The sequence below is a fragment of the Nesterenkonia alba DSM 19423 genome (genome assembly GCF_000421745.1).
In the GTDB taxonomy this organism is placed as follows: domain Bacteria; phylum Actinomycetota; class Actinomycetes; order Actinomycetales; family Micrococcaceae; genus Nesterenkonia; species Nesterenkonia alba.
Genome location: NZ_ATXP01000003.1, coordinates 1 through 57,671 on the forward strand (window position 1 = coordinate 1; position 57,671 = coordinate 57,671).

Below are 57,671 nucleotides of genomic sequence, written 5' to 3' on the forward strand. Positions count from 1 at the left end.
CTACTACCGGCTGCTGGATGCCGAAGTGCTCAACCAGGCCCAGCAGGACGAGCTGGCTGCCTACAAAGCCTCACTGAACGTCGTGGACATCGCCCGGCGGATCACCACGATCCAACAGCGGCTCACCGCGCTAGCTGCGGCTCCCACCCGCAGGTTAGAGCGCGAGCTCGAAGCCAAGGCCGCCGCGGCGATGCCAGAAGCTGAATGGATCAAGATCGACCAACGCCGAGCCCGCGCAGCCTAACCCCCTCCAGGGCCCTCGATTACGCGGGGATTTTTAGGTGAGGCACGAGGGGTCATTTCCCGGGGACTTGACTGTGAGGCACCACGGGGCGGTGCCGAATCGGCACACCCGCACCCAGAGGCGTTCAGGACTCGCGGCCAGGTGTGTCGTCGGCGAACAGGGCGAGGAACTTCTCGCGCGGGATCACGATCCGCCGCCCAAGCCTCACCGACGGGATCGTGCCCTCGTTGATGCTGGTGGTGACCGTGCGCGGATCGACGCCGAGCGCTTCGGCGGCTTCCTTGCGGGTGATGACGAGGCTGCGCCGCTTGCGCAGGTCTTCCATGCCGAGAGTGCTCTGCCGCATCATCACACCATCCGTTCCAGTCCACGCGCGAGAAGGTGCCCACCAGAATAGATCCACGGGTCTTGCGCTGTCAAGTATAGCAGTGTAGATTTCTTGTATGGAAACAGAACGGGTGCGGGGCAACCCCGCGGGAATCACGAACACGCACGTCGCGAACAACATCCGCGCCGCCAGGCAGGCGATCGGCATGGACTTGCGCACGCTCTCCGACGGGATCGCCGCCGCAGGCCGCAAACTCTCCCCGTCGGGCATCAGCAAACTGGAGGCCGGGGATCGCCGGGTAGACGTGGACGACCTCACTGTCATCGCGTACCTGCTGCGCACCACCCCCGCCGCTCTCCTCACACCACCGGAGGGGCAGACGACGCTCACCGGCGTGCCGGAGGAGTTCGAGCCGGAGGAGATCGACCGGTGGATGCGCGGGGAACTCGTGCTCACCGACGAGGGGCTGTTCAACTACTGGCAGCAGGAATGGGTGATCTGCACCGACCGCATCCACCACCTCGAAACCACCCTCGCCGGCATGACCGCCCCAAGCAAGGATGATCCCGACCGGCCCAGCGCGCACCCCAAGACCATCGCCGCCTACCAGGAGCGCCTGGATGCGGCGCGTGCCCGGGCGCGGGTGATCCGGGAGCGGGGCGTGCAGCTCGACCCGGAGGGGCGCGTGTTCAACGCCGCCGACTACATCGACAACTACCCCCAGACCCACCAGCCCGGAAAAACGACCGCGAGGAGCAGCCTGTCATGACCACAAAGAAACCATCCGCACCGGAGCAGAGCGACGGGGGTGAGAAGAAGCAGCGCCGCTCCCGCTCCCGGCAGCCCGGCTCAATCCAGGAGTACCAGACGGACAAGGGTAAGCGGTGGCGGTTCCAGATCTACGTGCTCAAAGACCCCGAGTATCCCGAAATGGGATCGCGCCGTCTCACCCGTTCCGGGTTCACCAGCACCGACGAAGCGAACGATGCCTTGCAAGAGGCGCTGAAGCAGCGCAAACAGAACGAGAAGTTCGGCAACAAGGTGCCCACCGTGGGTGTATACGCCGACGAGTGGGCGGCAGGGCTCAAGCTCGCCGCCTCCACGATCAAGGGGTACAAGAAGATCATCCGCAACCACATCAAGCCCCAGCTCGGCGCGATCCGGCTCGACAAGCTCACCGCCACGAGGATCGCCCGCCACTACCGCGACCTCGAAGACCACGGCCGCAAAGACGAATACGGCAAGGGCAAGCCGCTGTCGGCCAACTCGGTGCACAAGGTGCATGTCGTGCTCGGTGCGATCCTCGACGCCGCGATCGACGACGGGCACCTGACGGTCAACCCGGCGAAGAAGAAGCGCACCGTCAAGCCGCCGACCACGAGCGAGGTGCGGGCACAGAAACCCGAGATCGTCACCTGGACGGCCGACCAGCTCGCCCTGTTCCTCACCTGGAACGAGAAAGAACTGAAAGACGAGCTGTTCCCCATGTGGCGATTCATCGCCTACACCGGTATGCGCAGATCGGAAGCACTCGCGCTGAAATGGTCGGACATCAACACGAAGAACCAGCGGGTCAGTATCCGCCGCGCCGTCGACACCGACGACTGGACGAAGACGAAACCACCCAAGACCGGCAACGCCCGCGTCATCGACGTGGACGCCGAGACCTTGAAGGTGCTCGCCTCCTACAAGGTCGCCCGCGCCGAGGTCTCGTTCGAGCTGGCGAAAGCCGATGCCTACGTGTTCGGGGACGACGACGGGAAGGTGCGCTCACCCGACGCGATGACGAGCCGCTGGGATCGCCGCATGAACTGGCTCACCAAGAAGCACGACACCATGCACCGGGTCACGATCAAAGGGCTGCGTCACACCCACGCGACCCTGCTGCTCGAACTCGGAGAGCACCCCAAGGTCGTCCAGGAGCGTTTGGGGCACTCAACGATCACCACGACGATGAACATCTACTCCCACGTCACCCCGACCATGCAGCGGTCGGCCGTGACCCGCTTCGCCGCCCACCTCGGCAACGCTTAGCACTTTTTCTAGCACTTCCAACGAAAATGGCCCCGATCAGGAGTTCAAAACTCCTGATCAGAGACCATTTTCCATTCGTGCGCGAGGGGGGACTTGAACCCCCACCCTCATTAATAGAGGACTAGCACCTCAAGCTAGCGCGTCTACCTATTCCGCCACCCGCGCAAGGGGGCTGCTGCCAGCTGATCCACTCACCTGGAGCCAAGAGAGCTTAGCACGGCAGCAGCAGCCGGAACGAATTGTCCGGCGCTGAGCTTACTTCTTCCCGCCGAAGCCGGCGAAGCGCTTGTTGAACTTGTCCACACGGCCGGCGGAGTCCATAATCCGCTGTTTACCGGTGTAGAAAGGGTGGGAGGCTGCGGAGATTTCGACGTCAATCACCGGGTAGGTGTTGCCGTCCTCCCACTCCATGGTCTTATCGCTTGTCGCGGTGGACCGGGTGAGGACCTTCTCACCGGAGGAGAGGTCGTTGAAGATCACCGGCTGGTACTTCGGGTGGATATCTGCCTTCATCAGTGGATCCTTTTCATGCGCCGCTGGTTTGTGCCAGAAGCATTCGGGAACTCGAAAGATCGTGGGCCCGTGCAGGGCCAACAGTCCATACTACGCCAGGCAAGAGCTCAGATCCACTCGAAGAGATTATTGAGCATGACCACTAGGGCGACCAATCCCAGGGTGACGATGACTCCCCGCAACACCACCGGGCTGAGTCGCCGCCCCACCCAGGCCCCGATGAGCCCGCCGATCGTCGAACCCACCGCAATGATGAGCACCACTCCCCAGAGGATCACCCGGTCGTCCGGATCGCGGATGAAATAGTCGACGACGACGTAGCTCACCGCAGCAGTCAGGTTCACAAACGCCACCAGCAGGTTCTTCACCCCATTGGCCTGCTGGATCGTAGCCGCCAAGAGAATCCCCATAATCGCCATGAGCAGGATGCCCTGGGCTGCGACGAAATATCCCCCGTAGATGCCCGCCAGAAAGACCAACAACACCAGTGGCCAACGCACCGAAGCAGCCGCTTTCTCCCCGGCGGCCTGCGGGTCGTCGTCGGGCTGCGGAGTATTGGGGTCCGGGTCGGCAGTGCGTTCGGCAGCACGGCGCTTCACCCACGCTGAGAGCTTCGGTTGGGCGAGCACCATGGCCAGCGACAGGGCGATGAGCACCGGCGCAACTCGACCGAAGACCTCCTCGGGCAATGTGATGAGCAACGTGGCCCCGATGACTCCACCGAGGAACGACGCCGGCACTAACCGGGCCAGCACTCCACGCACCGCGCGGATCTCCCGCCGGTAGCCCCAGGCCCCGGTGAAGTTACCGGCGATCAAACCCATCGCGTTGGAGACTGTCGCCGAGACCGGCGGGACACCAAAGGCCACCAGCACCGGGAAGGTCACCAGAGTTCCTGAGCCGACCACCGTGTTGATCGCCCCAGCCCAGATCCCAGCCAGCAGGATGAGTAACAGCAGCCCCAAGCCGAGGCCGTGCAGTTCGAAGTCGAGAATCGCCTCCACGGGTCAGCGAACCATGAAGGCTGAGTAGCGTCCCTCGCGCTCCACCAAGCGCAACGGCATGTCAAAGGTGGTGGAGAGGTTCTCCCCGGTGAGGGTCTCCCCGATCGGACCGGAGGCAACGGTCTCCCCGTCCCGCAGCATGAGCACATGGGTAAACCCGGGCGGAATCTCCTCCAAATGGTGGGTCACCAGAATCGTGGTGGGTGCCTCCGGGCTGGAGACCAACTGGGAGGTCCGAGCGACCAGGGACTCCCGGCCGGCAAGGTCCAGGCCGGCACCCGGCTCATCAAGGAGCAGCAGCTCCGGGTCGGTCATCAGCGCCCGAGCGATCTGCACCCGCTTCCGTTCCCCTTCAGACAGCTGCCCGAAGGGTCGGTCAAAGACCGTGCCCACCCCCCAGGTATTGAGTAATTCGAAGGCCCGACGCTCGTCGAGCTGCTCGTATTGCTCACGCCAACGTCCAGTCACCCCGTAGGCAGCGGTGACCACGGCATTGAGCGCGGTTTCATGACCGGGCAGGGAGTTGGCCACCGCGTTGGAGCACAGCCCGATCCGCGGACGCAGCTCGAAGACGTCCACCCGCCCGAGGGTCTCGTCCAGCACCTGGGCTCGTCCCGTGGTGGGGAACAGCCGGGCCGCGGCGATCTGCAGCAGGGTCGTCTTCCCCGCACCGTTGGGACCAATGATGATCCACCGCTCGTCCTCACCGACGGTGAGACTGAGGTTGTTCAGCAGTAGCTTGCGTCCACGGCGCACCGTGACGCCATCGAGGGAGAGGACTGGACTCATGGGCTCCACACTATCGAACGGATAGAGTGACCAGGCCATGAGTGAACCCCGCACTGACCGACCTGCTGACCTGCCCGCCGGAACGGTGGCCACCCTCGCCGCCGAACATCTGCCACCGTCCCTGATGCGTTCGGTGACCGCCGAGTTCACCCGACGTGGCCAGGTGCACCGCAGCGAATCGTCGTCGTTCCCCACCCCCGCTGGTCCGGTGGACGCGGTGCGTTGGGCGGTCTCGGTAGAGGACTACGACGACCCCGAAGGCACCGGATGGTTAGCCTCGCTGCTGCAAGATGCCGCCCACCAGCTCAGCGGTGATGTCACCACCACAGTGCTGCCGGCCGGGCAGCGTCCCAGGAAGACGGGCATGCTCATCATGGACGTCGATTCCACGCTCATCGACCAGGAAGTCATCGATCTGCTCGCTGCCCACGCCGGTCGTGAGGCCGAGGTCGCCGAGATCACCGAACGCGCGATGCGCGGTGAACTGGACTTCGCCGGGTCGCTGCACGCCCGCGTCGCCGCTCTGGAAGGTCTCCCCGTGACGGTGTTGGAGGAAGTGCTCCACCAGGTCACCCCGAGCCCCGGGGCACAAGCGCTCATTGCTGCGGTGAGCAGCCGCGGCTGGCCGGTGGTGGCGGTCTCCGGGGGGGTTCGACCAGATCCTGGCCCCGCTGGCTGAACAATTGGGGCTTTCCGCGCATCGGGCCAATGTATTGGAGGTCTCCGGTGGTGTACTCACCGGCAGAGTCCACTCAGATGTGGTGGATCGGGCCGCTAAGGCCCAGCAACTGCAGTCGTGGGCAGCGGAGTACGGCGTTGATCCCGCTTCTGTCGTGGCGATCGGAGACGGTGCCAATGACCTCGATATGGTGCATGCCGCCGGCGTCGGCGTGGCTTTCTGCGCTAAACCAGCACTGGCCGATGCGGCCGATCTCAACGTCATACATCGCAATCTTGATCTGGTGCGCTTCGCTCTGGGGCTCACTGGCTCGGCGCCTGATGGTGAAGACCCGGCAATCGTGCGGTAACTGAAGACGCCTACAGTCACCCCGGGTAGGCTGTAGTGAGATGCGGCACAACGATGTGCTCCTGATGAACCCTGATGAGAAAAACCCTGATGGAGGACACTTCCGTGACCGATACCGACACCGTCTTCTCCGAGCTCGACCAGCGTGCGGTGGACACTGCTCGCGTGCTGGCCGCTGACGCGGTGCAGAAATGCGGCTCCGGCCACCCTGGGACCGCCATGTCCCTGGCCCCTGCGGCCTACTTGCTGTTCCAGAAGGTCATGCGCCATGATCCCTCGGATCCGCAGTGGATGGGACGGGATCGGTTCATCCTCTCCCCTGGACACACTTCACTGACCCTCTACGTGCAACTGTTCCTCTCCGGCTATGGGCTGGAGATGGATGATTTGGCCGCGCTGCGGACCTTTGAGTCGAAGACTCCGGGCCACCCGGAGTACGGGCACACCGACGGGGTGGAGATCACGACCGGGCCGTTGGGCCAGGGGTTGGCCTCCTCGGTGGGTTTTGCCTACGGGCAGCGTCGCCTGCGTGGGCTACTGGATCCCGACGCCGCCCCGGGCACCTCTGTCTTTGACCACACGGTGTGGGTCATCGCCTCGGATGGGGACCTTCAGGAGGGTGTGACCTCTGAGGCTTCCTCGCTGGCCGGTCACCAAGAGCTCGGCAATCTCAATGTCATCTGGGATGACAACAAGATCTCCATTGAGGACGACACTGATATCGCCTTCACCGAGGATGTCGCGGCCCGGTATGAGGCCTATGGGTGGCACGTCCAGCGGGTCGACTGGTTGAAAACCGGCGACTACGTCGAGGACGTCGCCGAGCTGGAGCGGGCCCTCACCGCGGCCCGCGCGGAGACCTCCAAGCCCTCGTTGATCTGCCTGCGGACGATTATCGGCTGGCCGGCTCCGACCAAGAAAAACACCGGTGCTGCGCACGGTGCCGCTCTGGGGGAAGACGAGGTGGCCGCCACCAAGGAGGCACTGGGCTTCGATCCCCAGCAGCACTTCCACATCGACGCAGAGGTCCTCAGCCATGCCCGCCAGGTCGCCGAGCGCGGTGCTGCGGCTCGGCGCGAGTGGGAGAAGAACCTTGCCGCTTGGCGGCAGAACAATCCCGACTCGGCGGCTCTCTACGACCGGCTCCTCAACGGTGAGTTGCCTCAGGGGTGGGAAGAGGTTCTTCCGGAGTTCCCCGCCGGAGAAGCGGTAGCCACCCGTGCCGCCAGTGGAAAGGTCATCAACGCGGTGGCTCCGGTGCTGCCCGAGCTCTGGGGCGGTTCGGCGGATTTGGCCGGTTCCAACAACACGCTCATCAGCAGTGAGCCAAGTTTTGTGCCCTCGCAGCGGAAGACCGCAAAGTTCGAAGCTGACCCGTATGGGCGCAATCTGCACTTCGGGGTGCGGGAGCATGCTGCCGCTGCCATCACCAATGGGGTCCAGCTCTCGGTGCCTCTGCGCACCTATAACGGCACTTTCCTCATCTTTTCCGACTACCAGCGCCCGGCGGTCCGCCTGGCTGCCCTGATGGGGATCGGGTCGATCTTCGTGTGGACGCACGATTCCATCGGCCTGGGGGAAGACGGTCCGACCCACCAGCCAGTGGAGCAGCTGCCGAGTTTGCGGGCGATCCCGGGGCTCGACGTCGTGCGTCCGGCTGACGCCAATGAGGTCGCTATCGCCTGGCGAGAGATCCTCAAGCGCCGTGACCGCCCGGCCGGTATCGCCCTGACCCGTCAGGGGGTACCGACCTACGAACGCGGTTCCGGAGCCGCCACTGCGGAGAGCTTCGGCTCGGTCGAGGGTGTGTCCAAGGGGGCCTATGTGCTCGCCGAGGCGGTCAAGGACGGGGCCGTGGTGACTCCCGATGTCATCCTCATCGGCACCGGCTCTGAGGTGTCCCTGGCTGTGGAGGCCCGCCAAGCACTGGCCCAGCAGGGTCTCGCCGCCCGGGTGGTCTCCGCACCCTGCCTGGAGTGGTTCGCCGAGCAGGACGCTGACTATCGCGAAGCGGTGCTGCCGTCCTCGGTGAAGGCGCGCGTGGCCGTGGAGGCCGCCCACCCGATGACCTGGTACCCCTATGTGGGCGATGCTGGCCGGATCGTCGGACTGGATCACTTCGGAGCCTCGGCCGACTACAAGACCCTGTACCAGAAGTTCGGTATCACCTCGGAGGCTGTCGCTGAGGCCGCCGAAGAATCTATCCGCGCTGCAGCCTGAGACCTCCCCACCCCGCGAAGGAGAATCGCATGTCCACTGAGACCACCACTGCGAACCCCAACACCCAGGCGCTGAGTGATGTCGGCGTCTCGATCTGGCTCGACGACCTCAGCCGGGAACGGCTCAACAACGGTTCCCTGGCCCAGCTGATTGAAACCCATCACGTCGTGGGAGTCACCACTAACCCGACGATCTTCGAGACCGCGTTGCAGCAGGGCGAGGCCTACGAGGAGCAGCTGAAGGAGCTGGCAGCTCAAGGTGCCGACGCCGAACAGGCGGTCTTTGAGATCACCACCGCTGATGTGCGCGCTGCGTGTGATCTCTTCTCCGGTGTGTACGCCGCCACCGATGGTGTCGATGGTCGGGTCTCCATCGAGGTTGACCCGCGGCTGGCCCGGGACACTGAGCGGACCATCGAAGCTGCCCGGGCCCTGTATCAGGCGGTAGACCGCGAGAACGTCATGATTAAGATCCCTGCCACGGTCGAAGGGATCGAGGCGATTGCCACAGTGCTCTCTGAAGGCATCAGCGTCAATGTGACACTGATCTTCTCGCTGGAGCGCTATCGGGCGGTCATCAACGCGTTCATGCTCGGCCTGGAGAAAGCCCACGCCGATGGGTTGGATATCTCCAAGATCCATTCGGTAGCTAGCTTCTTCGTCTCCCGGGTGGACTCCGAGGTCGACAAGCGCCTAGAGCTTGCCGCAGAGGCGGGCAAACCGGATACTGCCAAGTTGAAGTCCAAGGCTGCCATCGCCAATGCCCGGCTGGCTCACCAGATCGCCACCGAGTCCTTTAGCTCCGAACGCTGGCTGCTGCTGGCTGAACGGGGTGGGCGTCCACAGCGGCTGCTGCTGGCCTCCACCGGAACCAAAGATCCCAGCCTCTCCGACACTCTTTACGTGACCGAGCTGGCTGCTCCCGGGGTGGTCAACACCATGCCAGAGAAGACACTGATGGCCCTGGCCGACCACGGGGAGGTCGATGGCGACACGATGACGGACACCTACGTGGAGTCCAACCGGGTTCTTGACGGTATCTCCGCTGCTGGGATCAGTTACCGCGATGTCGTCGACACTCTGGAGGCCGAAGGACTGCAGAAGTTCGATACCTCCTGGGAAGGCCTGCTCAGCACCATCGACGAAGGACTGAAGAGGAACGCATGAGTTCACTGGCGCTGTCACTACTCGGCGCGGCCCGCGAGGCCGCCGATACCCATGTGCCCGGTCTGGTAGACCACGAGTTCGCCTCCCGCCTGGCGGCCAAGGACCACACCCTGTGGGGTCCCGAAGCTGAGGACGAGGCGGCACAACGCCTCGGCTGGGTCTCGCTCTTCGACGACTCCAAGGAGCTTCTGCCCCGGATCACCCGTCTGCGCGAGGAACTCACCGATGAGGGTGTCGACCGAGTCGTACTGGCCGGAATGGGAGGGTCTTCGCTAGCTCCGGAGGTCATCTGCGCCACCGAGGGCGTGGAGTTGACCGTGCTGGACTCCACCGACCCTCAGCAGGTCTCCGGGGCCCTGCGCGATCTCCAGCGAACCGTGCTGGTGGTTTCGTCGAAGTCTGGTTCCACGGTGGAGACCGATTCTCAGCGCCGCATTGTGCAGAAAGCCTTCAGCGATGCCGGGATCGATCCGTTCTCACGGACCGTTGTGGTCACCGACCCGGGCTCCCCCATGCACGAGCAGTCCCGCGCCGACGGGGTACGCGCGATCTTCGAAGCGGACCCGACGGTGGGCGGCCGGTACTCAGCTCTGACGGCTTTCGGGCTGGTGCCCGCCGGGCTGGCCGGGGCTGATGTCGCTCAGCTGCTCGACGACGCCGAGGACGCCGCCGGGGTGCTGGCCGAGAACGAAGCCTCCAACCCCGGGTTGCAGTTGGGTGCGGCCATCGGCGGTACAGAACCGCTGCGCAATAAGCTCGTCATTGTCGATGCCGGCTCTCCCCTGGTGGGACTCGGAGCCTGGATCGAGCAGCTCGTTGCCGAGTCCACCGGCAAGAACGGCACAGGAGTTCTGCCGGTGCTTGTCGCCGACGGCGAGCCGGAACTGACACGGGAGTTCGACGACGTCCTGGTCGCTGAGATCGTAGACGCCGAGGCCGAAGACGGTGCCAGTGTCGACGCCGACGCCGGCGAGACCGTGGTAACCCCACACACAGTACGTACCGGGGGTAGTTTAGGGGCCCAGTTCCTGCTGTGGGAGGTCGCCACTGTGGTGGCCGGCTCCCTACTGGGCATTAACCCCTTCGATCAGCCCGATGTTGAGTCGGCCAAACGGGCAGCCCGCGGATTGCTGGACTCCCCCGCCCCGGAGGCTAGCGAGGCCACCGTCGACGGCACCGTGGAGATCCGCACCGCCGGGGATGAATCCCTGCTCAGTTCCGGTCAGACCACACTGCCTGAGGCGCTGCGGGCACTCATTGGGCGTGTCCCCGAGCACGGTTACCTGGCGGTGATGGCCTACCTGGACCGGACCACCGAAGCTCGCTTAGAGGACATTCGCCCCCAGCTGGCCCAGGCCGTCGGCCGACCGGTTACCTTCGGTTGGGGTCCGCGTTTCTTACACTCCACCGGCCAGTTCCACAAGGGTGGCCCTCACGTGGGTGTCTTCCTCCAGCTCACCGCTTCGGTGACCGAAGATCTCGAAGTCCCAGAACGACCCTTTAGCTTGGGGCAGCTCATTGCAGCCCAGGCCGCCGGGGATGCTCAGGTGCTCGCCGACCACGGTATGCCTGTGCTGCGGCTGCATCTGCGTGACCGGGAAGCCGGTATTGACCAGATTCTCGAGGCGGTCAGCGCCCTGTGAAACAGCAGATGACCCCGGCTCCGGCCCCCAACGGAGCACGCTCGGCTGGTCCGTGTGCCATGGTGATGTTCGGTGTCACCGGTGATCTGGCCCGTAAGAAGCTACTCCCGGCTATCTACGACCTCGCCAACCGGGGTCTGCTGCCGGCCAGTTTCTCTCTGGTGGGTTTCGGCCGCCGCGAGTGGAGTGACGACCGTTTCGCCGAGGAAGTCCTCAAGCACGTCCAAGCCGGCTCCCGGACCCGCTTTGATCCGCAGATCTGGGAGCAGTTGGCCGGAGGGCTGCGCTTCGTTTCCGCTAGTGGATTCGAGGACGACGACGCCTTCGCTCAGTTGGGCGAAACCCTTGCGGAACTGGATGAAACCCGCGGCACCGGAGGCAACCATGCCTTCTACCTGTCCATCCCGCCGAACTCCTTCGAGACGGTCTGCCAGAAACTCGACGCCCACGGCCTGGCCCGGCGGCAACAACACCCGAAGGATCCCTGGTCACGGGTCATTATTGAGAAACCCTTTGGCCATGATGAAGCCTCGGCCCACGAGCTCAATCATGCCATCGAACGGGTCTTCGCCTCTGACGATGTCTTCCGCATCGACCACTACCTCGGCAAAGAGACGGTCCAGAACCTGGTGGCACTGCGTTTTGCCAATCGACTCTTCGAACCGCTGTGGAACAACCAGCACGTCGACCACGTGCAGATCACCATGGCGGAGAATTTCGGAATTGATGGGCGGGCCAGCTATTACGATGGGGTCGGTGCCGCTCGGGACGTCATCCAGAACCACTTACTCCAGTTGCTCGCGTTGACCGCGATGGAGGAACCCATTCGGTTCGACGCCGACCACCTGCGCCGCGAGAAGGAGAAAGTCCTCGAAGCCGTGCAGGTCCCGGAGGACATTGAAGCTGCCAGCGCTCGGGGGCAGTACTCCTCCGGCGAACAGCACGGTGAACAGGTCGTCGGTTTCCTCGACGAGGAGGGCTTCGACCCGCACTCCACCACTGAAACGTTTGCCGCCTTTAAACTGGGCATCCACACGCGCCGATGGGCCGGAGTGCCGTTCTACCTGCGCACCGGTAAGCGTCTGGCCCGCCGGGTGACGGAGATCGCCGTGGTCTTCAAGAAGGCACCGAACCTACTCTTCACCGAAAGCGACGACGACCGTTTCGGGCAGAACGCACTCATCATCCGGATCCAACCCAATGAGGGGGCCACACTACGGCTGACCTCCAAAGTGCCGGGTACCACCATGGATGTGCGCGACGTCGATATGGACTTCTCCTACGGCCGTTCCTTTACCGAGGAGTCACCGGAAGCCTACGAGCGGCTCATCCTCGATGTGCTGCTCGGTGAACCCCCGCTGTTCCCTCGGCACCGTGAAGTTGAGCTCTCCTGGCGGATCTGTGATCCGTTCATTCAGCACTGGGAGTCGGAATCAGCCCAGCCGGAGCCTTATGCTCCTGGGTCCTGGGGCCCAGACTCAGCCCACGAGCTGCTCGCCCGTGATGGGCGTGAGTGGAGAATTCCCGGCTGACGTGCAGATTTGCTGCCTAAGGTGAATTCTTAAGGCGGATCAGATCACAGATGAGAAAGGGTACTGCCAGGATGAGCGTGCAGGTCAATACCGCTACTGCTGAACCGGTCACAGAGATCTTCGAGGACCAGCAACAGCTGGCCGACTCCGTCGCCGCGAAGCTGTTGACGGTCATCAAACAGACCGTGGATGAAGAAGGTGCCGCTCACATCTCGCTCACCGGCGGTGGCCCCGGCATCGCTGTGCTGCGCTCGGTCGCTGCGCTGCTGCGCACCGGCCACGCCGAGGAGCCCGCTTGGGCTGCAGTGCACTTCTGGTGGGGTGATGAGCGTCTGCTGCCCGAAGATGATCCAGACCGCAATGAGAAGCAGGCGCGGGATGCTCTCCTTGACCTGCTGGTGGACGACTTCGGCCTCCCGCCTGAGAATATCCATCCCGTTGCCACCTCCGAGGAGGCCGCGACCCCGGAGGCCGGAGCAGAGATGTACGCCCAGCAACTACAGGCCTACTCCCCCACCGGCGGCATCAGCGGACTACACCTGCCGCAATTCGCGGTCATGTTGCTTGGGGTGGGACCTGATGGGCACATCAACAGCCTCTTCCCGGGCAAGCAGACGCTGCAGGCCTCGGGTCGCACCACTGTGGGAGAAGAGGACGCTCCATCTGAGCTGGGCCCTCCACTGCGGGTCACCCTGACCTTCGACGCCGTCCACACTGCTCGTCGGGTCTGGCTGGTCACCGCCGGGGAGTCGAAGACTGAAGCGGTCACTCGAGCCTTCGCTGAAGACACCCCGGTGGAGGACATCCCGGCACGCAATGCGCGCGGGGCACACCAGACCGTCTGGCATCTGGATCGCGCTGCCGCGGCCGGGCTCTGAGAACCCTCGCTGAACCTCTTGACGGAGCGCTAGGACTCGACGTTGATTTGAATGATGAGCGCGAGGGCGACGATGATGACGCCCCAGATAATGCCCAGGCTGATGGTCAGCCGGGTCAAGTTTCGCTCGGCCACACCGGAGGAACCCAGGGAGCTGGTCACCCCGCCGCCGAACATATCGCTCATTCCGCCACCGCGCCCCTTGTGCAGGAGGATGAGCAGGATGAGGAGCAGGCTGATGGCGGCCAGCGCCACCTGCAATGAGATCATGAGGAAGTCCATAGCGCTCTTATCCTACTCAGCGGTGACGTGCTTCTCGAACTGGGCGATCTTCGCGAACTCTTCGGCATCCAGAGAGGCACCGCCCACCAGCGCCCCGTCAACGTCGGTACCGGCGAGGATTGCTGCCACGTTCCCGGATTTCACCGAGCCACCGTAGAGCACCCGAACTCCGCTTGCGAAGTCCTCACCATACAGCTCGGTGAGCTTGCTCCGGATCGCTGCGGACATCTCTTGGGCGTCCTCCGGTCCTGCCGTCTTCCCTGTGCCGATGGCCCACACCGGCTCATACGCCACGACCAGCTCAGCGAGGTCTTCTGCACTGAAGTCGGCCAGCGTAGCCTCGAGCTGACCCAAGGTGTGCTCCACGTGCTTGCCGGCTTCACGGACTTCGAGGCCCTCGCCCACACAGAGCACAGGGGCCAAACCGTGCCGCAGCGCAGCAGCGATCTTCCGGTGGAGCAACTCATCGGTCTCGGCGTGGACTTCCCTCCGTTCAGAGTGCCCCACGAGAACGAACTGGCAACCCAGCTTCGCCAGGAACGCACCGGAGATATCCCCCGTGAAGGCGCCCGAGTCCTCCGGAGAAAGATCCTGGGCACCGTAGTCCAAGGAGAGCTTGTCCCCGGTCACCAGCGTTTGCACACCACGTAAATCGGTAAACGGTGGGAAGACGGCAACCTGGACCCGTTGGTAGTCATGCTCGGCGTCGTCCAGAGTCCACGCGAGTTTCTGGACCAGAGCGATCGCCTGCATATGGTCCATGTTCATCTTCCAGTTACCCGCAATGAGGGGGCGGCGGATGAACTGGCCGTCTTTCTGAAGAGTCATGACATCCTTCGTCGTGGTCGTTAGTGCGCTAGCAGTCAGCTGACGTTGAGGGCTTCAATACCCGGCAGGTTCTTACCTTCCAAGTACTCCAGGGAAGCGCCGCCGCCGGTCGAGATGTGCCCGAAGTCCGATGCACTGAATCCGAAGCTGCGCACCGCCGCGGCGGAATCTCCCCCACCGACAACAGTGAAACCGGCGGTCTTAGCCAGCGCCTGAGCCACCGTTTTGGTTCCGGAGGCGAATGCTGCCATCTCGAACACGCCCATGGGCCCGTTCCAAAAGACGGTCTTGGCTGCGGCGATCTCCTCAGCGAAGACAGCAGCTGAGTCCGGACCGATGTCCAGGCCCAGAGCATCAGCACCGTGCGAGCCAGTCTCCAACTCAGCAACGGCCAAGACCTCGTGGTCGGCGTCGGCGGCAAAAGCCGAGGCCATCACAACGTCGGTCGGCAGAACCAGCCGGCAGTTCTGCTCTTCGGCGGCGGCGATGAAGCCCCGGACGACCTCAAGCTTGTCCTCCTCCACCAGGGACTTGCCGATTCCGTAGCCCTGGGCTTTGAGGAAGGTGAAGACCATCCCTCCCCCAATGAGCAGAGTGTCCGCCTTGGGCATGAGGTTCTCGATGACGGCGAGCTTGTCCGAGACCTTCGATCCGCCCAGCACCACCGTGTAGGGGCGCTCAGGCTGCTCGGTGAGCCGGGTCAACACCTCAAGCTCCCGGGCCACCAGGTCGCCCTGATATGCCGGAAGCACAGAGGCGACGTCGTAGACGGAGGCATGCTTGCGGTGCACCGCCCCGAAGGCGTCATTGACATAGGCGCCGCGCGGTCCGGTCAACGCCGCCAACTCCCCGGCCAGCTGGGCACGCTGGGCCTCATCCTTGGAGGTCTCCCGCGGATCAAACCGGACATTTTCCAGCAGGAGGATCTCCCCATCGGACAATCCGGCGGCAGCAGCCTGTGCACTCGGTCCTACAAGGTCTTCAGCCCGTGTGACCGGTACCTGCGTCAGCTCTGCGAGGCGAGCGGCAACCGGGGCCAGAGAGAACTCCGGCTTCGGCTCCCCTTCGGGGCGACCCAGGTGTGCGGTGACGATTACCCGGGCGCCGGCCGCGGCGAGTTTCTCCAAAACCGGCAGGGAGGCGCGGATGCGACCGTCGTCGGTGACGCGGCCGTCGTCGAGGGGGACGTTGAGGTCGCTGCGGACCAGGACAGTGCGCCCCGCGACGCCGTCAGCGATCAGGTCATCGAGGGTCTTCATACCAGTCAGATTACAGCGTTTTGCCGACGTAGACCGCCATATCGGCCAGCCGGGAGCTGTAGCCGTATTCGTTGTCGTACCAGGCGAAAACCTTCACCGTCTGGCCGATGACCTTCGTCAACGGAGCATCGAAGATCGATGCGTGTGGGTCCCCGACAATGTCGGTGGATACCAGCGGGTCCTCGCTGTAGGCCAGAGCACCGGCCAGCGAGCCCTCGGCGGCTTTCTTGAAGGCGGCGTTGACTTCATCGACGGTCACGCCCTCCTTCTTGACCGTGACGGTGAGGTCGGTACCGGAGCCGGTGGGAACCGGAACCCGGACCGCGAAACCGTCGAGCTTACCGTCGACCTCCGGCAGCACCGCGCCGATCGCCTTGGCCGCACCGGTAGACGTGGGGACGATGTTCAGCCCGGCTGCGCGAGCCCGACGCAGGTCCTTATGCGGGGCGTCGTGGAGACGCTGGTCTCCGGTGTAGGCGTGAATCGTGGTCATCAGGCCTTCGACGATGCCGAACTCATCGTTGAGCACCTTGGCCACCGGAGCCAGGCAGTTCGTGGTGCAGGAAGCATTGGAGATAACGGTGTGGTTCTGCGGGTCGTAGACCGACTCGTTCACCCCGAGCACCAACGTGGCGTCCACGCCCTTACCGGGAGCAGAAACGATGACCTTCTTCGCTCCGGCGTCAATGTGCTTGCTCGCCGATTCCTTATCAGTGAAGAAGCCGGTGCACTCCAGGACGATGTCCACCCCGAGCTCACCCCACGGCAGCTTGGCGGGGTCTTTCTCCGAGTACAGGGCGATACTGCGGCCATTGACCACCAGCTTCTCGCCATCGAGGGAGACCTCACCGGGGAACCGGCCAAGCACGGAGTCGAACTTGGTGAGGTTGGCTTGGACCGCCGGGTCGGTCAGGTCATTGATCGCCACGACCTCCAGGTCCTGGCCCTGCTCGGCGATGACGCGCAGGACGTTGCGCCCGATCCGTCCGAAACCGTTGATCGCGATGGTGGTCGCCATGTGCTGTTTTCCTTCCGTGTCCGGCGTGAGGGTGCATGACCCGATACAACGACTTGGGGATCAGCCGCGCCATGGACACCTACTCCGTGCCGGCGCTGCTGACCCCCAATAACGTCATCGTTCTCAGGTGCCTGAGGAATATGCAGTTCAATCAGTGCATCACCAGTATGTCACGTGCGTGATACTTCTGTGACCGCTGTCTCGCCATGTCGACGGCCAGCGGTCACAGCACAGCTCATGGGGTGACGAGCTTGCCAGCCCCGGCCTTGGCGGACTCCAGGCGAGCGGCGACGTCGGCCCAGTTGACGATGTTCCAGAACGCCTTCACATAGTCAGGCTTGACGTTGACGTAGTCGAGGTAGAAGGCGTGCTCCCACATATCCAGCATCAGCAGCGGAGTGGTGGCCACCGGCACGCCATTCTGCTGGTCGTAGAACTGCTCGATGACGAGGCTGCCACCGATCGGCTCGTAGGCCAGGATTGCCCAACCAGAACCCTGGATCGTCAGAGCGGCCTGGGTGAACTGGGCCTGAAAGTTATCGAAGGAACCGAAGTATTCATCGATGGCAGCGGCGAGTTCACCTTCGGGGCGCTCCTGACCCTCCGGGGAGAGGTTCTTCCAGAAGATCGAGTGGTTGATGTGCCCGCCGAGGTTGAACTGCAGGTCTTTGAGCAGCTTCGGCGTAGTGGAGTAATCGCCCTTCTCCCGGGCTTCGGCTAGCTGCTCCAGAGCCGTATTGAGACCCTTAACATAGGTGGCGTGGTGCTTGGAGTGGTGCAGCTCCATGATGCGCCCAGAGATGTGCGGCTCCAGCGCGCCGTAGTCGTAGTCCAGCTCAGGCAGGGTGTACTCGGCCATGGATCTCTCCTCCTGTTGGTCGGAATCTCACGAGGTCAGCGCCTCGCTCCGACTCTCATCCTATGCACTGTCCCGCAGTGGACATAAGGGGTTGACGCACTGTGACATGAGCTGTTCACCCACAGGTGAAATAACAGGGTTTCGTCAGTTTTTATGCATACCTAAAACTGTACTGGTGGGGCTGAGGAGTCAGTCGACGACGTCGTCGGGAACATTCGCGTTGGTGTCCGGAATACCCAGTTCCTCGGCTCGTTTATCCGCCATAGCCAACAACCGACGGATGCGCCCGGCCACTGCGTCCTTGGTCATCGGCGGATCCGCCAACCGCCCGAGTTCATCGAGCGAAGCCTGCTTATGCTGCAGCCGCAGTTTGCCCGCGTACTCGAGATGTTCGGGAACCTGGTCGCCAAGGATCTCCAGGGCCCGCTCCACCCGGGCGCCCGCTGCTACGGCGGCTTGGGCCGAGCGGCGGAGGTTAGCGTCATCGAAGTTGGCCAGCCGGTTGGCGCTGGCACGGACCTCTTTACGCATCCGCTTCTCCTCCCACACGAGCAGAGTCTGGTGGGCACCCATGCGGGTCAGCAGCTGAGCAATAGAATCAGCATCGCGGATGACGACCCGGTCGGCGCTGCGGACTTCACGGGCCTTGGCGGTGAGGCCGAGCCGGCGAGCGGCACCAACGAGAGCCAACGCAGCCTCGGGGCCGGGGCAGGTGACCTCCAAAGAGCAGGAGCGCCCCGGCTCGGTGAGGGAGCCGTGGGCCAGAAAAGCACCCCTCCAGGCGGCCACCGCGTCAGCCACTGAGCCATTGACAATGACCGAGGGCAGGCCCCGCACCGGACGGCCACGGCCGTCGATGAGCCCGGTCTGCCGAGCCAGGGCCTCCCCTTCGCGCACCACCCGGACCACATACCGGGCACCGCGTTTGAGACCGCTGCCCGAGACGACGATGACTTCACAGCCGTGCCCGTAGACCTCTGCGAGGCTAGCCCGGAGCCGACGGGCGGTGGCGGCGTGGTCGAGTTCAGCCTCGATGACGATGCGGCGGGAGATCACGTGGAGCCCACCGGCGAACCGCAGCATGGCCGATACCTCGGCCTTGCGTTCAGAGGTGGTAGCCACCTCGGTACGAGCGAGTTCGTCTTTGACCGATTCGGTCAGCGCCATAGTGTGTGCGGGTCCTTCGGTTGTCATCGGGCAGGCGGCCGGCTCAGCCATAGTACCGGCCCCAGCTCACGCCGGTGTGAACAGCCTGCTCAACGGTGGAAGACCTCGTTGAACGCGATCGCCAGCCGCAGGGTGTCGTGGATGTCTGATCGGTCATGCCGGCGAACCTTGGCCCAGGTGATCTCCGCACCGAGCCGTTCGGCCGAGGCGGCGAAGGCTTCCCGCTCCTCCTCCCCCACTGAACGGGGGTCGGCGATGACCGCGTCGATGTTGAGTCCCGGGGCGTAGTGGGCGAGAACTTCGAGGTGGTCGGCTGCGCTCATCCCCCAGGTCTCGTCAGTGTCCGGTTTGAGGTTCATCACCACACAGCGCCGAGCCTCAGTCTCCTGCAGGGCGGTGCGCAGATCCTCTAACAGCAGGTGTGGGAGCACCGAGGTGTACCAGGAGCCCGGACCAAAGACGACCCAATCGGAAAGCTCGATGGCATTGACCGCTTCCACGCAGGCTTCGGCGTCGGCAGGATGTAAGCGGACATCGGTGAGCTTGCCCCCGCGGCCGGCTCGGGCTAATTCGGCTTGGGAATCAATCCGCACCGGCTCGGCTCCGGGTTCATCGGGGGTCACCAAGCCGGACATCGTCAGCGGGGTCCGGGACATCGGCAGCACCTGACCCCGGGCCCCGAGCAGTGCGCCGGCCCATCGTAATCCGTCGACCGGATCACCGAGCAGCTCCCACAGTGCCACGATGAGCAGATTGCCCACTGCGTGGTTATCGAGGTGGCCGGCCACGCCGTCTTTAGACCGGAAACGGTGTTGCATCACTTCAGCCCAGGTGCGCCCCCAGTCGGTGTCATCGCAGAGGGCGGTCAGTGCCATGCGGAGGTCCCCAGGGGGTAAGACATCCATGTCCTGACGGATCCGACCGGATGAGCCACCGTCATCGGCGACAGTACAAATAGCGGTGAGGTGCTCGGCGGCGATCACTCGCAGTGCCGAGAGTGTCGCTTTCAGCCCGTGCCCGCCGCCGAGCGCAGTGACACGCAAAGTCGGCTGGGCCGGGGCTCGCGCCGCCTCGGCGAAGGAGGTGACCGTCGGTAAGGGGCCGGTGAAACTGATGGGTCCGGTGCTCATCGCCTCAGCTTCCTATTCGCGCCCGAGGTCCCGGTGGACCACGTTGACTGTCACTCCGGGGATCTGGTCAAGCCGGCGGGCGAGCTCCTCACTGATCGCCACCGAACGGTGTTTGCCACCAGTACAGCCCACCGCCAGGGTCGCGTAGTGCTTGTTTTCCCGGCGGTAACCCTCCAAGACCGGGTGTAGGGCTTCGACGTAGCGTTCGATGAACTCGCCGGCTCCTTCATTGACGAGCACGAAGTCGCGAACTTTGGGGTCCTGACCGGTGTAGGGGCGCAGCTCGGGCACCCAGTGGGGGTTGGGGATGAAGCGGACATCGGCGAGGAAATTGGCATCAGCTGGGACGCCGTATTTGAAGCCGAAGCTCATGACGTTCAGCCGCAGGGTGACTGGTCCGTCCTCACTGAAGAGTTCGTTGACCGCGGCGGCCAAACCGTGCACGTTGAGGTCTCTGGTGTCGATGACGACCTCCGCGGCGGATTTCACATCCTTGAGCAGGTCCCGTTCGGCCCGGATCCCATCGAGAATGCGGCCGTCGCCTTGCAGCGGATGAGGACGCCGTCCGTGTTCAAATCGGCGCACTAGCAGTTCATCGGAGGCGTCGAGGAAGAGCAACCGGTAGGTGATCCCTGCAGCTTCGATGGAGGCGAGGGATTCGCGCATATTGCTGTAGAGCCGGCGGGAGCGGACATCGAGCACGACGGCGAGCTTCTCTACGGACCCCGGGTTACGGGCGATGAGGTCCATCATCGTGGTGATGAGCTCTGGGGGCATCCCTTCGACGACGTACCAGCCCATGTCTTCCAGGGCATGAGCCACTGTGGTGCGGCCAGCGCCGGACATGCCGGTGACGATCAGCAGCTCGTTCTCCGGCGGCTTCTGCGGCGTCAACTGGCTCATGGTCACGACTCTACCGGCCTGTGCCGGCCAGCGTCACCGCCTGAGGAGTCCTCCGTTGACCGGAGATGCTCGGCGATCTTGTGGGCGGTGTGTAGCCCAATCCCGGGGACCTCGGCGATCTGCTCCGGTGTGGCTTCGGTGAGCTGAGCCACCGAGCCGAAGTGGGCGACCACGGCGGCTCGTCGCTTGGTACCGAGCCCGGGGATGTCGTCGAGCGCGGAGTGGGTCATCTGCTTGGACCGTGCCGAACGGTGGTAGGCAATGGCGAAGCGGTGGGCCTCATCCCGGATGCGTTGGAGCATGTACAGCGCCTCAGAACTGCGCGGGAGCACCAGCGGGAAGTCATCCTGGGGAAGCCAGATCTCCTCGAGCCGTTTGGCCAGACCGATCACCGGCATGTCCTCCAACCCCAGTTCCTCGAGAGCGGCCCGGGCTGCGTTGACCTGGGGTTGCCCCCCGTCGACGACGACGAGACTCGGCGGGTAGGCGAAGCGGGGGGACTGACGATCCACCACTGTGGATTCTTTGACGCTGTCGGTGTCCCCGGGGCTCTCCTCCAGCACGGGGTTCTGCGATTCAGCGAGTTCCTTCAGATACCGAGAGAAACGGCGGGTGATGACATCGCGCATCGCTGAGGTGTCGTCCCGGGCCGCTTCACCGCGGATGGAGAAGCGGCGGTAGTCCTTCTTTTTGGGCAGACCGTCCTCGATGACCACCATCGAGGCGACCACGTTAGTGCCGGAGGTGTGGGAGATATCGAAGCACTCAATGCGCAGCAGGGGCTCGCTGAGCCCTAGGGCTTCCTGGAGTTCACGCAACGCAGCCGAGCGAGTGGTGATGTCCCCGGCTCGGCGGGCTTTATGCAGCTGCAGAGCCTGTTCGGCGTTCTCCTGCACCGTGGAAAGCAGGGCCGCTTTGTCCCCGCGTTGGGGAACCCTCAGGCTGACCTTCGCTCCGCGCCGTGCGCTGAGCCAGCTCGCCAGTTCCTCATGGTTCTCCGGCAAGGTGGGCACTAGCACTTCCCGGGGGATGCGTTCGGTGTCGGGGATATCCCCGTAGACCTGCAGGAGGAGTTGCTCGACGAGACCGGCGTCGTCGAGGTCCTCGACCTTCTCCGAGACCCAGCCACGCTGACCTCGGATCCTCCCCTGTCTGACGTGGAAAACCTGCGCGGAGACTTCAAGCTCGTCCTGGGCGAAAGCGAAGAGATCGGCTTCTGTCTCCTCTGAGAGCACCACGGCGTTGCGTTCAAAAACCCGGCGGAGCGCTTCGAGGTCGTCCCGGTGCCGAGCGGCGTCCTCGAACCGCAGTTCGGCCACCGCCTGTTTCATCTGCTCCTCGATCCGGCGCATATGCGGACCTGGCCGACCGGCCATCACCTCGACGAACTGCTCAGCGAGGTGCCGGTGGTCCTCCTCAGAGATATTGCCTACGCAAGGGGCGGAGCACTTGTCGATATAGCCCAGCAGGCACGGTCTGCCGGAGGCTTCGGCCCGGCGAAAGACACCAGCGCTGCAGGAGCGCACGGGAAAAACCCGCAGCATTGTGTCGACGGTCTCACGGATGGCTTTGGCCGGGTGGAAAGGACCGAAGTACTTCACCCCCGGTTTCTTGTCCCCCCGCATGACCTGGACCCGGGGATACTTCTCGTTCATCGTGACCGCGAGATAGGGGTAGGACTTATCGTCCCGGTACATGACGTTGAACCGTGGGGTGTGCTGCTTGATCCAGGTGTACTCCAGCTGGATGGCTTCGAGTTCGGAACCGACCACCGTCCATTCGACCCGGCTGGCGGTGTGCACCATCGCGTAGGTCTTCGGGTGTAACTGGTGCACCCCGGTGAAGTAGGAGTTCAACCGGGACCGGAGGTTCTTCGCCTTCCCGACGTAGATGACCCTCCCGTGGGGGTCAATGAACCGGTAGACCCCCGGTTTGGTGGGAATCTCCCCGGGAGCCGGACGGTAGGAGGCCGGATCAGCCATAGCTTAGGGGTGGCCCGCCTCAGTGGGCCGGGTGTTATAGCCTTCAGCGCGTTCCTGTCCGGAGAGCGCGGCGATAGCGTCCATAACCTGCTCGGTGGCTTCTTTACGAGGCTTCATAGAATGCTGAGGGCCCAGGTGCTCGAACTGCAGCGGCTGGCCCACCCGCATCTGGAACCGTGCCAGGCGGATGGAATTCGAATCGGGCGCTTGGAGCTTCTCCGTGCCGATGAGCCCCACGGGGATCACCGGGGCCCCGGTCGCCAGGGCCAGCCATCCGACCCCGTTGCGTCCCCGGTAGAGCCGACCGTCCCGACTGCGGGTGCCTTCGGGATAGATCCCCACCCCTTGCCCGGCGTTGACGATATCGCCGAGTCCGTGGAGTGCGCTGACCGCATCGGCCTGTTTGTCCCGCTCCACCGGCACGGATCCGAAGGCTTCAAAGAACAGCTTCATCCCTTTGCCTTTGATGCCAGGTTGGGTGAAGTACTCGGCCTTGGCGAAGAAACTCACCGGGCGAGGAAAGATGCCCTGGATAAGCACCGAGTCGAAGAAACTTAAGTGGTTGCTGGCAACGATAAAGCCCCCGCTGGAGGGAACGTTCTCCAGCCCGGTGACCGTGGGCCGGCAGGCCAAGCGGATCGCCCGGCCACCGGCACGGCGGATGCCTTCGTGGGCGCGTCGGCGGTCAGCACCGGCCCCGCCGGGGGGAAGATCAGAAACGTCTGCGGTGGTCACCGGATTACTGTAGCAACGGCGTCGTAAGAACTACTGCAGCAGCTCGGCAAGGTACCGGCCGGTGTGGGAGCCGGTGGTGGCGTGCCCGGCGGCTACCTGCTCAGGAGTGCCTTCGGCGACGATCCGGCCACCGCCGTTACCACCTTCGGGACCGAGGTCGATGAGCCAGTCGCAGGATTTGATGACATCGAGATTGTGCTCGATGGTCACCACCGTGTTGCCCTTGTCCACCAGTCCCTGCAGAACTCCCAACAGCTTGCGGATGTCTTCGAAGTGCAGGCCGGTGGTGGGTTCGTCAAGCACGTAGATGGAACGGCCGTTGGAGCGTTTCTGCAGCTCGGAGGCGAGTTTGACCCGCTGGGCTTCTCCGCCGGAGAGCGTGGTGGCGGACTGGCCAAGCCGCACATAGCCTAGACCGACGTCGACCAAGGTGTTCAGGTGCCGGGCGATAGGCGCGAAGGCCGAGAAGAAGTCGGCGGCCTGTTCGATGGGCATATCCAGGATCTCAGCGATGTTTTTGCCCTTGTAGGTCACCTCGAGGGTTTCCCGGTTATACCGGGCCCCCTGGCAGACCTCGCACGGCACGTAGACATCGGGCAGGAAGTTCATTTCGATCTTCAGCGTGCCGTCCCCGGTGCAGGCTTCGCAGCGGCCACCTTTGATGTTGAAGCTGAACCGCCCTGGCTTGTAACCACGGGTTTTGGCTTCGGTGGTCTCGGCGAAGAGCTTGCGGATGTGATCGAAGACGCCAGTGTAGGTGGCCGGGTTGGATCGCGGCGTGCGTCCGATGGGGCTCTGGTCGACCTGGATGATCTTGTCGAGGTGCTCCTCCACGCCTTCGATCCGACGATGCCGACCCGGAACCTGACGCGCATTGTTGAGCTTATTGGCCAGAGCCTTGGAGAGGATCTCGTTGATGAGCGTGGATTTACCCGAACCGGAGACGCCGGTGACTCCGAGGAAAACTCCCAGGGGGATATCGACATTGACCCCGTGGAGGTTGTTTTCCTGAGCTTCGATGATGCGGAGCCTGCGTTCAGGGTCGACTGCGCGCCGAGTAGTGGGCACCGCAATACGGCGGCGGCCCGCCAGGTAGTCTCCGGTGATCGAGTCGGTATTGCGGGTCAGTGCCTCTACGGATCCGGAGTGGACGATGTTTCCACCGCGCTCACCGGCCCCGGGTCCGATATCGACGACCCAGTCCGCCTCAGCGATGGTGTCCTCGTCGTGCTCGACCACGATGAGCGTGTTTCCCAGGTCTCGCAGTCGCGTCAACGTCGCAATCAGCCGAGTGTTGTCCCGCTGGTGCAGTCCGATGCTCGGTTCATCGAGCACATAGAGCACACCCACCAGTCCGGACCCGATCTGTGTAGCCAACCGAATCCGCTGGGCCTCACCCCCGGAGAGGGTACCTGCGGCCCGTTCCAGGGTCAGGTAGGTCAACCCGACATCGAGGAGGAACTCCAGCCGGGCGAGAATCTCTTTGAGGACCTGCTCGGCGATCGTGGCGTCCCTGGCGGAGAGTTTCAGATTTCGGAAGAACTCGGCGCATTCATCGAGGGGGTAACGGGCAATCTCTGCAATCGAGGTCCCGGCCACCAGCACGGACAGCACAGCGGGATTGAGCCGCTGGCCATCACAGGCCGGGCAGGGGATCTGACGCATGTACTGCTCATAGCGGTCACGAGCGTTATCCGATTCGACTTCCTCGTGCTTACGCGCAATCCAGTTCAGCACGCCTTCGAACCCGGTGGCGTAGCGGCGCTCCCGGCCCCACCGGTTCCGGTAAGACACCGTCACTTTGTAGTTGCGCCCGTGAAGGAGTGCGTTCTTCGCCTTCTTCGGTAGGTCCTTCCACGGAGTGTGGACATCGAAGTCGAGCTCGTGGGCCAGACCTTCGATCATCCGGGCGAAGTAGTCCTTGGTGGTGGCGCCAGTGGACCAGGGCGCGATGGCGCCGTCGTCGAGGCTCAGTGTGTCATCGGGGATCACCAGGGACTCGTCGACTTCGAGGCGGGAGCCGATTCCCGAGCAGACCTCACAGGCACCGAAGGGCGAGTTGAAGCTGAAAGTGCGCGGTTCGATCTCATCGATCGGCAACGGGTGCTCGTTGGGGCAGGCGAGGTTCTCGGAGAACTGCCGGTACTTCGGACCTGTGAGTCCCTCGGGCACCCGGTCGGGGTTGGCGGGTTCTCCCTCATCGGTGAGGTCGACCAGATCGATGACGACCCGGCCGTCAGCCTGTTTCAGTGCGGTCTCCACCGAATCGGTCAGCCGCTGCCGCATGCCCTCGCGGATCACCAGCCGGTCGATGACGACGTCGATAGTGTGCTTGTACTGCTTTTCCAACGTGGGCGGGTCGTTGAGTTGGATGAGTTCCCCGTCGACCACAGCACGGGCGAAACCGGCACCGGCCAATTCGCGGAAGAGGTCTTTGAACTCCCCCTTGCGCTCCCGCACCACGGGTGCGAGCACCTGAAATCGAGTGCCCTCTGGGAAGGCGAGCACCTGGTCGACGATCTGCTGGGGAGTTTGCCGTTCGATCCGCTCGCCGCATTCGGGGCAGTGCGGCACCCCGATCCGCGCCCAGAGCAGACGCAGGTAGTCGTGGATCTCGGTAACTGTCCCCACCGTGGAACGCGGGTTGCGGGACGTGGACTTCTGATCGATAGACACCGCCGGGGAGAGCCCCTCGATGAAGTCGATGTCTGGTTTGTCCACTCGCCCCAGGAACTGACGAGCGTACGCCGAGAGTGACTCCACGTAGCGTCGTTGCCCTTCGGCGAAGATCGTGTCGAAGGCCAGCGAGGACTTCCCCGAGCCCGAAAGTCCGGTGAAGACGATGAAGGCGTTGCGCGGCAGTTCGGCGCTGACGTTCTTCAGGTTGTGTTCTCGTGCGCCTTGGATGACGATTCGGTCGGCTTCAGCGCTACCGGTCACGCCATTCTGTGCGGCGCGGCGGGCGGCGTTCGCGTAGTACTCATCCACGGACTCGATCACAGCGGAGGCAGTCTCAGTCACTTGACCCAGTGTATTGCGCACCAGGTGATCGAACAAACATTCGAGACATGCCGAGGAAGGTTACCCTCGGGCAATGTGGTCGTCGATCTGATCCTGCCGGAGTACAGTGAGCTCTTCTGTGCGGGCGCTGATGACTTTCGACGGCGCCAGGGTGGCCGAGAGGACAACAGCTCCGGCGGCCACCATAAAGGCCAGCGCCACCGAGTACGTATCGATGAGACCGCCAAGGACAGCACCGCCGATCGCTTGACCGAGGGCCAGCGTGAGGAAGGAGAGCCCGACGCCGGCGGCAGGCTGATGGTAGTAGGTACTAGCTGCGGTGATAAGCAGTAACCCGGTGGCTGCAATATAGGCGGCACCATACACCCCTGAGGCCAGCAGGCTGGGCAGGATGAGATGCGGAACGATGCCGATGAGCACCGTCGTCGCCGCGATGCCGAGACAGCTAAGCATCCAGGCCCGGGTGAGACCGAGCCGGTACGCCACGTCTCCGGCGGCTGCACCGAGCAGTCCACACAGACCCAGCAGTGACCAGGCCAACGTGGAGCTGGCCTCACTGTGCCCGCCGAGGTCGATCAGTATGTCTCTGCTGAAGACCCAGACCGCGGCAGTCCCCACACCGAGGACCAAGGATGTAGCAAGCAGCTTCAGTCCGCCCTCTGGTAATAAGGGGTCGGGCAGTAGGTCCTTGACCGCTCGGCGTCGACCTCCCTGCCAGCGGACCGCCACGGTGTAGTCTTCGGCCTCCCGAGTGCGGGGCACACTGAAGGCGACCCAGACGGTGACGAACAGGGCCGCGATGCTGAAGGCTAGCCACGCACCCCTCCACTGCTCGAGGGTCAGCAGCGCCACCGGCCCGGAGAGGGCCACACCCAGCCCGGTCCCGGAGTTCACGATGGCCTGAGTGCGGTCCCGGCGGTCGCGGGGCACACGCAATGCCACAGCGTGGGCCAGGGGCGGAGAAGCGATACCGGTGCTCAACCCACCCAGAATGATGCCGAGAGTGAGCACACTGGCAGTGGGGGCCAGGGCGATCAGACCCATACCACCGGTCGCCAGTGCCCCGGCGAGCACGGCGAGACGGCGGCTGCCCAGGCGCGGGGTGAGCATCATCGCGGGATAAATGGCGAGGCAATAGACGGCATAGCTGACCGAACCGATGAGCCCAACGTGCCCGGGGGTGAGGTCGAATTCAGCCCGGAAGGCGGGCACGAAGAGTCCATAGGCGAAGCGGGCGATTCCGTAGGAGACAGCGATGAGCGCCAGCCCGGCGCCCGCGAGCTGGGTGGTACGGGCATGACTGAGCGGAACCATGGACACCTCCTAAACTGAAGCCTCAAACAGGCCGGAAGAGAGACGAGAGAAGAGATATACAGACCTGTAAACCTGTGGGGATAAACTACGGGTTACAGATCTGTTTAGTCAAGGAGTGAGTGTGGACCATCAGCCCATCGATCTGGACAGCCTCACCCCAGGGGCGTGGAAGATCCTCGACGTCGCCTCCGCGCTCTTCTACGAATACGGCATCTACTCGGTGGGGGTGGACACCATCGCCACCGAGGCCGGGGTAACCAAACCGATTCTGTATAAGAATTTCGGCAATAAAGACGGCCTCATTGCCGCCTACCTACAGAACCGGCACCGCCGGTGGTGGCCCAGGTTGGAGGAGGCCATCGCCGCGTCCCCCGCTCCCCGCGCCCTGGCGGTCTTCGATGTCTACATGGAAGACGCCAAAACCATGACCCGTGGTTGCGCTTATCTCAATGCGGCCGCCGAACTGGCCACCGATCATCCGGCCTACCCCCTCATCCGGCATCACAAGCACGTAGTCTGCGAGCGTTTGCGCCAGCTCATCGAAGAGGATCTCCCCCAGATCGAAGACCCGCAGCGGCTGGCCGACCATCTCTTCCTCCTGGCAGAGGGAGCCTTTGCCCACCACCGCATCTATGGAGGCAGCCTACTGGCCGAAGCGCGCCAGATTGCCCAGAAGCTGCTGTCCCCTTAACCACTAGTCGCTGATGTCATAGCGGTCTGCACACTGGCGTGTCCAGTGGTGCTGGCACATAGACTGTGCGGCATGTCCTCGGAAAGCTCCCTGATTCACGACCTCCCCGCCCTGACCGTGCGCCGCATCGCCGTCAGTGAGATGAGCAATAACGTTTATCTGCTGACCGCGAAGAAGTCCGGGGTTCAGGTGCTCATTGACGCCGCCGACGATGCCGAGGCGATCAGGTCACTGATCCGTGAAGCCACCGGGGACACGCCCTGCTCCCCGGGATTACAGGCGGTGCTGACGACCCATCGACACTGGGATCACATCCGGGCGCTGCCGGAATTCGCCGACGGGTCCGTGGAATTGGCCGCCGGGGCCGAGGACGCCGATGCGATCGAGGCGGACAAAGGTGTAACGATCACCCGGCGGCTGCACCACGGTGACACCGTCAGCTACGACGGCGTCAGCCTCGATGTCATCCACCTGCGCGGGCACACTCCGGGATCAGTCGCGTTCGTCTATCCGGTGGAGGACGGTCCCACCCATATCTTCACCGGGGATTCCCTCTTCCCCGGGGGCGTGGGGAAGACCTGGAGCCGGCAGGACTTCACCCAACTCATCGACGACGTGGAGAATCGGCTCTTCGCCGTCTACGACGACGACACCGTCATCCACCCCGGCCATGGCGCCCCCACCACACTGGGGGCTGAACGTGAACACCTGGCTCAATGGCGTGAGCGCGGGTGGTGACCCCTTCGGCGATGAGTGCCCGCCCCCGTTTGGAGAAATTGTCCGGCTCGTGGGGTCTCCCCTCAGAGGATGAACTGATTGCGGCCTTCGATACGTGGGTCCAGTCCCAGGGACTTCAGCTGTATCCAGCCCAGGAGGACGCCATCATCGAATTGGCTGCTGGGCACCACGTCATCATGGCGACCCCCACCGGTTCGGGGAAGTCAATGGTCGCTCTGGCTGCGCATTTCTTCGCTCTGTCCCGGGGTGAACGCAGCATCTACACCGCACCGATCAAGGCGCTGGTCTCAGAGAAGTTCTTCTCCCTGGTGGAGATCTTCGGGGCAGAAAACGTCGGAATGGTCACCGGGGACTCCTCGGTCAATGCCCAAGCACCCATCATCTGCTGCACCGCGGAGATTCTCGCCAATGAGGCGCTTCGTGACGGCTCGGCAGCCGATGTCGGTCCGGTGGTCATGGATGAGTTCCACTTCTATGCTGACCCGCAACGCGGGTGGGCATGGCAGGTGCCGCTCATTGAACTGGCTCAGGCTCAGTTTCTGCTGATGTCGGCGACTCTCGGGGATACGTCCCGCTTCGAAGGCACCATCGCGGAGCGGACCGGACGCGACGTCGTCGTCGTCAGTTCCGCGACCCGACCAGTGCCGCTGGAGTTCGAGTATTCGACGACCCCACTGCTGGAGAATCTTGAAAATTTGGCGGCCTCGGGGAAGGCGCCGGTCTACGTGGTGCATTTTTCCCAGCGGGAGGCGGCCGAACGAGCGGCCGGGCTGATGAGCCTGAATCTGCTGTCCTCGGCGGAAAAGGAACAGCTGGCCGCACGGTTGAAGGGTTTCCGTTTCAGCAAGGGCTACGGAGTGACACTGAACCGGTTGCTGCGCTCCGGAGTGGGTGTCCACCACGCCGGCATGCTGCCGAAGTACCGCAGGCTGGTCGAACAGCTCTCCCAGGAGGGTTTGCTGAAGGTCATCTCCGGAACCGACACCCTCGGGGTGGGCATTAATGTGCCGATCCGGACGGTTTTGTTCTCCGCGCTGAGCAAATACGACGGCCAGCGGGTCCGCCAGCTCAACGCCAGGGAGTTCCACCAAATCGCTGGTCGTGCCGGCCGGGCCGGCTATGACACCGAAGGCACCGTGGTGGTGATGGCCCCTGAGCATGTCATCGAGAACGAGCAGGCGCTGCGGAAGGCCCGGGCCAAACACGGTGACGACGAGGCGAAACTCAGCCAGGCGATGCGCTCGAAGCCGAAGAAGAAGCCCCCTGAAGGTTTCATCTCCTGGAGTGAGAAGACCTTCGACAAGCTCATCACCGCGGAGCCGGAGCCCATGGTTTCCCGTATGCGGGTCACCTATGCGATGGTGTTGCACCTGCTGCACCGGGACGAAGACCCCATCCTGGCGATGCGGCGGCTCATTCTGGCCAGTGATGAGACCCCTGCGCGCCAAGCGCAGTTGCAGCGGCGGGCGCTTCAGATCCTGCGGGAACTCTTGGCCGCCGGGGTGCTGGAGAAACGTCACGACGCCGAGTCCGATGGCCGCCGAGTGGATCTGACGGTCGATCTCCAAGAGGACTTTGCGCTCAATCAACCTCTGGCGCCCTTTGCCGTGGCAGCCTTGGACCTACTGGATCCGGAATCAGAGTCTTATGCGCTGGATGTCATCAGCGTCATTGAGTCCATCCTTGACACCCCGTACCAGGTCACCGGCGCCCAGGTGAAGAAGATCAAATCCGAGCGGCTGGCGGAGTTGAAGGCCGAGGGCGTTGACTACACCGAGCGGATGCGGATTCTGGACGAGCTGACCCATCCGCAGCCTTTGGCGGAGCTGCTGACCCAGCAGTTCGAGGTCTACCGCGCCTCCGCCCCCTGGGTGGGCGATTACGAGCTGGAGCCGAAGAGCATCGTCCGCGACATGATTGAACGTGCCTTCACGTTCATCGACGCGGTGAACTTCTACGGATTGGCTCGCAGTGAGGGTGTACTGCTGCGCTATCTCACGGATGCTTACCGTACGCTGCGTCAGACGGTGCCCGAAGCACGAGTCTCTGAGGAGCTGGCCGACCTCATCGAGTGGCTCGGCGAACTGGTCCGCCAGACTGATTCCTCCCTGCTGGAGGAGTGGGAGCGCCTCGCCGCCGGGGAGGACCCGGACAAACTGGCTAAGCTGGCTTCCCATCGGGAACCGGAATCAGCCGCACCCACGGGGATCACCGCCAATGAGCGAGCGTTCACCGTGATGGTGCGCAGTGCTATGTTCCGCCGCGCGGAACTGTTCGCCCAGGAGAAAGAAGAGCAGCTGGCCCAGCTGGAACCCGAGGGCTCGGCCTTCGCCTCACCGCAGGCCTGGGCTGAGGCATTGGACCGGTTCTTCGACGAGTACGACGACGTCTACACCGATGCTCAGGCCCGCTCCGGCGAACTCTTCCACCTGCAGCGGGACCCGGCGGATCGCCCCGGGTTCTGGCATGCAGTTCAGGTGCTCGACGACGACGCCGGCCACCACGACTGGGGCATCCACGCGTGGGTGGATCTGGCCGCCTCTGATGAGGCGGAGACCCCCGTGATGGAGGTCCACCGGGTCGGCGAACTCGCACCGACCTCTACGTTGGGACCCTGACCCGGCCGACACTGGCGGTACGAAGCACTTGCACACCACGCGTGAGGGCCGAGGCATGGTCCACGCCAGTGTCTTCAGGTCCATACAGGTATTTAGGTCCATACGATGTTCAACGTCCCTGCGGCGGCAGCGGCGGTCACCGCGGCGGCCGCCACGAGGCCAGCCACAAACACCAACGCCGCGTCAGCGCCATCACACTGGGCCGGCCGTGCCCAGGTTCGTTCTCCGGCGCCGAAGCCCCGCGATTCCATGGTGACCGCCAACCGGGTTGCGGTCCGGATCGCTTGGACCAGCAGCCCGAACACCTGGGAGAGGAAAGACCGTCCTTGAATGCCGCGGGCCCGCCGGGCCTGGCCCAGGGTGCGCCACTGTTCGGCCAGCAGACCCAGCAGACGCATGGCAGCCAAGGCGCCCAGGACGAAGCGGGCCGGTAGTCGCAGCTGCTGGGCCAGAGCATCGGCCAGGTCAGTCGGGTCGGTGGTGGAAAAGAGGATGACCGCCGGCAACACGATCGCCAGAGTGCGCAGGCCCATCGCTACGCCGAGTTCTACCGACCCTTCACTGATCGTGGTGAAGCCGAGGTCCACCAGGATCCGCCCGGAGGCTTCGCCGGCGATCGCTGTTCCCCAAGCGGCAACCACTGCCGCTACACCGAAGAACCACGTCCGCTTCACAAAGGCCGCCGGACTGATTCCCGCCGCCGGAAGCAGTGCCCCGGTGACGGTGAGGACCACCACCGAACTGACCCAGTCGATCGTCGCCACCAGGGCAGCAGTCACCAGAAACAGGGCCGCCAGTTTCGCCAAGGGGCTGCGTCGACCCAGCCAGGAGTCATCCTGAGCGGCGCGGAGCATCGGCAGTCCGGGGTCGGGGCTCTGCTGAGCCTGGTGCTGCTGGCTCTGTACCGCTGTCGTCGGGAGCGCTATCCGATCGGTGACGTCGAATTCTTCAGCCCCCACCGCCCGGAGGAAGGCGGCGTCGTGCGTCACCGCGCAGATCGCTCCCCCGGCCTCGAGGTGTTCCCGCAGCAAGGTGATGAGGTCGGTGAAGGTGGCCGCATCCTGACCGAAGGTCGGCTCATCCAGCAGCAACAGTGGGGCCCCTGCGGCCAGGGCAGTACCCACCGAAAGCCGTCGCTTCTCCCCTCCGGACAGGGTGAAGGGGTTGGCCTCGGCGAGCTGGTCGAGCCGTAGTCGCTGCAGCAGATTCTTGACCCGTTGGGCGATCTCATCCTCGGAGTAGAGCTGGTCTCCTGTGTCCGGGTCCCGAGCGGCCCGGGCACTGAAGGCCAGCTCCTCTTCGACGCTGCGAGTGATGAATTGGTGCTCTGGCTCCTGGAACACGAACCCGATCCGGGAGACGAGCTGGCCGGCAGCCCATCGGTGCGGGTCAGGGTCCAGATCCCCGGCGTGGGGTTCCAGTAGCCCTGCCAGAGTCAACAGCAGGGTGGATTTCCCCGCCCCGTTCGGCCCGGTGATACCCACCGCTGTGCCACGGCGCAGAGTGATGTCGACCCCGCTGAGTGCCACCGGTGTCGCAGGCCCGCGACGCCGGGGACGAGGGAACCGGGACACAGCCAGTCCCCGCCCGGCCAGCAGCCTCATGGACTTCCCTCCGGCACCTCCTGTGTGCCGGGAACGGTCAGTGCGCCCTGAAGGCTCAGCGTGCTGGGGACGCGTGCTCAGCGGATCGATTCCGGGCACCCAGAGTCCCATGCTCGCCAGTTCGGAACGTAGCGCATCGTCTTGGCGGATTGCCCCGGCACTGACTTTGCGGTGGACTCCGCCGCCGGGACTGAGAATCACGAGGGTGTCAACGTGCTCTACCCAGAGATCGAGACGGTGTTCGACGACCACTAGTGTGGCCCCGGTGCGCTCGATGGCGGCGATGATCGTGTCGCGAACCTGAAGGCCTCCGCCGGGGTCCAGGTGGGCGGTGGGTTCATCAAGCAGCAATAGTCCCGGTTCCATCGCGAGGATCCCGGCGAGTGCCAGTCGCTGCTTCTGGCCACCGGAGAGCTGTGCGGTCGGCCGCTGCAGCGGCAGGTGTTCACCGTCGAGGTCGCTGAGTCCGACCTCCACCAGGCACCGACGCACCCGGTCCCAAATCCGCTGTGGCTCGACGGCGAGATTCTCAGCGGCGAAGGCGACGTCGTCACCTATCCGGGAGAGCACCACTTGGGTTTCGGGGTCCTGCTGGAGCAGTCCGGCCCGGCCGCGGGCCTGCCGGGGGTCCTGCCCGTCGAGCAGCAGCTCACCGGTTGCGGCGGCGTCCTCGGCGGGCAGCACTCCGGCCAGCCCATGCAGCAGTGTGGACTTCCCTGCGCCCGATGGCCCCGCCAGCAGCACCCGTTCCCCGGGGTGGATGCTCAGGTTCAGTCCCGCCACCGCCGGGGTCTCCCGGTCCGGGTGCTGCCAGCTCCAATTGCGGGCCTCAACGCCGACGGCTCGCACCCCGGTGGCTGCGGTTTCAGTCGGGATCATGCCCGGCGGGCAAAGGCCAGTGCGGGTTCCCTGTGTGCCCGGCGGGAGGGCAGCGGGCCCAGCACCCCGGTGGCGGCCAGAGCCCGGGTGCCCACCCAGGGCAACAGTCCGGCAATCACCGCTCCGGACACCGCGAAGCACCCGATGTGGATGAGGGTCTCCAGTGGCGCGTAGGCGTACATCGGCACAATCCAGTGGTAGGTGATACCCCCGGCAAGGCCTGCCCCGGCCCCGGCGAGCATCGCGACCTCGCAGGTGAACCGTCGGTAGAGCACCAGCAGGAAAATCAGTTCCGCCCCGAGTCCCTGCATGAAACCGGATGAGAGCACCGTCAGACCCCACTGGGAGCCCAAGAGTGCGGAAACACTCGCAGCGACCATTTCACAGTAGATCGCCGCCCCCGGTTTGCGAATAATGAGCGCTCCGAGCACAGCGGGAAACAGCCACATCCCGTGGACGAGAGTTTCGATGGGCGGGTAGAAGGCGAACAGATTGCCGACCACGTGATAGCTGAGGTTCCAGGCCCAAAAGATGACCCCGGAGGCCACGGCGAGCGTGGAGGCAACCACGATATCGGTGACAGACCACCGGAAGGTCCCAGCGCGCTGGGAGACGGTGGCAGAGGATGCAGACGTACGCGCAGAAGTATTCATACTCGACTTCCTTCGCAGGTTCTAACCTGTGCAGGTTCTAGGGTCTGGGACGTGATCCCACTCTCAGCGACTGCCGGTGCGCGCTGCGCGGACTGTTGCCGTCCGGCTGGCGTTCCGTGGCCGCTCCCCTGTCGGTCAAGAGCCATATTCAGTTATGCGCATGTACAGTAGCACGCAGCGGCTATTGGTTCTGCTTCATGGCGCGTAGTTCTTTCTTCAGATCGCCGATTTCATCGCGCAGCCTCGCGGCGAGTTCGAAGTTCAGCTCTTCGGCGGCACGGTGCATCTGCTCGGTGAGCTGGGCAATGAGGTCAGCGGTGTCCTTCGCCGGTGTCTGAGAAGCCAGAGTCTGCTCCGCGGGGGTTCCGGCGGTGGCTGCGGGGGCGTCGTCGTCATCTTTCTGGAACCCGGTGAACCCGCGATGGCCCTTACCGTACTGGAAACCGGTGGCCAGCCCACCCATGCCCTGGAGCAGGTCAACGGTATCGGCGTCTTCGCGGGCGAGCTGGTCGGTGATATCGGCGATCTTCTTCTGCAGCGGCGTCGGATCGATGCCGTGTTCGGTGTTGTAGGCGATCTGCTTGGCCCGCCGCCGTTCTGTCTCATCGATGGCCGCACGCATCGAGTCGGTGATCTTATCGGCATACATGTGTACCTGCCCGGACACGTTGCGGGCGGCACGGCCGATCGTCTGGATGAGGCTGGTCGTTGAACGCAGGAAACCTTCTTTGTCGGCGTCGAGAATGGCCACCAGGGAGACCTCCGGCAGGTCCAGCCCCTCACGGAGCAGGTTGATACCGACGACGACGTCGAAGGTCCCCTTCCGCAGTTCGCGCAGGATCTCTACGCGCTTGAGAGTGTCGACATCGGAGTGCAGGTATTCGACCTTCACCCCGTGTTCGAGGAGGTATTCGGTCAGATCCTCGGCCATCCGCTTAGTCAGCGTGGTGACTAAGGTGCGTTCGTTGCGTTCGGTGCGGGCACGGATCTCGGAGAGCAGGTCGTCGATCTGCCCCTTGGTGGGTTTGACCACCACCTCCGGGTCCACCAATCCGGTGGGTCGGATGATCTGTTCAACGACCCCATCGGCCTGGCCCAGTTCGTAGGGTCCCGGGGTGGCAGAGAGGTAGACGGTTTGCCCAATCCGTTCGAGGAACTCGTCCCACTTCAGGGGGCGGTTGTCCATGGCTGAGGGCAGCCGGAATCCATGCTCGACCAGGGTCCGCTTCCGTGACATGTCCCCTTCGTACATTCCGCCGATCTGCGGGATCGTCACGTGGGATTCGTCGACGATGAGGAGGAAGTCGTCAGGGAAGTAGTCGAGCAGACAGTGCGGGGCAGAGCCCGGGGGGCGGCCGTCAATGTGCCGGGAGTAGTTCTCGATGCCGTTGCAGAAGCCCATCTGCTGCATCATCTCCAGATCGTAGGTGGTCCGCATGCGCAGCCGCTGGGCCTCGAGCAGCTTGTTCTGGGATTCGAGTTCTTGGAGGCGTTCACGCAGTTCGTCTTCGATACTGGTGATCGCCTTGGCCATCCGGTCATCACCGGCCACATAGTGGCTGGCCGGGAAGATGTACATCTCTTCCTCTTCCCGTACGACCGTTCCGGTCAGCGGGTGCAGGGTGTGGATGGCCTCGATCTCGTCACCGAAGAACTCCACCCGTACGGCGAGTTCCTCATACATGGGGATGATCTCCACCGTGTCACCGCGGACCCGGAAGGTCCCGCGGTGGAAATCTGTGTCATTGCGGACGTACTGCATGGTGACGAACCGTCGCAGCAGTTCATCCCGATCCACCTGTTGGCCCCGTTTGATGGGCACCATCTGGGCGATGTACTCCTCGGGTGTACCGAGACCGTAGATACAGCTGACCGTGGCAACGACCACCGTGTCCCGGCGGGTCAGCAGGGCGTTCGTGGCGGAGTGGCGGAGTCGTTCAACCTCATCGTTGATGGAGGAGTCCTTCTCGATGAAGGTATCGGTCTGCGGCACATAGGCTTCTGGCTGGTAGTAGTCGTAATAGGAGACGAAGTACTCCACGGCGTTATGCGGAAGCAGCTCACGGAACTCATTGGCCAGTTGGGCCGCCAGGGTCTTGTTCTGCACCATGATGAGGGTGGGGCGCTGGACCCGTTCGATGAGCCAGGCGGCCGTGGCGGATTTACCGGTCCCCGTTGCGCCCATGAGGACCACGTCTTTCTCTCCGCCTTCGATCCGCTCAGCGAGTTCCTCAATGGCTTTGGGCTGATCGCCGGAGGGCTGGTACGGGCTGACGACTTTGAAGGGCGCGACGGTCCGGGAGATCTTCGGGGCAAGGGACATAGCTCGGTTAACGCTCCAGGGTCGTGAAAAATTCGTCGACCTGGTGGTGAAGGTCTTCCAGGGTGCCGGAGTTGTCGAGCACGACGTCGGCAACAGCGGCTCGTTCGGCATCGGTCGCCTGGGCAGCGATCCTCGCTTCAGCTTCTTCTCGGCTCATCCCACGGGACTCAGTGAGTCGGCGGATGCGTTCGGCATAGGGAGCCTGCACCACGACGACGACGTCGAACCGCTCGGCTTGGCCGGTTTCGACCAGCAGCGGAATGTCTTCGACGACCACGCTGCCCTCGGGTGCTGCCTCGCGCCGGGCCCGGGATTCTTGCCGCACGCGCGGATGGATAATGTCGTTGAGCCGGGAGCGTGCGGCGTCGTCATCGAAAACGATCCGTCCCAGCGCCTGCCGGTCCAGAGTGCCCTGGGCAGTGAGCACCTTCTCACCGAAGGTCTCCACAACCTCTGCAAGGCCTTCGGTTCCGGGAGCGACGACTTCGCGGGCGAGCACGTCAGCGTCAATAATGATCGCCCCGTGCTCAGCCAACCGCTGCGCGACTGCTGATTTACCCGAGCCGATCCCTCCGGTGAGCCCCACACTGAGAATCCTCCCCATGGACTTCACTCTACTGAAAGACGCCTGGCCTCCGGGTTTCCGCGAGGGGCTGGAGGCTGTAGAGCTCTGCAGCTTAACCGCGGGAGGAGTCGTCTCCCTCTGTGGGTTCAGCGGTGGTCGGATCGATGACCGGCTGCTCGCCCGTGCGGATCCGGTATTCCTGAACCACCTCGGGTTGCTCGGCATGGTCCACATCCGGAGCGTTCTCCGGCTGGGTACCTTCGGCGTAGTCCGGGGCGACGACGGCCTCGACCAGTTCTGGGTCGTCTTCTTCCATCCGACGCTGGTACTCCTCCGGCGGCAAGGTCTGCAGCCACCGTCGCGAGGGGAGGTGGCCCAGTTCGCCGGCGTCTTCTCGGAAGGCCCGGTGGAGGCTGTACATCATGAAGAACGCCAGGACGAAGAACGGCAGCCCGAACACGAGTGCGACTTCACGGAGCACCTCAACCCCGCCTTCGCCGGTGAAGACCAGCAGCACCGCGGCCACCACACCGATGTAAATCGCCCAGATGGCTCGCTGGTGCGGGGCGGTGCGACCCTTGGGCCGGCCTTCCCCGTCGTAGCCGTTACACATGTCATCAAGCACCAGGGAGGCGGAGTCCAAAGAGGTGATGAAGTAAACACCGACCAGCATGATCGCCACCGCACTGGTCAGCGTGGCCCACGGGTAGTGCTCCAGCAGGGCGAACATCGAGGTCTCGGCACCCTCTTCGAGTACCTGATCCACGACTCCACCGTCACCGAAGAGCTCAATGTCGAACAGCGCGGTCGCCCAGGTGCCAAACCACAAGATGGTGAACATCGTCGGCAGAGCCAGCACCCCGGTGACGAACTGCCGAACCGTACGGCCCCGGGAAATACGGGCAATGAAGATCCCGACGAACGGGGCCCAGGAAATCGTCCAGCCCCAGTAGAAGATCGTCCAGTCCTGTTGCCAGCCCGTGTCGCCGAAGGTGTCGTTCCACAGTGCGACCTCCGGCAGGATCGACACGTAGGTGCCGGCGGACTCCACCATGCCGCGCAGCAGGAAGATCGTCGGGCCGGTGAGCAGGACAAAGAGCAGCAGCAGAACGCTGACGCCGATGTTGAAGTTCGACAGCACCTTAATGCCCCGGTCGATACCCAGCACAGCGGAGATCGTGGCGACGATGGTCACCACTGCGATGATGACCAGCCGACCCCAATCAGCTTCGGTGAACTCGAAGCGGGCGGCGAGCCCAGCGTGGATCTGGGTGGTCCCCAGCCCGATGGACATCGCGATACCGAAGATCGTTCCCACGATGGCGAAGATATCGATGGCCTTACCGATGGGGCCGTGGATCCCATCACCCAGGATCGGCTGGAAGAGGGATGAGACCCGCGGGGGCAGGTTCCGTTTGTAGATGAAGTAGGCGAAGGCCAGTCCCGGAAGGGTGAAGATCGTCCAGGTGTGCAGCCCGAAGTGGTACAGAGTGAAGCCCACGGCGTCCCGGGCGGCCTGTTCGGTTCCGCCCTCAATGCCCAGTTCGGCCCCGCGTGGCGGTTCGGCGAAGTGGAACGCGGGCTCGGCAACGGCCCAGAACATCAGGATGGTCCCGATCCCTGCAGCGAAGAGCATCCCGAACCAGGCCATATCGGAGTGACGGGGTGACTCCTCATCCCCGCCGAGCTTCAGTCGACCGAACCGGCTGATCGCTACATACACCAGGAAAAGCAGGAAGACGGTGACGCCGAGGATGAAGAACCAGCCGAAATGCTCGAAGATCCACCCGGCGGCAGCACTCCAGAAGTCGGCCATCCCATAGCCGACCTCATCGTAGGGCACGTAGTCCTCACTGTCGGGATCACGATCTGAGGCGCCGGGGATCACCAGCGTGACCGCCACGAACACCAGCACGAACGTAGAGGAGGCGAAGAAGAGCAGCGGATTGGTCCGCAGCTTCAGGGTGTCGTGGAGTTTCTCCAGCATGTATCCCTTTCCGGAATTGTGCGCAACATCACCTAGTCTTCTAGCGATCCACTACCGTACGCGGCGGGACCCCCGAGCACAACAAAGGCCGCCAGATCCCTAGGGACCTGACGGCCTTTGTTCAGCTAGCGCTCAGCTAAGTGTCACGGATGACTCACTTACCGGTGAGCTTCTCCCGCAGTGCGGCCAGCGCCTCATCGGAGGCCAGCGTGCCGGCATCCTCGGTCTCAGCCTGGTCGGAGGAGTAGCTCTGCGGAGCAGGCTCGCCCGCCGGGGTGCTGCTACGGGCGGTGTTGCCACCCACAGTGGCTTCGGCGGCTGCTTCGGCGTCGGCCTCGATGGCCTTGCGGACCTGTTCCTTGTGCCGCTCGAAACGCTCCGCGGCAGCAGCGTACTGGGCTTCCCAGGCTGCCCGCTGCTCCTCGTAGCCTTCCATCCACTCGTTGGTCTCCGGATCGAAGCCTTCGGGGTACTTGTAGTTGCCCTCTTCGTCGTACTCGGCGTCCATCCCGTAGAGCGCAGGGTCGAACTCCTCGGCGTCGGGGTCCACGCCCTCGTTGGCCTGCTTGAGGCTCAGCGAGATACGCCGACGCTCCAGGTCGATGTCGATGACCTTGACGAAGACCTCGTCCCCCACGGAGACAACCTGCTCGGCGAGGTCCACGTGGCGCACGGCGAGTTCGGAAATGTGCACCAGACCCTCGATGCCGTCCTCGACGCGGACGAATGCACCGAAGGGCACCAGTTTGGTGACCTTGCCCGGCACGATCTGCCCCAGCGCGTGGGTCCGGGCGAAGGTCTGCCACGGGTCTTCCTGGGTGGCCTTCAGAGACAGTGAGACGCGCTCGCGGTCCATGTCGACTTCGAGCACCTCCACGGTGACTTCCTGGCCGACTTCGACCACCTCGCTCGGGTGGTCAATGTGCTTCCAGGACAGCTCGGAGACGTGCACCAGACCATCGACACCGCCGAGATCCACGAAGGCACCGAAGTTGACGATGGAGGAGACCACGCCAGTGCGGACCTGTCCGCGCTCGAGCTTGTTGAGGAAGTCGCTGCGGACCTCGGACTGGGTCTGCTCCAGCCAGGCACGCCGGGAGAGGACCACGTTGTTGCGGTTTTTGTCCAGCTCGATGATCTTGGCCTCGAGCTCCTGACCGATGTAGGGAGCCAGGTCGCGCACACGGCGCATCTCCACCAGGGAGGCGGGCAGGAAGCCGCGCAGGCCGATGTCGAGGATGAGACCACCCTTGACCACCTCGATGACGGTGCCGGTGACCACACCATCCTCGTCCTTGATGCGTTCGATGTCGCCCCAGGCACGCTCGTACTGGGCCCGCTTCTTGGACAGAACCAGACGGCCTTCTTTGTCCTCCTTCTGGAGGACAAGGGCCTCGATGCGGTCGCCGACGGCGACAACCTCGTCCGGGTCAACATCGTGCTTGATGGACAGCTCACGCGAGGGGATGACGCCTTCGGTCTTGTAGCCGATGTCCAGCAGGACCTCGTCGCGGTCGACCTTGACGATGGTTCCCTCAACCATGTCGCCGTCGTCGAAGTACTTCATCGTCTCATCGACGGCTGCGAGGAACTCTTCTTCAGTTCCGATGTCGTTGACGGCGACCTGAGGGGCACCGGGTGCTGTTGCAGTGGTGGTCATGTAGTAGGGATTCCTATAGGGATTGTTCGGTTGGGTCAGTGCACGTGTTGATTCCCTGCACTGAGCGGCGGACAGTGTCAACAGCGCTGGAGCGCACGCGAACCGATCGCGGGCAGTCGAGCGGGATCTGTATCAGCAGTCAGATTCGACGCCGAAACGCCGAAACCAGCTCTGTGCGCAGAACGCGCCCGGTCAGTCTATACGCAGGCGGCAACCGGCATCAACCGTGACGCGTACATTTAGAAATGCGTCGCGCAGAACGGGCGATCCTTCAGGTCAACGGTGGCCGAGAGCGCAGCCCAATCGAGGTCCTCACCGGCAGTGATCCGCCCGGCATCCCGCAGAGTCAGGACAGAGACATCTCCTAAGTAAAGCGAACCAAGAGACTCGATATCCAGACTGATGTGCTGCGGCGTCGTCGGGCTCTGGCTACTGCTCACCTGCGCCACACCTGCGGAGACGGAGACGGTGAACACCCCGGAGGCGATGCCCATCGGGTCGGTGAGGCTGAGACTGAATTCCCCGTCGGTCCCCCACTGGCGGGATTGCAGGGCAGTCACTGGGTTCAGGACGCGGATCCACAGCACGTCCTTGATCCGAGTGACCCGCCAACTGCGCGGGTTCCGCGCTGCCCAGGGGGCGGGGTCCTCCACCGCGGTGGTGGCCCGAACCTGGTCGGCGAGATCGAGACTAGCCAGGTAGCGCCACAGCTCCCGGTGACTGGTCTCATCGACGGCGAGCAGGTCGCGGACCTCCACCCGGGTGGGCTCGGTCTCCCACCCGGCATGGGTCCACCACACGATGCCACCGATACGGCCATCGGCACGGACGTGGATGGCCGCGCGCATGCTGCGGTTCCACGTGGACCACTCCTCGACGTTCAGCCGGGCGGTAGCGAACTCGGTGTAGACCTGCTGACGATCCACTGATCCCCGGGTACGCCGATGGAATCCCTCCCAGACCTCGGCAATGGCTGCTTCGAGGCGACTGGGGTCGGCGGGGACCACTCTGCCCGTGGGCGGGGTGCGTAGCTCGAAACCTCCTGGGCCCCCTGCAGTGTTTACCTCCACGTGAGCTTCCCGCGCGGCCACCCCAAAACCGAAGCGCCCGTAGATGCCACCTTCCGAGGCGGTCAGCGCTGCCACCGGTGCCCCGTCAGTCACGGCGCGGGCCAGAGCGTGGGTCATCATGTGGCGCAGAATCCCGCGACGGCGATACGCCGCGTTGACCGTCACTCCGGTGATGAGCCGGGCCGGAAGAAGGTCCACTCCGGTGTTGAGTGTTTTATCGAAATCCGCCCAAGTCGCCACCGGGTACTCAGCGTGAAAACCGTAGTGCTCACGGACCCTCTCCACAGCGGGCTCGTCAGCTACGGGGTAGACCCCGTAGCAGTACGGGCCATGGCTGAAGTACGCCTGATAGACCCGGGAGAGCTGCTCATCGGAGAGGTAGGGCTGGTAGAAACCCTGCTCCATGGCGCGGGCAAAAGCGGCCGTGGCGGCATCAGGATTGCCTTCGGCGTCAGCGGCCGGGGTAAAGCCCCGGCCGGTCAGCCCCTCAGCCAATGGGGAAACGTGGGGAGGCTGCGGAGTGAAGGGGTCATCCGGCGTCGTCGTAGTACTCACCGGATTACCCTATCGGAGGCTGTCTCCGGCACCGGCGCCTCAGTGGGCCGCCGCGTGCCAGGAGTGGCCCACACCAACGTGCACATCCAGTGGAACGCTGAGTTCAGCGGCCGAGCCCATCTTCTCAATGAGCAGCTGCTCGACCTGCTCCCGCTCCCCCGGTGCGACTTCGAGGACGAGCTCATCGTGGACCTGCAACAACACTCGGGACCTCAGCTGGGCCTGGGTGAGTGCCGCATCGACGTCGATCATGGCGCGTTTGATGATGTCAGCGGCGGAGCCCTGAATGGGCGCATTCAGCGCGGCCCGCTCAGCCATCTGGCGCAGCTGGCGGTTATCGCTGGTCAGATCCGGAAGGTAGCGACGTCGCCCGTAGATGGTGGAGGTGTAGCCGTCCTTCTTCGCCTGGGCGACGACGTCACGCAGGTAATCACGGACCGCGCCGAAACGTTCAAAGTACTCATTCATCAGCTCCCGGGCCTCATCGACACCGATACCCAGCTGCTTAGACAGTCCGAAGCTGCTCAACCCGTAGACCAGTCCGTAACTCATCGCCTTGATCTTGGAACGCTGTTCGGCAGTCACTTCATCGGTCCCCACGCCGAAAACACGGGATCCCACGAAGTTGTGCAGATCCTCCCCCGCGTTGAAGGCTTCGATAAGGGCCGCGTCTGCGGACAGGTGCGCCATGATGCGCATTTCGATCTGGGAGTAGTCGGCGGTCAGCAGGGTCTCATACCCATCTCCGACGACGAAGGCATCCCGGATCTTCCGGCCGGATTCAGTGCGCACCGGGATGTTCTGCAGGTTCGGATGCAAGCTGGACAGCCGTCCGGTGGCGGCCACGGTCTGCATGTAGGTGGTGTGGATGCGCCCGTCGTCACCGATCGCTTCGATGAGCCCGGTGACAGTCTGCCGCAGTTTGGACGCGTCACGGTGGTTCATCAGATGTACGAGGAACTCGTGCTGCGTAGCGGCCAACAGCGACTGGAGGACTTCGACGTCGGTGGACCAACCGGTCTTGTTCTTCCGGGAATATTCGGTGGGCAGGCCGAGCTCCTCGAAGAGCACCTGCTGGAGCTGCTTGGGCGATCCGAGGTTGACCTCGTGACCCACCACGGCATAGGCCGCCTCGGCGGACTCAGTGATCGAGCGGGCGAATTCAGCGTCGAGGGCGTCGAGTTTCTCCCGATCCACCGCGATACCGGCCAGCTCCATCTGCAGCAGAATCTCCGCCAGCGGGATCTCCAGTTCGTAGAGCAGCTGTTCGGCTTTGCGCTCGACGAGTTCGGCGTGCAGGGCTGCCGAAAGCGGGTGCAGCAACATCCCGTGGACGGCGGCGCGGTCGAGATCCTCCTGAGTGAGTCCAGCGAGCACCTCCTGTCCGGTGAACAGGTCCAACTGTCCCCCGGCTTCGGCATCCTGGGTGTGCTGCTCTCCGCCGAGGTAGTCTCCTGGTTCGGTGGAGGCTCCCAGGTACTGGCTGACGAGATCGGCGAAGGCGTAGTTCCGCCGGTCGGGCTGGATGAGATACCCGGAGATGAGGGTGTCCTCCACGGCACCGCGCAGGCTCAGTCCGCGCCACGCCAGGCGTTTGCCGCCGTCCTTGTAGTCATGGATGAGCTTAGGCGCCCCGGTGTCGGAGAGCCATTGGGCCAGAGCTCGTTCCAGCTGAGCATCGGCGTCGAGTAGTCCGATCGCCAGGGCCTCAGCAGGGTTTTCGGGGTCCTCGGAGCTGGGCACGACGACGACGGCGAGGGCTTCGGCGGTGCGTGCGGCTTCGTCACGCTTGGCTTTAGTGGACAGCGACTCTCCGGACCGGTCCAGGCAGACCGCCACGGCCAGGGGCGCATCGGCGTGCTCAGCGAGGAAGCCTTGGAACTGCTCGGCAGTTTCGGCGGTGCGGACCGCAGGCAGCCGGCGGGTGGGCGCGGCACTCTCATCCGCCTCGGGAAACCGTGCGGCGAAGGTCTCGAAGAGCCTGTCGCGGATCTGGTTGAACTGCAACGCATCGAACAGCGGTTCGACCGCCTGACGGTCCGGCGGTGTCAGCACCGTCTCCTCGAGCGGGACAGGCAGGTCAAGATCTCGCTTGAGCTGGTTGAGCTTGAGGTTGCGTTCCACATTCTCCACCGAGGCCCGCAGGTTCTCCCCCGCTTTGCCCTTAATGGCATCAGCGTGCTCGATGACACCACGGGTGGACCCGTACTCGGCGATCCACTTCGCGGCAGTCTTGGGTCCGACTTTCGGCACTCCGGGCAGATTGTCTGCGCTCTCACCGACCAGAGCCGCGAGGTCGGGGTATTTCTCCGGCGGGACCAGATACTTCTCTTCCACCCCGGCCGGGTCGAGCCGGAGGGTTTTCATGATCCCGGTGGTGGGGTAGTCCAGGTGGGTGCGTTCGCTCACCAGTTGGAGGGCATCCCGGTCCCCAGAAACGATGAGCGTGCGCCAACCGGCCTTCTCCGCCTGGGTGACGTAGGTGGCAACGATGTCATCGGCCTCATACCCTTCCACGGTCACCGCGGGGATGGTCAGCGCCTCAGCGACCTGCTTGATGAGGTCGATCTGCCCTTCGAACTCCGGGGGGGTCTTGTCCCGTCCACCCTTGTACTCCGCGTAGGACTCGTGGCGGAAAGTCGGGGTGTCGAGGTCGAAGGCGAGGACCACATGGGTGGGCTGCTCCTCCCGGATGAGTTTGAGCAGCATATTGGTGAAGCCGTGCACCGCATTGGTGTACTGACCCGTCGAGGTCTGGAAGGACTCCACGGGGAGGGCGTAGAAGGCCCGGAAGGCCATGGAGTGCCCGTCGACGACGAGCAATGTGTTCGCAGTGTCTGTTCCCGGTGATGCCACACGGTCACCTTACCGGGGGTTTCAGCCCAGCAGGCGAACTGTCCCGTCCTTATCGGTGGTCGGGGACTCTTAGCTACCCCAATGGGCCTTCGCGGGGTTGCAGGAGGCTCCTTGGTGGGCCACCACGCACCGGTCTGCCACTACACCGTACCGCCGGATGAAGTGCGCAACCTCAGGGTGGCCAATTGGAAGGGTCGCAGGGTCAGCTCCGCGGTAGCGGCGTCGACCCATTCGGTGGTCTCCAGGGCGTAGGGAAGGTCTTCCGGTAATGTGCCACCCTCAGCCTTTATACGTTCCAGCACGTCAGTTTCGGCGAGCTGGGCACCACGTAGACCCGCCCCGAGCTCCAGGAAGCCCCGAGCCCGCCCTCCGGCGGCTTCGGCGATCCGTATGACAACGTCACCGGAGCCGTCATCGGCCAGTTTTACCCAGTCGATCACCGCATAGCCGGCGTCGAGGTCCAGGCTGACCAAGGGTTCCAGTGGTTGGCAGGCCGGTGTTTCACCGGCATGCTCTGTGGAGCCGGTGAGGCTGGGAGCGTTGATCCGATAGGCGGCGTCCACGGTGTGCGGAATATCCCCGAGGACCAGGGAGAACCGCATACGGTGGGTGCCCAGATCTGCCCCTGGGTCGGGGAAGCGTGCAGCCCGCAGCAGAGAGAGCCGGGCCATGGTCCCGCCACCGGGCCGCCGGGTGATGTCGCAGCCGTAACTGGAGTCGTTGGTGATCCCGACGCCGAGGTCGCGTTCACTCACGTGAAGCCACCGGTGCTGGTTGACTTCGAACTGCGCCTCCTGCCAGGAGGTGTTCTCACTGACCTCACGTTCGAGATAGCCGTACTGGGTCTCGAACGCCGCGTGCATGGTATGAACCTGTAGCGGCAGTGCGGCTTTGAGCATCCGTTCGGAGTCCTGCCAGTCGACCTCAACCTCCACCTCGATTTCCGCGGCACCGGGCCGCAGGCGGATCCGCTGGATGAAGCTGGACTGCCCGGCCTGACGTCGGCTCGTGACCAACGCTCCGGCGTCATCGGTGGTGATCTCCACGCTCTCGGGGTTCCGGAGGGTCTCCCCAAGACGTAGTGTGTGCCGGTCGATATCCCAGGCGTCCCAGCGCACCGGCTCGTCGCGGAAGAGGACCAGGGCGGCCAACTGCTCGGCCTGCGGAACGAGCTCCCGGCCGGAGGCCCCATCCACTACGGAACTCAGATACCCGTCACGGTCGACCAGGACCCGAAGCCTGCCGTTGTCGATCGCTGTGGTGCCCTGCAGGGAGCCGGCCTCATGGTGCTCGGTGATGGTGACATCCCCGGATGCCGAACGTGCCACCTGCCAGCCGCCTGCCGTGTCCGGGGTCAGCACCGGTGGTGCTGTGCTGTGCTCACCCGGGGTGAGGGCTGCAGCTGCTTGGGTGGCGAGCTCCTCGAGCCGCTGTAGCAGGTTCGCGTAAGTGGTGCGGGCCTCACGGTGTACCCAGGCGATAGAGGAACCGGGCAGGATGTCGTGGAACTGGTGCAGCAGGACCTGTTGCCAGATCTCAGCCAGCTCGGTGTACGGGTAGGGTGCCCCGGCACGTACCGCTGCGGCGGCGGCGAGGTGTTCCACAGCTCGCAGTGTCGCCTCAGCCCGACGGTTGCCCTGCTTCATGGCCAGCTGGCTGGTCAGGGTGCCCCGGTGGAACTCGAGGTAGAGTTCTCCGCGCCATACCGGCACCTCCCCACGAGCCCGGTATTGGCTTTCCGCCTCAGTGAAGAACACGGATGGGGATACCTGCCGCACCTGGGGGGAGCCTTCCAGGTCGGCGAAGCGCCGAATGCGCCCGAGCATCTCACGGGTGGGTCCTCCCCCACCGTCGCCGAAGCCGAAGGGCACCAGGGAGTGTGAGGACCGTGCGTGGTCGCGGAAGTTCCGCTGAGCGCGGTGCAGTTCGGCAGCAGTCAGTCCGGCGGTGTAGGTGTTAACTGGTGGGAAGTGGGTGAAGACCCGGGAACCGTCGTGGCCTTCCCAGTCGAAGCTGTGGTGGGGGAAGTCGTTGGTATCGCCCCAGGCGATCTTTTGGGTGAGGAACCAATTGAATCCGGCCCGCCGGACGATCTGTGGCAGTCCCGCTGCGTAGCCGAAGGAATCGGGGAGCCAGACCCCGTCGCACTCGATGCCGAAGTGCTCGTTGAAGTACCGCTGACCGGAGGTGATCTGCCGGATCATCGATTCCCCGGAGGGCATGACGGCGTCGGACTCTACCCACATGCCGCCCACCGGAATGAATCGGCCCTCCGCCACGCGCTGCTTCAGCCGGGCGAAGAGCTCTGGTTGATCCTGCTGCAACCACTGGTACTGCTGAGCGGAGGACATCGCGTAGAGGAAGTCGTCGTCGGCATCCATCAGGGCGAGCACATTGGCCACTGTGCGGGCGACTTTGCGTCGGGTCTCCCGGATGGGCCACAACCAAGCAGAATCGATGTGGGCGTGCCCGATCGCAGAAATGACGTGGGCGGTGGCGTGAGCAGGTTGGTCCAACACCTCGGTCAGTTCGGTACGGGCGGCACGCACACTCGCCGGTGAGCGCTGGTCGTAGACATCGAGAGCCCGCTCGGTCGCCTCCACGAGCCGCCAGTAGCGCGGTTCGGTCTGCGGTACTTCACGGATCAGTCCACCGATGACCTCAAAGTCCCGCAACAGTTCCCACACCTCGGTGTGGAACTGTGCCACGTTCGCCGCCCGGAACCGGTAGGGCTCGAACTCCTCGGCAGTGTGTTTCTCCCCCAGCCCGGTAGGGGCGAAGGCCGGGTCTTTGAGCACCATGGGGTTGGCTGCGGCCTCGAGGTAGAGGGTGAAGCTGCCATCGGCGGCAAGAACATCAGGTTGGGCGCCCTCACCGGTTAACCGCGCCCACGACTGGTTGGGGTGGATGGCCTTCACTGGTGTGCCGTCGGTGCGGTAGACCATCGCTTCCCCGTGGAAACCGTCCATGCCCTCATGCCACCCGGGGTCGAGAACGAGCTCGACGACGCCGTCGGTGGTCTCGACAGCGCCGGTCATACGAAACCAGGTGGTCGACCAGGCCGGCCCCCAGGTCTGACCCAGTTCAAAGGGACGGTAGTCCGGTGCCGCGCGGCCGGGGAGAGTCTCCAGCCCCACCGCGTGTGCGGCGGGGACCGGCTCTCCGTCACCGTCGACCTGCCAGGCCTGCAGACTCACCTCACCGTGCGGAGTGTAGAGCGCGGGGGTCAACCGCTGGGCGACAACACGGTCGAGGCGGGCCAGGGTCAGCTCAGGGTGGGAGTGCATGGTCTTAAGCCTATCCACCCGGGTCGATAACCTGGTACGCATGAGCGAATCCAGCACGCAGACAGAGTCTGAACAGACCGCGGGCCGTGAGTCCACCGACTTCCGACCCGGTTTCGTCTTCCGACCAGGCCCGACTCCCGCCCCGGAGGCGGAGGAGCGCGAGGCTCGCATGGCGGCGATGGGGATCCCCGAGGAGTACCGCAAGTGGTACGGGGTTCATGGGGTACCGCCCCTGTCGGCCAAACTGGGGATGGTCTTTGAGCACATGAGCCCGGACAAGCTGGTCGCCACCATGCCGGTGGGTTCTAATGAGCAGAACATCGGCATTTTGCATGGCGGTGCGCATTTGGCCCTGGCGGAGACGATGGGGTCGCTGGCCACGCTGCTGCACATCCGTGCGAACCTCGACGATATGGAGCGGGTCGCGGTGGGGATTGAACTCAACGCCACCCACCACCGGCAGATCCGGGAGGGCCTGGTGCGAGCGACCTGCACACCGGTGAATCTCGGTCGGCAGTTGGCCAGTCATGAGATTGTCATGCGTGACGAGTCACACCGGCGGCTCTCCACCGCCCGGATGACCAATATGATCATTCATCCGCGCCGGTGAAGACCAGCAGCGCTTCTTCGATCGCCTCGGCGTGACGTTCGGCGGTGTAACGGGAACGGATCAGCTCCAGTCCGCGGCTACCCATGCGGTACAACTCTTCAGGGTCGCTGAGCAGCTGGATGAGAAGCTCGCGGAGACTCGCGGCGTCGTCGTAGTAGCTGCCGGTCTCTCCCTCGATGACCGCCTCGATCTCCGGAGAGGAATCAGGGTGCCCGGCTTCGGCGACCACTGGGATCCCGAAACTCAGCGCCTGGATGACGTTCAGCCCCGCCCCGCCGATACTCACCGCCAGATCGGCGTGTGCGTAGAGGTCGCGGAGCCGATCGGTGTCGTAGACCGCGCCGAGGAACTGCGCTTCGAGACCAGCCTCGGCGAAGACCCGCTCAAGACGGGGCCGTTCGACACCGTCACCGACGACGACGACCCGTGGCGTGGGCGAGCCTGAGGGCCAGTGGCGCAGCGCCTCGGCCAAGGTGTCAAGACGGTGCCGGGTGGTCAGCCGCGACGAGTAGATGAGCGTGGCGCCTTCGGTGGCACCACGGCGCCTCCGGGCGAGGTTCACCGGCTGGCGCGGCAGCACGTGTTCCGGATAGAGCGAGTTGTAGACCACCGCCAGCTTCTCCGGGGGCACTCCGTAGGCGAGGCCGAGCTGGCAGGCCCGGTCGCCGTAGACGAGCAGACCGTCGACCAGTCGATAGAAACACAGCCGGATGTGGCGTTTGATCCCGGATTCGGGGCGCTTCCAGCCGTGGCCCCACAGCAGCACCCGCCGGCCGCGGATCCGACCGGCGAGAGCTGCCGCCCAGGCGGACAGCGTGTAGAACCTGCCTTCGAGGACATAGGCGTCATAGCCGCCGCGCCACACCGCAGCCACATCTCCCCGCTGCCACCACCAGAGTCCGACACGCAACGTACGGAGTGGTTCCACAGCAGAGAGGACGTCCTCGGAAGCTGAGGCAATGCGCTCGGAGGCAGTGGCCTCCGCGTTGTTGAACCGTCCCACCAGATCCACGGCGATCCGTTGGGAAGCCTGCAGTCGGCGCACCAGGGGCTCTCGGTAGTGGGCCACCGTAGGTTGGACCTGGAAACGGATGCGGGGACGCGAAGGGGACGAAGACTGCACTCCCCTATCTTGCGGGTCGCCGGCAGCACGGTCAGTGAGCAACACTCGGTTGCGGTCAGCCGGTTTGGATCACCCCCGTCCCCTTGGTAAAGTGACCAGGCGCTCGACGCCGAGCGGGGGTGTAGCTTAATGGCTAAAGCCCCAGCCTTCCAAGCTGGTTATGCGGGTTCGATTCCCGTCACCCCCTCAGTGTCTTCTCAGAACACGTCGTCCCAGAATCCCGGCGCTGCGGCCGGGCTGGCGTCCTTGACGGACCCGGCGGCCGCCCGACGGGCGGCACGCATTGCCGTCGAGTCCGGGAACCTGCAGCTGGCGGTCATCATTCCGGTGTTCAACAACGGGGAACACCTGCGGGCCCGCGCATTCCCCTCCTTGACGGCATCGGAGCATTTCTCCCGCCTCCACGTGCTCCTCATCGACGATGGCTCCACCTATCCAGAGACGCTCACCGCAGTGGAGGAACTCGCTGCCGCCTACGACAATGTCACTGCTTTCCGGCACCCGCCCGGTGGGTCGGGTTCAGCCTCCCGGGCCCGGAACACGGGGCTTGAGCTGACATTCACCGAGCATGTGACCTGGCTGGACCCCGATGACGAATTCCTCGGTGACGGCCCCTGGGATCTGCACCGTGCCCTGGCTGCGGCACCGGAGGCTCAGCTGGCCATCGGTAATCAACGGCGGGTCTTCAGCACCGCACAGGAGCACGTCGACAATTTGCGCTACTACTGCCATCACCGGCTGGCACCGGGCCGGTTCGCTGCCGGCGCCGACGTGCTGACCCGGGCGCAGTTTCGACCAGCGAACCTCTCGGCCACTGCAGCGCGTACCCAGTGGCTGAAGTCGCTGGGGGTGCGCCAGGTCCCCGGGGCCGCCGGACAGGATTCGCTCTTCTTCCTGCAGGCTTTTGCCGCCGCGGAGAGCTTCGCGGCGGTGGGCTCCACGGTCTACGCTTACCACGCGGAGGTCTCCGGGTCGATGGTCAACACTGTCACCGCCGAGTACTTCCGTAAATGCCTGGTCCGGGAGCAGGCCCAGGCCGCCTGGTTGGCTGAGGAGGGGCTGCTGGAGCGCTACGTCAGCGCAGGGTTCGAACGTGCCTTCAGCTGGTATCTGGGGCAGCTACGCCGGACCCCGAAGGATCAGCGGGCCGAGGCGTCCCGCCGGTTGCATGAGATCGCTGCCCTCTATGTGGACCCGGCGAGGCACCCGTGGCGCTACCCGGAGGCCATGGCGTTCTTTCGCCGACCCGGCGTTCCCTCTGTGGAGGGACTCAAACCCCTGGCCGGGCGTCTACGGAGTTCGGCACGCCGGCTACGGCAGGCGGCCCGTCCCAGCGGCCCGATTACGCCCGTGCGTATTCTTCGTTCCCGCGACCGGTGACGGCCTGCAGCATCCCGAGTCCTTCGTAGAAGTAGTACTCATCGGTGTAGGTCACTGCCTGCCCCCGCAGCCGTCGGCCGAGGATGCGCGCGGTGCCATAACCGATACGCACCGCACCCTCCGCCGTACTGCGCAGCCGGGCCGTTAACGGCCGACGCCTCAGGGAGTGTTTCAGCACCCGGACAGTTCCGCCGCGGCGGGCCCGGCGGCGCAGCCAGTCCACGGTGGCACGTTCTGGCGGGACGTACTCGCTCACGCGTGCGGCCTGAGACCACCACACCTGAGCCCCGGCGGCCATGAGCCGGTCGAACAGTTCCGAATCCTCTCCCCCGGTGAGGTTGAACGCCGGGTGGAAGCGCATCTTCTCCTGGGTGAACCAGTGCGCAGTGACCAGGGTGTTGTTCGTCGCAGGCCGCCGCGGGTAGGGGCCCTCAGGGTGATCGGTGGAGCGGACGTAACCATATGTGCTCAGCCAGGGGGGTTCCCCATCGGCGAACCGCGGCTGAACCGGTCCGGTGATGATGTCAGCACCGGAGGTGGCGTGGGCCTGCAGCAGGGCGGTAAACCAGTCGGTGGTGACCCGTTCGTCGTCGTCGAGGAAGATCACCGCTTCGGCGGTTTCCGGTACAGCGTCCAGGGAGGTATTGCGGGCGTGTACCAATCCTGGTCTGGGTTCGTGGAGGTAGACGGCCTCGGGGTATTCCGCCTCCACGGTGGTGTGCACCTGCGGGGCGGGGGCATTGTCGACGACGACGAGACGCGGCACCTGAAGCTCGGTACCACCAGCGGTGTTCAGGGGTAGTTTCACCTTCCGCAGCGAGCGCAGCAGCTCAACCAGAAGCTCCGGCCGCTGGTAGGTGCACACCAGCACCCACACAGCCGACGGATCGAGCCCGCTGTGCTCAGGACCGGGCTGTCCAGCCGCGGGGTGTTCAGTCCCGGGCATCGCGCCAAAACTCACCGAACCGCTCTGCGACCCGTTGCCCGGGGTTTTCGCTCAGTTCAGGGTTCTCGGTGAGGTCGGCGGATTCCTCCCCGGTGAAGGAGTCGGCATCCTCACTGGTCTCCAGGTAGTGCATGAACCCGTCCATATTGTCATTGGCCAGGGACCGCCGCAGCAGGGTCATGGCTTCTTCATCGGGCAGGATGACCTCGGCTCCCGCTGTGGTGGTGTGGTGCTCACCTCCGGGCATGGTGAACATGTGCACGTCGTGTCCCCGCAGATGAGTCATATCCAAGGCATAACCAGCGACCGTCTCGGCGTTGAGGGCGCTGTCGACCTCCATATACGGGGTGATGGATTCGACGACGTCGAAGACCCGTTGCGGATTGGACAGAGTGTCCCCGGAGAGGAACCTCTCGACGATCGCCCGAACGACCCGCTGTTGGTTCTCCACGCGGACATAGTCACCGGTGGGGAAGGAACGGCGCTCCCGGACATAGCGCAGGGCGTTGTCCCCCTCCAGCCGGATGGTCCCCTCGGGGTAGAAGTCTGGATTGCGCTGCCCGGCACTGAAGGAATGCGGATTGTCCACGTAAACCCCACCCAGGGCCGTGGTCAGATCGGAAAAGCCATCGAAGTCGATAATGGCCACGTGGTCAATGTGGGTGTAGAGCATCTCTTCGACCATGGCGACCACGAGGTCTTCCTGGCCGAAGCTGAAAGCGGAGTTCACCCGTCCCATGCCTTCCCCGGGGATCTCCACCCAAAGGTCACGCATGATGGACATCACATAGACCCCGGAGCGGTCGGCGGGGATGTGGACGAACATCATGGTGTCAGAGCGTTCACCCTCTTCCCCCAGCTGGCTGCGGTAGTCCGACTCCTGGTCTCCCCGCGAGTCGGTGCCCAGCAGCAAGATGTTGATCGTGCCCTCGGGGGTGCGGTAAGAGGTCTCGTCTTCTAGTTCGAGACCTTCGATGACATTGCGGTTGTCGTCGAAAGTCGTCTGGAGGTTGCGCAGATAGAGCCCACTGATAACCAGCCCGGCGATGAGTAGCACGCAGAGCGATCCGAGGGTGATCCCCACAATGCGTCCCACCCGGCGTGTGCGGCGGGGGGCACCGGACTTCCGGCGTGATGTCCCGGGGGGCCGGGCCTGCTCCGCAGGCAGTGAGCGTGCCCGGCGGGGGCGGTGCGGCGCGGGGGTTTCATCTGCCACGGGGCTCCCCTTTCACTGACTCGTTCTCACTGGGTGGCCCGTCCGAGCACCAGGGTTAGGATATCGGCCTCACCGTCGGTGGTCGTCAACTGCTCCACCGTCTCACGTGCGGCTTCACGTTCGGCTTCCTTCTTCGACGGTCCGGTCCCGGTGCCGTAAGCGGTGCCACTGATCGTCAGTACCGCAGTGAAGGACTTCCGGTGGTCGGGGCCGGAGTCGGTGACGGTGTACTTCACATCACCGAGCCCGCGGGCGGCGGCGATCTCCTGGATGGTGGTCTTCCAGTCCTTACCGGCGGTCATCGCCTCTTTGTCTTCCAGGAGCGGAGTAACCAACCGGAGAACCAGGTTGCGTGCGGTGTCGATATTCGTCGACAGGTAGGCCGCGCCGATGAGCGCTTCCATCGTGTCGGCGAGGATGGAGTCCTTCTCTGCCCCGCCGGTGCGGATCTCCCCTTCGCCAAGGCGAATGTGCTGCCCGACCTCTAGCCGCCGGGCGATCCGCGCGAGAGCCCGGGTGGAGACCAAGGCAGCCCGCAGCTTGGCGAGGTCCCCTTCGGGAAGGTCCGGGTAGGTACGGTAGAGGTAGTCAGTCACCGCCAGACCCAGCACGGCGTCCCCGAGAAATTCAAGACGCTCGTTGGTGGGAATGCCGTCGTTCTCATAGGCGAAGGACCGGTGAGTCAGGGCAAGACGAAGAGTCCCGGGGTCGATGTGGACCCCGAGACTCTCCATCAGTGCGCTGTGATCAGGCGTCGGCGACTTTGCGACCCTTGTACTCGTAGAACAGCGGAGTGTCGGCTGAGTCGGTCACCAGCTTGGCCTGGTGCGGACGGCTGTAGACGACACGACCGTTCTCCACGGTCTTCACCAGTGCCGGAGCGGAGGCTTTCCACTGTGAACGGCGGTGACGAGTGCGGGCGCGGGACTTCTTCCGCTTGGGGACAGCCACGGTGTCTCTCTTCTCTCTCGGGGGCGTTCGGTCTTCGTCGGTGAGCCCGGTCAGGACTCGAGCTGGCTTTTGAGCTTCTCCAGTTCGGCGAAGCGCGGGTCAATCTGCTCGTGGGCGTGCTCGGGGTCGTCCTCCATGCGGAAACCGCACTGGGCGCAGAGCCCGGGGCAGTCCTCACGGCACACCGGTGTGAACGGAAGAGCGGGGATCATCGTGTCCCTGAGCACCGGCTCAAGGTCCACGGTGAGGTCCTCCTCCACCGTCCGGACTTCTTCCTCGTCCGCATCGGCGTCGCCCGCTTCCGCCTTCTCCGGCCAGCTGAAGAGCTGAACGACGTCGACGGTGAGCGGATACCCGATGGGATCGAGACAACGCCCGCACTGTCCGGTGACCTCGGCAGAGGCCGTGCCGGTGGCCAGCACTCCCTCATGCACAGAATCCAGCCGGAGGGCCAGCGTGAGGTCACTGTGCTCGGCGATGCCGATCAGTACGGTCGCGAAATCTGCCGGAGTTCCGACGGTCCGATCAAGCGTCTCGCTCGACCCGGGGCTGCCCTGGAGCTCCTTGACGTCCACGCGCAGCCCACTGGTCTGCTGTGGATGTTTCACAGCGTGCCAGTCTACAGCATTACAGGGACGCCGTGAACTCCTTGAGCCACTCCCGCAGATCCGGCCCGAGGTCCTCACGGTCGACGGCGAGAGTCACCACCGCCTTGATGTAGCTGAGTTTATCTCCGGTGTCATAGCGCCGACCGCGGAAAATCACTGCGTGGACGCCCCCGCCCTCCTCAGCGGGTTTGGCCGCCATGGCTTGCAAGGCGTCGGTGAGCTGGATCTCCCCGCCTTTGCCCGGAGGGGTGCGTTCTAGTTCATCGAAGATCGCCGGGTGCAACACGTAGCGGCCAATAATCGCTAGGTTCGACGGCGCCTCCTCCGCCGGGGGTTTTTCCACCAGCCGGTGAACGGGCACCACATCGGCACCGGGCTGTTTGTCATGACCGCCGGCGTCGACCACACCGTAGGCGGAGACCTGATCTTCGGGGACCTCCATCACAGCGATGACCGAGCCGCCGAGTTTCTGCTGGGTCTCCATCATGACGGTGAGCAGTTCGTCCCGGGCGTCGATGAGGTCGTCACCGAGCAGCACGGCGAAGGGCTCGTAGCCGACGTGCTGCTTCCCGCAGAGCACCGCGTGACCCAGCCCCAGCGCTTGCCCCTGCCGAACGTAGTGGATGTCTCCCAGTCCGGTGGCGTACTGCACGGCCTCGAGCTTTTTGGTGTCTCCTTTATCCCGCAGAGTGGCCTCCAGCTGCGGGGCGCGGTCAAAGTGATCCTCCATGGACCGCTTGTTCTGACCGGTAATCATCAGGATGTCGTCAAGCCCGGAAGCCGAGGCCTCAGCCACCACGTATTGGATGGCGGGTTCGTCGACCACCGGGAGCATCTCTTTGGGCATCGCCTTGGTGGCGGGAAGGAAGCGCGTGCCCAGCCCGGCGGCGGGGATCACGGCTTTGCGAATGGAACCAGGGTTGCTCATATTTGTCACCTTACCCGGTCCTCGGCCCCTCATGTGCGCGTCAGTGCTGTTCAGAAAGACGCTTGTGAACGGCTCGGGGGACGAATTCGGAGACCGCCCCACCGAGGCTGTGCACCTCTTTGACCAGGGTGGAGGACAGGTGGGAGTGCCTGCCATCGGCGGCCAGGAAAATGGTCTCCAACCCGGTGAGGTGTCGGTTCATCGTGGCCATGGATGTCTCATAGGAGAAGTCCTGGGGCCCGCGCAACCCCTTGACCACCGCCGTGGCTCCGACCTCTTTGCAGAACTCGGTGAGCAGCCGCCCCTGGGGCAGAGCACGCACGGTGACTCCACGCAGATAACTGAAGGTCTCAGCGGCCATGGCGACCCGGGTCTCCTGGTCGAACAGGGGGTTTTTTGATGAGTTCGAGGCCACCGCGACGATCACTTCGTCAAAGAGGTTCGCCGCGCGGGCGATGACTTCCACGTGACCGTTGTGCAGGGGGTCGAAGGACCCGGGGCAGACCGCGCTGTACATATCCCCAACTTATCCGATTGTTTCAGTCGAT

At 64.2% G+C, this 57,671-nt stretch carries 50 protein-coding genes and 2 tRNA genes (1 of these 52 running past the window's edge); 17 read left to right on the top strand and 35 right to left on the bottom strand.

The features are described from left to right. On the top strand, positions 1 to 244 hold a 244-nt coding region (locus H578_RS16380), incomplete at its 5' end, for a hypothetical protein (RefSeq protein WP_033420205.1). Positions 245 to 368: 124 nt separating this feature from the next. Here the strand turns inward: H578_RS16380 and H578_RS0102965 are convergent. Continuing rightward, the gene (locus H578_RS0102965) at positions 369 to 590 is read right to left on the bottom strand and encodes a helix-turn-helix domain-containing protein (protein WP_022872221.1); all 222 of its coding nucleotides are present in this window, start codon (positions 588 to 590) and stop codon (positions 369 to 371) included. A gap of 97 nt (positions 591 to 687) precedes the next feature. Here H578_RS0102965 and H578_RS15410 point away from each other — a divergent pair, with 97 nt between their 5' ends. Beyond that, complete coding sequence (locus H578_RS15410; RefSeq protein WP_156837191.1) at positions 688 to 1,341, top strand: helix-turn-helix domain-containing protein; 654 nt, start codon at positions 688 to 690, stop codon at positions 1,339 to 1,341. Continuing rightward, positions 1,338 to 2,606 carry a tyrosine-type recombinase/integrase gene (locus H578_RS0102975; protein ID WP_022872223.1) on the top strand — a complete coding sequence of 423 codons (1,269 nt, stop codon included), beginning with the start codon at positions 1,338 to 1,340 and terminating at the stop codon, positions 2,604 to 2,606. Before H578_RS15410 ends, H578_RS0102975 begins: the two co-directional genes overlap by 4 nt. A gap of 78 nt (positions 2,607 to 2,684) precedes the next feature. Here H578_RS0102975 and H578_RS0102980 read toward each other — a convergent pair. From H578_RS0102980 to H578_RS0102995, 4 genes are all read right to left on the bottom strand, one after another. After that, positions 2,685 to 2,771 (bottom strand) — tRNA-Leu (locus H578_RS0102980). Between the two features lie 90 nt (positions 2,772 to 2,861). After that, entirely contained in the window at positions 2,862 to 3,119 is a 258-nt protein-coding gene (locus tag H578_RS0102985) for a type B 50S ribosomal protein L31 (RefSeq protein WP_028463877.1), read from the bottom strand. Positions 3,120 to 3,226: 107 nt separating this feature from the next. Next, a complete protein-coding gene (locus H578_RS0102990) occupies positions 3,227 to 4,123 on the bottom strand; it encodes a sulfite exporter TauE/SafE family protein (protein WP_425411254.1) in 897 nt (298 codons plus the stop codon). A gap of 3 nt (positions 4,124 to 4,126) precedes the next feature. Next, positions 4,127 to 4,912: an ABC transporter ATP-binding protein gene (locus H578_RS0102995; protein ID WP_022872224.1), complete on the bottom strand. Its 786-nt coding sequence runs from the start codon at positions 4,910 to 4,912 to the stop codon at positions 4,127 to 4,129. A 37-nt stretch (positions 4,913 to 4,949) separates the two neighbouring features. Here H578_RS0102995 and H578_RS16675 point away from each other — a divergent pair, with 37 nt between their 5' ends. The 7 genes from H578_RS16675 (at position 4,950) to pgl (ending at position 13,378) form a co-directional block, all read left to right on the top strand. Further along, positions 4,950 to 5,591, top strand: coding sequence for an HAD-IB family phosphatase (locus H578_RS16675; RefSeq protein ID WP_281163345.1), 642 nt, complete (start codon positions 4,950 to 4,952; stop codon positions 5,589 to 5,591). 4 nt (positions 5,592 to 5,595) lie between these two features. Then, entirely contained in the window at positions 5,596 to 5,940 is a 345-nt protein-coding gene (locus H578_RS16560) for an HAD hydrolase family protein (RefSeq protein ID WP_281163346.1), read from the top strand. 89 nt (positions 5,941 to 6,029) lie between these two features. Continuing rightward, the gene (gene tkt / locus H578_RS0103005) at positions 6,030 to 8,159 is read left to right on the top strand and encodes a transketolase (protein ID WP_022872225.1); all 2,130 of its coding nucleotides are present in this window, start codon (positions 6,030 to 6,032) and stop codon (positions 8,157 to 8,159) included. Between the two features lie 29 nt (positions 8,160 to 8,188). After that, positions 8,189 to 9,325 (top strand): transaldolase, encoded by a 1,137-nt coding sequence (gene tal, locus H578_RS0103010; RefSeq protein WP_022872226.1) that lies wholly within the window; start codon positions 8,189 to 8,191, stop codon positions 9,323 to 9,325. Further along, positions 9,322 to 10,968, top strand: a complete 1,647-nt coding sequence (locus H578_RS0103015; RefSeq protein WP_022872227.1) for a glucose-6-phosphate isomerase — start codon at positions 9,322 to 9,324, stop codon at positions 10,966 to 10,968. The genes tal and H578_RS0103015 overlap by 4 nt, the downstream gene beginning before the upstream one ends. 8 nt (positions 10,969 to 10,976) lie before the next feature. After that, positions 10,977 to 12,500, top strand: a complete 1,524-nt coding sequence (gene zwf / locus H578_RS12875; protein ID WP_033420214.1) for a glucose-6-phosphate dehydrogenase — start codon at positions 10,977 to 10,979, stop codon at positions 12,498 to 12,500. 71 nt (positions 12,501 to 12,571) lie between these two features. Further along, positions 12,572 to 13,378 (top strand): 6-phosphogluconolactonase, encoded by an 807-nt coding sequence (gene pgl / locus H578_RS0103025; RefSeq protein ID WP_022872229.1) that lies wholly within the window; start codon positions 12,572 to 12,574, stop codon positions 13,376 to 13,378. A 29-nt stretch (positions 13,379 to 13,407) separates the two neighbouring features. Here the strand turns inward: pgl and secG are convergent, their stop codons facing one another. The 4 genes from secG to gap are packed head-to-tail and all read right to left on the bottom strand — an operon-like array spanning position 13,408 to position 16,764. Then, positions 13,408 to 13,659 (bottom strand): preprotein translocase subunit SecG, encoded by a 252-nt coding sequence (gene secG, locus H578_RS0103030; RefSeq protein ID WP_022872230.1) that lies wholly within the window; start codon positions 13,657 to 13,659, stop codon positions 13,408 to 13,410. Between the two features lie 12 nt (positions 13,660 to 13,671). After that, positions 13,672 to 14,487 (bottom strand): triose-phosphate isomerase, encoded by an 816-nt coding sequence (gene tpiA, locus H578_RS0103035; protein ID WP_022872231.1) that lies wholly within the window; start codon positions 14,485 to 14,487, stop codon positions 13,672 to 13,674. A 35-nt stretch (positions 14,488 to 14,522) separates the two neighbouring features. Then, entirely contained in the window at positions 14,523 to 15,746 is a 1,224-nt protein-coding gene (locus tag H578_RS0103040; RefSeq protein ID WP_022872232.1) for a phosphoglycerate kinase, read from the bottom strand. 10 nt (positions 15,747 to 15,756) lie between these two features. Then, positions 15,757 to 16,764, bottom strand: a complete 1,008-nt coding sequence (gene gap / locus H578_RS0103045) for a type I glyceraldehyde-3-phosphate dehydrogenase (RefSeq protein WP_022872233.1) — start codon at positions 16,762 to 16,764, stop codon at positions 15,757 to 15,759. A 35-nt stretch (positions 16,765 to 16,799) separates the two neighbouring features. On the opposite strand from gap, the gene H578_RS16145 reads away from it, so the two are divergent. Beyond that, complete coding sequence (locus H578_RS16145) at positions 16,800 to 16,946, top strand: hypothetical protein (RefSeq protein ID WP_022872234.1); 147 nt, start codon at positions 16,800 to 16,802, stop codon at positions 16,944 to 16,946. Between the two features lie 53 nt (positions 16,947 to 16,999). Here H578_RS16145 and H578_RS0103055 read toward each other — a convergent pair whose 3' ends face one another. From H578_RS0103055 to H578_RS12885, 8 genes are all read right to left on the bottom strand, one after another. Further along, the gene (locus tag H578_RS0103055) at positions 17,000 to 17,623 is read right to left on the bottom strand and encodes a superoxide dismutase (RefSeq protein ID WP_022872235.1); all 624 of its coding nucleotides are present in this window, start codon (positions 17,621 to 17,623) and stop codon (positions 17,000 to 17,002) included. 189 nt (positions 17,624 to 17,812) lie between these two features. Then, entirely contained in the window at positions 17,813 to 18,790 is a 978-nt protein-coding gene (gene whiA / locus H578_RS0103060) for a DNA-binding protein WhiA (RefSeq protein ID WP_022872236.1), read from the bottom strand. 89 nt (positions 18,791 to 18,879) lie between these two features. After that, positions 18,880 to 19,920, bottom strand: coding sequence for a gluconeogenesis factor YvcK family protein (locus tag H578_RS0103065; protein WP_022872237.1), 1,041 nt, complete (start codon positions 19,918 to 19,920; stop codon positions 18,880 to 18,882). Between the two features lie 12 nt (positions 19,921 to 19,932). Next, positions 19,933 to 20,823: an RNase adapter RapZ gene (rapZ, locus tag H578_RS0103070; protein WP_028463881.1), complete on the bottom strand. Its 891-nt coding sequence runs from the start codon at positions 20,821 to 20,823 to the stop codon at positions 19,933 to 19,935. Between the two features lie 2 nt (positions 20,824 to 20,825). Further along, positions 20,826 to 22,805, bottom strand: coding sequence for an excinuclease ABC subunit UvrC (gene uvrC, locus H578_RS12880; RefSeq protein WP_022872239.1), 1,980 nt, complete (start codon positions 22,803 to 22,805; stop codon positions 20,826 to 20,828). Positions 22,806 to 22,808: 3 nt separating this feature from the next. Beyond that, positions 22,809 to 23,468 carry a lysophospholipid acyltransferase family protein gene (locus tag H578_RS0103080; RefSeq protein ID WP_028463882.1) on the bottom strand — a complete coding sequence of 220 codons (660 nt, stop codon included), beginning with the start codon at positions 23,466 to 23,468 and terminating at the stop codon, positions 22,809 to 22,811. A 102-nt stretch (positions 23,469 to 23,570) separates the two neighbouring features. Further along, positions 23,571 to 26,480 (bottom strand): excinuclease ABC subunit UvrA, encoded by a 2,910-nt coding sequence (uvrA, locus tag H578_RS0103085; protein WP_051130768.1) that lies wholly within the window; start codon positions 26,478 to 26,480, stop codon positions 23,571 to 23,573. Between the two features lie 141 nt (positions 26,481 to 26,621). Further along, positions 26,622 to 27,875, bottom strand: coding sequence for an MFS transporter (locus tag H578_RS12885; protein ID WP_022872242.1), 1,254 nt, complete (start codon positions 27,873 to 27,875; stop codon positions 26,622 to 26,624). Positions 27,876 to 27,996: 121 nt separating this feature from the next. Between H578_RS12885 and H578_RS0103095 the strand changes: the two genes are divergently transcribed. From H578_RS0103095 to H578_RS0103105, 3 genes are all read left to right on the top strand, one after another. Further along, positions 27,997 to 28,566, top strand: a complete 570-nt coding sequence (locus H578_RS0103095) for a TetR/AcrR family transcriptional regulator (RefSeq protein WP_022872243.1) — start codon at positions 27,997 to 27,999, stop codon at positions 28,564 to 28,566. Positions 28,567 to 28,638: 72 nt separating this feature from the next. Continuing rightward, on the top strand, positions 28,639 to 29,304 hold the full coding sequence (locus tag H578_RS0103100) for an MBL fold metallo-hydrolase (protein WP_022872244.1): 666 nt from the start codon (positions 28,639 to 28,641) through the stop codon (positions 29,302 to 29,304). Positions 29,305 to 29,315: 11 nt separating this feature from the next. After that, positions 29,316 to 31,922, top strand: coding sequence for a DEAD/DEAH box helicase (locus tag H578_RS0103105; RefSeq protein ID WP_022872245.1), 2,607 nt, complete (start codon positions 29,316 to 29,318; stop codon positions 31,920 to 31,922). 92 nt (positions 31,923 to 32,014) lie between these two features. Here the strand turns inward: H578_RS0103105 and H578_RS12890 are convergent, their stop codons facing one another. From H578_RS12890 to H578_RS0103150, 9 genes are all read right to left on the bottom strand, one after another. After that, a complete protein-coding gene (locus tag H578_RS12890; RefSeq protein ID WP_022872246.1) occupies positions 32,015 to 34,405 on the bottom strand; it encodes an ATP-binding cassette domain-containing protein in 2,391 nt (796 codons plus the stop codon). Next, a complete protein-coding gene (locus tag H578_RS0103115; protein WP_022872247.1) occupies positions 34,402 to 35,058 on the bottom strand; it encodes an ECF transporter S component in 657 nt (218 codons plus the stop codon). Before H578_RS0103115 ends, H578_RS12890 begins: the two co-directional genes overlap by 4 nt. 181 nt (positions 35,059 to 35,239) lie before the next feature. Further along, entirely contained in the window at positions 35,240 to 37,381 is a 2,142-nt protein-coding gene (uvrB, locus tag H578_RS0103120) for an excinuclease ABC subunit UvrB (RefSeq protein ID WP_022872248.1), read from the bottom strand. 7 nt (positions 37,382 to 37,388) lie between these two features. After that, positions 37,389 to 37,985 (bottom strand): dephospho-CoA kinase, encoded by a 597-nt coding sequence (gene coaE / locus H578_RS0103125; RefSeq protein WP_084709855.1) that lies wholly within the window; start codon positions 37,983 to 37,985, stop codon positions 37,389 to 37,391. Positions 37,986 to 38,058: 73 nt separating this feature from the next. Then, the gene (locus H578_RS0103130) at positions 38,059 to 39,933 is read right to left on the bottom strand and encodes a BCCT family transporter (protein ID WP_022872250.1); all 1,875 of its coding nucleotides are present in this window, start codon (positions 39,931 to 39,933) and stop codon (positions 38,059 to 38,061) included. Positions 39,934 to 40,087: 154 nt separating this feature from the next. Beyond that, positions 40,088 to 41,593, bottom strand: a complete 1,506-nt coding sequence (gene rpsA / locus H578_RS0103135) for a 30S ribosomal protein S1 (RefSeq protein ID WP_022872251.1) — start codon at positions 41,591 to 41,593, stop codon at positions 40,088 to 40,090. A gap of 239 nt (positions 41,594 to 41,832) precedes the next feature. Beyond that, a complete protein-coding gene (locus H578_RS12895) occupies positions 41,833 to 43,218 on the bottom strand; it encodes a GNAT family N-acetyltransferase (protein WP_156837192.1) in 1,386 nt (461 codons plus the stop codon). Between the two features lie 39 nt (positions 43,219 to 43,257). After that, on the bottom strand, positions 43,258 to 46,074 hold the full coding sequence (gene polA, locus H578_RS0103145) for a DNA polymerase I (RefSeq protein WP_022872253.1): 2,817 nt from the start codon (positions 46,072 to 46,074) through the stop codon (positions 43,258 to 43,260). 140 nt (positions 46,075 to 46,214) lie between these two features. Then, the gene (locus H578_RS0103150; RefSeq protein WP_022872254.1) at positions 46,215 to 49,361 is read right to left on the bottom strand and encodes an alpha-mannosidase; all 3,147 of its coding nucleotides are present in this window, start codon (positions 49,359 to 49,361) and stop codon (positions 46,215 to 46,217) included. Positions 49,362 to 49,401: 40 nt separating this feature from the next. On the opposite strand from H578_RS0103150, the gene H578_RS12900 reads away from it, so the two are divergent. After that, entirely contained in the window at positions 49,402 to 49,971 is a 570-nt protein-coding gene (locus H578_RS12900; protein WP_084709897.1) for a hotdog fold thioesterase, read from the top strand. On the opposite strand, the gene H578_RS0103160 is transcribed toward H578_RS12900, so the two are convergent. Next, positions 49,952 to 51,040, bottom strand: coding sequence for a glycosyltransferase family 4 protein (locus H578_RS0103160; RefSeq protein ID WP_022872256.1), 1,089 nt, complete (start codon positions 51,038 to 51,040; stop codon positions 49,952 to 49,954). The two genes, H578_RS12900 and H578_RS0103160, sit on opposite strands and share 20 nt — an antisense overlap. A 169-nt stretch (positions 51,041 to 51,209) precedes the next feature. Between H578_RS0103160 and H578_RS0103165 the strand changes: the two genes are divergently transcribed. Further along, positions 51,210 to 51,281, top strand: a tRNA-Gly gene (locus H578_RS0103165). A 2-nt stretch (positions 51,282 to 51,283) separates the two neighbouring features. After that, on the top strand, positions 51,284 to 52,474 hold the full coding sequence (locus tag H578_RS12905; protein WP_022872257.1) for a glycosyltransferase family 2 protein: 1,191 nt from the start codon (positions 51,284 to 51,286) through the stop codon (positions 52,472 to 52,474). On the opposite strand, the gene H578_RS12910 is transcribed toward H578_RS12905, so the two are convergent. The 8 genes in view from H578_RS12910 to H578_RS12920 are tightly spaced (at most 50 nt apart) and all read right to left on the bottom strand, a layout consistent with a single transcriptional unit that may run on beyond the window. Further along, entirely contained in the window at positions 52,437 to 53,420 is a 984-nt protein-coding gene (locus H578_RS12910) for a glycosyltransferase family 2 protein (RefSeq protein ID WP_022872258.1), read from the bottom strand. The two genes, H578_RS12905 and H578_RS12910, sit on opposite strands and share 38 nt — an antisense overlap. Continuing rightward, positions 53,407 to 54,636, bottom strand: coding sequence for an LCP family protein (locus tag H578_RS12915; protein ID WP_022872259.1), 1,230 nt, complete (start codon positions 54,634 to 54,636; stop codon positions 53,407 to 53,409). Before H578_RS12915 ends, H578_RS12910 begins: the two co-directional genes overlap by 14 nt. Positions 54,637 to 54,662: 26 nt before the next feature. After that, entirely contained in the window at positions 54,663 to 55,370 is a 708-nt protein-coding gene (gene rnc, locus H578_RS0103185) for a ribonuclease III (protein ID WP_022872260.1), read from the bottom strand. A gap of 13 nt (positions 55,371 to 55,383) precedes the next feature. Further along, the gene (gene rpmF, locus H578_RS0103190; RefSeq protein ID WP_022872261.1) at positions 55,384 to 55,587 is read right to left on the bottom strand and encodes a 50S ribosomal protein L32; all 204 of its coding nucleotides are present in this window, start codon (positions 55,585 to 55,587) and stop codon (positions 55,384 to 55,386) included. A 50-nt stretch (positions 55,588 to 55,637) separates the two neighbouring features. Next, a complete protein-coding gene (locus H578_RS0103195; RefSeq protein ID WP_022872262.1) occupies positions 55,638 to 56,195 on the bottom strand; it encodes a YceD family protein in 558 nt (185 codons plus the stop codon). Between the two features lie 19 nt (positions 56,196 to 56,214). Beyond that, positions 56,215 to 57,123 carry a UTP--glucose-1-phosphate uridylyltransferase GalU gene (galU, locus tag H578_RS0103200; RefSeq protein WP_022872263.1) on the bottom strand — a complete coding sequence of 303 codons (909 nt, stop codon included), beginning with the start codon at positions 57,121 to 57,123 and terminating at the stop codon, positions 56,215 to 56,217. Between the two features lie 40 nt (positions 57,124 to 57,163). Beyond that, the gene (coaD, locus tag H578_RS0103205) at positions 57,164 to 57,640 is read right to left on the bottom strand and encodes a pantetheine-phosphate adenylyltransferase (RefSeq protein ID WP_022872264.1); all 477 of its coding nucleotides are present in this window, start codon (positions 57,638 to 57,640) and stop codon (positions 57,164 to 57,166) included. Between the two features lie 22 nt (positions 57,641 to 57,662). Beyond that, a protein-coding gene (locus H578_RS12920) for a glycosyltransferase family 4 protein (protein ID WP_022872265.1) crosses the window boundary here: on the bottom strand, positions 57,663 to 57,671 show its 3' end. The gene runs 1,218 nt beyond the window's last position; 9 of the gene's 1,227 nt are visible here — the last part of the coding sequence; its start codon lies off the right edge, out of view — the gene reads right to left on this strand; it ends in the stop codon at positions 57,663 to 57,665.

Excerpts from the sequence above, each read along its gene's own strand:
- rpsA (WP_022872251.1), bottom strand. The coding sequence starts at position 41,593 with ATGACCACCACTGCAACAGCACCCGGTGCCCCTCAGGTCGCCGTCAAC.
- H578_RS0102975 (WP_022872223.1), top strand. The coding sequence starts at position 1,338 with ATGACCACAAAGAAACCATCCGCACCGGAGCAGAGCGACGGGGGTGAG.
- whiA (WP_022872236.1), bottom strand. The coding sequence starts at position 18,790 with ATGGCGCTGACCGAATCGGTCAAAGACGAACTCGCTCGTACCGAGGTG.
- H578_RS12910 (WP_022872258.1), bottom strand. The coding sequence starts at position 53,420 with ATGCCCGGGACTGAACACCCCGCGGCTGGACAGCCCGGTCCTGAGCAC.
- H578_RS0102985 (WP_028463877.1), bottom strand. The coding sequence starts at position 3,119 with ATGAAGGCAGATATCCACCCGAAGTACCAGCCGGTGATCTTCAACGAC.
- galU (WP_022872263.1), bottom strand. The coding sequence starts at position 57,123 with ATGAGCAACCCTGGTTCCATTCGCAAAGCCGTGATCCCCGCCGCCGGG.
- tal (WP_022872226.1), top strand. The coding sequence starts at position 8,189 with ATGTCCACTGAGACCACCACTGCGAACCCCAACACCCAGGCGCTGAGT.
- rnc (WP_022872260.1), bottom strand. The coding sequence starts at position 55,370 with ATGGAGAGTCTCGGGGTCCACATCGACCCCGGGACTCTTCGTCTTGCC.
- tkt (WP_022872225.1), top strand. The coding sequence starts at position 6,030 with ATGGAGGACACTTCCGTGACCGATACCGACACCGTCTTCTCCGAGCTC.
- H578_RS16145 (WP_022872234.1), top strand. The coding sequence starts at position 16,800 with ATGACCCGATACAACGACTTGGGGATCAGCCGCGCCATGGACACCTAC.
- H578_RS0102965 (WP_022872221.1), bottom strand. The coding sequence starts at position 590 with ATGCGGCAGAGCACTCTCGGCATGGAAGACCTGCGCAAGCGGCGCAGC.
- H578_RS0103065 (WP_022872237.1), bottom strand. The coding sequence starts at position 19,920 with ATGAGCACCGGACCCATCAGTTTCACCGGCCCCTTACCGACGGTCACC.
- uvrC (WP_022872239.1), bottom strand. The coding sequence starts at position 22,805 with ATGGCTGATCCGGCCTCCTACCGTCCGGCTCCCGGGGAGATTCCCACC.
- H578_RS0103150 (WP_022872254.1), bottom strand. The coding sequence starts at position 49,361 with ATGCACTCCCACCCTGAGCTGACCCTGGCCCGCCTCGACCGTGTTGTC.
- H578_RS12900 (WP_084709897.1), top strand. The coding sequence starts at position 49,402 with ATGAGCGAATCCAGCACGCAGACAGAGTCTGAACAGACCGCGGGCCGT.
- H578_RS0103055 (WP_022872235.1), bottom strand. The coding sequence starts at position 17,623 with ATGGCCGAGTACACCCTGCCTGAGCTGGACTACGACTACGGCGCGCTG.
- tpiA (WP_022872231.1), bottom strand. The coding sequence starts at position 14,487 with ATGACTCTTCAGAAAGACGGCCAGTTCATCCGCCGCCCCCTCATTGCG.
- uvrB (WP_022872248.1), bottom strand. The coding sequence starts at position 37,381 with ATGTCCCTTGCCCCGAAGATCTCCCGGACCGTCGCGCCCTTCAAAGTC.
- secG (WP_022872230.1), bottom strand. The coding sequence starts at position 13,659 with ATGGACTTCCTCATGATCTCATTGCAGGTGGCGCTGGCCGCCATCAGC.
- H578_RS0103100 (WP_022872244.1), top strand. The coding sequence starts at position 28,639 with ATGTCCTCGGAAAGCTCCCTGATTCACGACCTCCCCGCCCTGACCGTG.
- coaE (WP_084709855.1), bottom strand. The coding sequence starts at position 37,985 with ATGGGGAGGATTCTCAGTGTGGGGCTCACCGGAGGGATCGGCTCGGGT.
- H578_RS0102995 (WP_022872224.1), bottom strand. The coding sequence starts at position 4,912 with ATGAGTCCAGTCCTCTCCCTCGATGGCGTCACGGTGCGCCGTGGACGC.
- coaD (WP_022872264.1), bottom strand. The coding sequence starts at position 57,640 with ATGTACAGCGCGGTCTGCCCCGGGTCCTTCGACCCCCTGCACAACGGT.
- H578_RS0103115 (WP_022872247.1), bottom strand. The coding sequence starts at position 35,058 with ATGAATACTTCTGCGCGTACGTCTGCATCCTCTGCCACCGTCTCCCAG.
- H578_RS0103040 (WP_022872232.1), bottom strand. The coding sequence starts at position 15,746 with ATGAAGACCCTCGATGACCTGATCGCTGACGGCGTCGCGGGGCGCACT.
- H578_RS0103015 (WP_022872227.1), top strand. The coding sequence starts at position 9,322 with ATGAGTTCACTGGCGCTGTCACTACTCGGCGCGGCCCGCGAGGCCGCC.
- H578_RS0103105 (WP_022872245.1), top strand. The coding sequence starts at position 29,316 with ATGAGTGCCCGCCCCCGTTTGGAGAAATTGTCCGGCTCGTGGGGTCTC.
- gap (WP_022872233.1), bottom strand. The coding sequence starts at position 16,764 with ATGGCGACCACCATCGCGATCAACGGTTTCGGACGGATCGGGCGCAAC.
- H578_RS15410 (WP_156837191.1), top strand. The coding sequence starts at position 688 with ATGGAAACAGAACGGGTGCGGGGCAACCCCGCGGGAATCACGAACACG.
- H578_RS12885 (WP_022872242.1), bottom strand. The coding sequence starts at position 27,875 with ATGGTTCCGCTCAGTCATGCCCGTACCACCCAGCTCGCGGGCGCCGGG.
- H578_RS12890 (WP_022872246.1), bottom strand. The coding sequence starts at position 34,405 with ATGATCCCGACTGAAACCGCAGCCACCGGGGTGCGAGCCGTCGGCGTT.
- H578_RS0103130 (WP_022872250.1), bottom strand. The coding sequence starts at position 39,933 with ATGCTGGAGAAACTCCACGACACCCTGAAGCTGCGGACCAATCCGCTG.
- rapZ (WP_028463881.1), bottom strand. The coding sequence starts at position 20,823 with ATGAGCCAGTTGACGCCGCAGAAGCCGCCGGAGAACGAGCTGCTGATC.
- zwf (WP_033420214.1), top strand. The coding sequence starts at position 10,977 with ATGACCCCGGCTCCGGCCCCCAACGGAGCACGCTCGGCTGGTCCGTGT.
- pgl (WP_022872229.1), top strand. The coding sequence starts at position 12,572 with ATGAGCGTGCAGGTCAATACCGCTACTGCTGAACCGGTCACAGAGATC.
- H578_RS16675 (WP_281163345.1), top strand. The coding sequence starts at position 4,950 with ATGAGTGAACCCCGCACTGACCGACCTGCTGACCTGCCCGCCGGAACG.